Annotated in this window: 52 protein-coding genes and 1 pseudogene (2 of these 53 cut by a window edge); 28 read left to right on the top strand and 25 right to left on the bottom strand. The window is 60.2% G+C overall.

Going from position 1 to position 56,767, the window contains the following annotated elements:
• A protein-coding gene (locus tag NKL06_RS23765) for an aminotransferase class V-fold PLP-dependent enzyme (protein WP_023683340.1) crosses the window boundary here: on the top strand, positions 1 to 132 show its final stretch. 1,005 nt of this gene lie to the left of the window's left edge; 132 of the gene's 1,137 nt are visible here — the last part of the coding sequence; its start codon lies off the left edge, out of view; its stop codon occupies positions 130 to 132.
• Positions 133 to 171: 39 nt separating this feature from the next.
• On the opposite strand, the gene NKL06_RS23760 is transcribed toward NKL06_RS23765, so the two are convergent.
• Positions 172 to 627: a RidA family protein gene (locus NKL06_RS23760; RefSeq protein WP_245261772.1), complete on the bottom strand. Its 456-nt coding sequence runs from the start codon at positions 625 to 627 to the stop codon at positions 172 to 174.
• A gap of 40 nt (positions 628 to 667) precedes the next feature.
• Positions 668 to 1,636: a LysR family transcriptional regulator gene (locus NKL06_RS23755; protein WP_023683342.1), complete on the bottom strand. Its 969-nt coding sequence runs from the start codon at positions 1,634 to 1,636 to the stop codon at positions 668 to 670.
• 684 nt (positions 1,637 to 2,320) lie between these two features.
• Between NKL06_RS23755 and NKL06_RS23750 the strand changes: the two genes are divergently transcribed.
• Genes NKL06_RS23750 through NKL06_RS23730 form a run of 5 tightly spaced genes read left to right on the top strand, consistent with a single transcriptional unit; the run spans position 2,321 to position 7,729 of the window.
• A complete protein-coding gene (locus NKL06_RS23750) occupies positions 2,321 to 3,892 on the top strand; it encodes an ABC transporter substrate-binding protein (RefSeq protein ID WP_023686273.1) in 1,572 nt (523 codons plus the stop codon).
• Between the two features lie 21 nt (positions 3,893 to 3,913).
• Positions 3,914 to 4,849: an ABC transporter permease gene (locus tag NKL06_RS23745; RefSeq protein WP_023683344.1), complete on the top strand. Its 936-nt coding sequence runs from the start codon at positions 3,914 to 3,916 to the stop codon at positions 4,847 to 4,849.
• Positions 4,846 to 5,766, top strand: coding sequence for an ABC transporter permease (locus tag NKL06_RS23740; RefSeq protein ID WP_023683345.1), 921 nt, complete (start codon positions 4,846 to 4,848; stop codon positions 5,764 to 5,766). Before NKL06_RS23745 ends, NKL06_RS23740 begins: the two co-directional genes overlap by 4 nt.
• Complete coding sequence (locus tag NKL06_RS23735; RefSeq protein ID WP_023683346.1) at positions 5,763 to 6,752, top strand: ABC transporter ATP-binding protein; 990 nt, start codon at positions 5,763 to 5,765, stop codon at positions 6,750 to 6,752. Before NKL06_RS23740 ends, NKL06_RS23735 begins: the two co-directional genes overlap by 4 nt.
• A gap of 5 nt (positions 6,753 to 6,757) precedes the next feature.
• Complete coding sequence (locus NKL06_RS23730; RefSeq protein WP_031198302.1) at positions 6,758 to 7,729, top strand: ABC transporter ATP-binding protein; 972 nt, start codon at positions 6,758 to 6,760, stop codon at positions 7,727 to 7,729.
• A gap of 156 nt (positions 7,730 to 7,885) precedes the next feature.
• Here NKL06_RS23730 and NKL06_RS23725 read toward each other — a convergent pair whose 3' ends face one another.
• Positions 7,886 to 9,085 (bottom strand): trans-sulfuration enzyme family protein, encoded by a 1,200-nt coding sequence (locus NKL06_RS23725; protein WP_023683349.1) that lies wholly within the window; start codon positions 9,083 to 9,085, stop codon positions 7,886 to 7,888.
• Between the two features lie 741 nt (positions 9,086 to 9,826).
• Positions 9,827 to 10,702, bottom strand: a complete 876-nt coding sequence (locus tag NKL06_RS23720; protein ID WP_023686274.1) for a LysR substrate-binding domain-containing protein — start codon at positions 10,700 to 10,702, stop codon at positions 9,827 to 9,829.
• 416 nt (positions 10,703 to 11,118) lie between these two features.
• Here NKL06_RS23720 and NKL06_RS23715 point away from each other — a divergent pair, with 416 nt between their 5' ends.
• The gene (locus tag NKL06_RS23715) at positions 11,119 to 12,519 is read left to right on the top strand and encodes a M20/M25/M40 family metallo-hydrolase (RefSeq protein ID WP_023686275.1); all 1,401 of its coding nucleotides are present in this window, start codon (positions 11,119 to 11,121) and stop codon (positions 12,517 to 12,519) included.
• A gap of 1,339 nt (positions 12,520 to 13,858) precedes the next feature.
• Here NKL06_RS23715 and NKL06_RS23710 read toward each other — a convergent pair.
• From NKL06_RS23710 to NKL06_RS23690, 5 genes are read right to left on the bottom strand one after another with little or no spacing between them, the layout of a single operon-like run.
• Complete coding sequence (locus NKL06_RS23710; protein ID WP_081731284.1) at positions 13,859 to 14,242, bottom strand: acyl-CoA thioesterase; 384 nt, start codon at positions 14,240 to 14,242, stop codon at positions 13,859 to 13,861.
• Positions 14,243 to 14,283: 41 nt separating this feature from the next.
• The gene (gene kce / locus NKL06_RS23705; RefSeq protein WP_023683354.1) at positions 14,284 to 15,219 is read right to left on the bottom strand and encodes a 3,5-dioxohexanoate:acetyl-CoA acetone transferase; all 936 of its coding nucleotides are present in this window, start codon (positions 15,217 to 15,219) and stop codon (positions 14,284 to 14,286) included.
• Positions 15,220 to 15,250: 31 nt separating this feature from the next.
• Positions 15,251 to 16,357, bottom strand: coding sequence for an ABC transporter ATP-binding protein (locus NKL06_RS23700; protein ID WP_023683355.1), 1,107 nt, complete (start codon positions 16,355 to 16,357; stop codon positions 15,251 to 15,253).
• Entirely contained in the window at positions 16,357 to 17,094 is a 738-nt protein-coding gene (locus NKL06_RS23695) for a GntR family transcriptional regulator (protein ID WP_023683356.1), read from the bottom strand. Before NKL06_RS23695 ends, NKL06_RS23700 begins: the two co-directional genes overlap by 1 nt.
• Entirely contained in the window at positions 17,094 to 18,428 is a 1,335-nt protein-coding gene (locus NKL06_RS23690; protein ID WP_023691680.1) for an aspartate aminotransferase family protein, read from the bottom strand. The genes NKL06_RS23695 and NKL06_RS23690 overlap by 1 nt, the downstream gene beginning before the upstream one ends.
• A gap of 121 nt (positions 18,429 to 18,549) precedes the next feature.
• On the opposite strand from NKL06_RS23690, the gene NKL06_RS23685 reads away from it, so the two are divergent.
• The 7 genes from NKL06_RS23685 (at position 18,550) to NKL06_RS23655 (ending at position 25,929) form a co-directional block, all read left to right on the top strand.
• Positions 18,550 to 19,605 (top strand): ABC transporter substrate-binding protein, encoded by a 1,056-nt coding sequence (locus tag NKL06_RS23685; RefSeq protein ID WP_023683358.1) that lies wholly within the window; start codon positions 18,550 to 18,552, stop codon positions 19,603 to 19,605.
• Positions 19,606 to 19,636: 31 nt separating this feature from the next.
• Complete coding sequence (locus NKL06_RS23680; protein ID WP_023686279.1) at positions 19,637 to 20,836, top strand: ABC transporter permease; 1,200 nt, start codon at positions 19,637 to 19,639, stop codon at positions 20,834 to 20,836.
• Positions 20,833 to 21,642 carry an ABC transporter permease gene (locus NKL06_RS23675; RefSeq protein ID WP_050587016.1) on the top strand — a complete coding sequence of 270 codons (810 nt, stop codon included), beginning with the start codon at positions 20,833 to 20,835 and terminating at the stop codon, positions 21,640 to 21,642. Before NKL06_RS23680 ends, NKL06_RS23675 begins: the two co-directional genes overlap by 4 nt.
• Positions 21,639 to 22,817: a M20 aminoacylase family protein gene (locus NKL06_RS23670; protein WP_023686281.1), complete on the top strand. Its 1,179-nt coding sequence runs from the start codon at positions 21,639 to 21,641 to the stop codon at positions 22,815 to 22,817. Before NKL06_RS23675 ends, NKL06_RS23670 begins: the two co-directional genes overlap by 4 nt.
• The gene (locus tag NKL06_RS23665; protein ID WP_023683362.1) at positions 22,817 to 24,250 is read left to right on the top strand and encodes an NAD(P)/FAD-dependent oxidoreductase; all 1,434 of its coding nucleotides are present in this window, start codon (positions 22,817 to 22,819) and stop codon (positions 24,248 to 24,250) included. Before NKL06_RS23670 ends, NKL06_RS23665 begins: the two co-directional genes overlap by 1 nt.
• 3 nt (positions 24,251 to 24,253) lie before the next feature.
• The gene (locus NKL06_RS23660; RefSeq protein WP_023683363.1) at positions 24,254 to 24,616 is read left to right on the top strand and encodes a EutQ-related cupin domain-containing protein; all 363 of its coding nucleotides are present in this window, start codon (positions 24,254 to 24,256) and stop codon (positions 24,614 to 24,616) included.
• 407 nt (positions 24,617 to 25,023) lie between these two features.
• On the top strand, positions 25,024 to 25,929 hold the full coding sequence (locus tag NKL06_RS23655; RefSeq protein WP_023686282.1) for a LysR family transcriptional regulator: 906 nt from the start codon (positions 25,024 to 25,026) through the stop codon (positions 25,927 to 25,929).
• Here NKL06_RS23655 and NKL06_RS23650 read toward each other — a convergent pair.
• The 9 genes from NKL06_RS23650 to NKL06_RS23610 form a co-directional block, all read right to left on the bottom strand.
• Positions 25,913 to 26,617, bottom strand: a complete 705-nt coding sequence (locus NKL06_RS23650; RefSeq protein WP_023686283.1) for a peroxiredoxin-like family protein — start codon at positions 26,615 to 26,617, stop codon at positions 25,913 to 25,915. The genes NKL06_RS23655 and NKL06_RS23650 overlap by 17 nt on opposite strands.
• 291 nt (positions 26,618 to 26,908) lie before the next feature.
• Complete coding sequence (locus NKL06_RS23645) at positions 26,909 to 28,303, bottom strand: NAD(P)/FAD-dependent oxidoreductase (protein ID WP_023691682.1); 1,395 nt, start codon at positions 28,301 to 28,303, stop codon at positions 26,909 to 26,911.
• Between the two features lie 39 nt (positions 28,304 to 28,342).
• Entirely contained in the window at positions 28,343 to 29,500 is a 1,158-nt protein-coding gene (locus tag NKL06_RS23640; RefSeq protein WP_023683367.1) for a patatin-like phospholipase family protein, read from the bottom strand.
• A gap of 22 nt (positions 29,501 to 29,522) precedes the next feature.
• A complete protein-coding gene (locus NKL06_RS23635; RefSeq protein ID WP_023686285.1) occupies positions 29,523 to 30,305 on the bottom strand; it encodes a 3-hydroxybutyrate dehydrogenase in 783 nt (260 codons plus the stop codon).
• 370 nt (positions 30,306 to 30,675) lie between these two features.
• The gene (locus NKL06_RS23630) at positions 30,676 to 31,140 is read right to left on the bottom strand and encodes a DUF302 domain-containing protein (RefSeq protein ID WP_023683370.1); all 465 of its coding nucleotides are present in this window, start codon (positions 31,138 to 31,140) and stop codon (positions 30,676 to 30,678) included.
• Positions 31,141 to 31,239: 99 nt separating this feature from the next.
• Positions 31,240 to 32,442, bottom strand: coding sequence for an MFS transporter (locus NKL06_RS23625; protein WP_023686286.1), 1,203 nt, complete (start codon positions 32,440 to 32,442; stop codon positions 31,240 to 31,242).
• Positions 32,443 to 32,533: 91 nt separating this feature from the next.
• Complete coding sequence (locus tag NKL06_RS23620; RefSeq protein WP_023683372.1) at positions 32,534 to 33,016, bottom strand: cupin domain-containing protein; 483 nt, start codon at positions 33,014 to 33,016, stop codon at positions 32,534 to 32,536.
• Between the two features lie 191 nt (positions 33,017 to 33,207).
• Positions 33,208 to 34,122 carry a LysR family transcriptional regulator gene (locus NKL06_RS23615; RefSeq protein WP_023683373.1) on the bottom strand — a complete coding sequence of 305 codons (915 nt, stop codon included), beginning with the start codon at positions 34,120 to 34,122 and terminating at the stop codon, positions 33,208 to 33,210.
• 237 nt (positions 34,123 to 34,359) lie between these two features.
• Complete coding sequence (locus tag NKL06_RS23610) at positions 34,360 to 34,791, bottom strand: hypothetical protein (RefSeq protein WP_245261696.1); 432 nt, start codon at positions 34,789 to 34,791, stop codon at positions 34,360 to 34,362.
• A gap of 76 nt (positions 34,792 to 34,867) precedes the next feature.
• Between NKL06_RS23610 and NKL06_RS23605 the strand changes: the two genes are divergently transcribed.
• The 5 genes from NKL06_RS23605 to NKL06_RS23585 all read left to right on the top strand — a co-directional run bounded on the left by NKL06_RS23605 (position 34,868) and on the right by NKL06_RS23585 (position 38,539).
• Positions 34,868 to 35,707 carry a patatin-like phospholipase family protein gene (locus NKL06_RS23605; protein WP_023814571.1) on the top strand — a complete coding sequence of 280 codons (840 nt, stop codon included), beginning with the start codon at positions 34,868 to 34,870 and terminating at the stop codon, positions 35,705 to 35,707.
• A 229-nt stretch (positions 35,708 to 35,936) separates the two neighbouring features.
• Positions 35,937 to 36,206 (top strand): BufA1 family periplasmic bufferin-type metallophore, encoded by a 270-nt coding sequence (locus NKL06_RS23600; RefSeq protein WP_023683376.1) that lies wholly within the window; start codon positions 35,937 to 35,939, stop codon positions 36,204 to 36,206.
• Between the two features lie 56 nt (positions 36,207 to 36,262).
• Entirely contained in the window at positions 36,263 to 37,279 is a 1,017-nt protein-coding gene (gene bufB / locus NKL06_RS23595) for an MNIO family bufferin maturase (RefSeq protein WP_502903790.1), read from the top strand.
• Complete coding sequence (locus NKL06_RS23590) at positions 37,266 to 38,051, top strand: HvfC/BufC N-terminal domain-containing protein (protein WP_023683378.1); 786 nt, start codon at positions 37,266 to 37,268, stop codon at positions 38,049 to 38,051. Before bufB ends, NKL06_RS23590 begins: the two co-directional genes overlap by 14 nt.
• Positions 38,052 to 38,062: 11 nt before the next feature.
• Positions 38,063 to 38,539: a DoxX family protein gene (locus NKL06_RS23585; RefSeq protein ID WP_023686290.1), complete on the top strand. Its 477-nt coding sequence runs from the start codon at positions 38,063 to 38,065 to the stop codon at positions 38,537 to 38,539.
• Positions 38,540 to 38,882: 343 nt separating this feature from the next.
• Here NKL06_RS23585 and NKL06_RS23580 read toward each other — a convergent pair whose 3' ends face one another.
• From NKL06_RS23580 to NKL06_RS23570, 3 genes are all read right to left on the bottom strand, one after another.
• A complete protein-coding gene (locus NKL06_RS23580) occupies positions 38,883 to 40,253 on the bottom strand; it encodes a chloride channel protein (protein WP_023691684.1) in 1,371 nt (456 codons plus the stop codon).
• 188 nt (positions 40,254 to 40,441) lie between these two features.
• Complete coding sequence (locus NKL06_RS23575; RefSeq protein ID WP_023683381.1) at positions 40,442 to 40,741, bottom strand: hypothetical protein; 300 nt, start codon at positions 40,739 to 40,741, stop codon at positions 40,442 to 40,444.
• A 132-nt stretch (positions 40,742 to 40,873) separates the two neighbouring features.
• On the bottom strand, positions 40,874 to 41,779 hold the full coding sequence (locus tag NKL06_RS23570; protein ID WP_023683382.1) for a LysR family transcriptional regulator: 906 nt from the start codon (positions 41,777 to 41,779) through the stop codon (positions 40,874 to 40,876).
• A gap of 172 nt (positions 41,780 to 41,951) precedes the next feature.
• On the opposite strand from NKL06_RS23570, the pseudogene NKL06_RS23565 reads away from it, so the two are divergent.
• The 5 genes and pseudogenes from NKL06_RS23565 to NKL06_RS23545 all read left to right on the top strand — a co-directional run bounded on the left by NKL06_RS23565 (position 41,952) and on the right by NKL06_RS23545 (position 46,589).
• Positions 41,952 to 43,027 (top strand): annotated as a pseudogene (locus tag NKL06_RS23565) (class I SAM-dependent methyltransferase).
• A 42-nt stretch (positions 43,028 to 43,069) separates the two neighbouring features.
• Positions 43,070 to 43,369, top strand: a complete 300-nt coding sequence (locus NKL06_RS23560) for a putative quinol monooxygenase (RefSeq protein WP_023686292.1) — start codon at positions 43,070 to 43,072, stop codon at positions 43,367 to 43,369.
• A gap of 142 nt (positions 43,370 to 43,511) precedes the next feature.
• Positions 43,512 to 44,150: a DUF1326 domain-containing protein gene (locus tag NKL06_RS23555; protein ID WP_023683386.1), complete on the top strand. Its 639-nt coding sequence runs from the start codon at positions 43,512 to 43,514 to the stop codon at positions 44,148 to 44,150.
• A 9-nt stretch (positions 44,151 to 44,159) separates the two neighbouring features.
• Positions 44,160 to 45,023, top strand: a complete 864-nt coding sequence (locus NKL06_RS23550) for a DUF2182 domain-containing protein (RefSeq protein WP_245261700.1) — start codon at positions 44,160 to 44,162, stop codon at positions 45,021 to 45,023.
• A gap of 120 nt (positions 45,024 to 45,143) precedes the next feature.
• Positions 45,144 to 46,589, top strand: coding sequence for an adenylate/guanylate cyclase domain-containing protein (locus NKL06_RS23545; protein WP_023686294.1), 1,446 nt, complete (start codon positions 45,144 to 45,146; stop codon positions 46,587 to 46,589).
• Between the two features lie 699 nt (positions 46,590 to 47,288).
• Here NKL06_RS23545 and NKL06_RS23540 read toward each other — a convergent pair.
• The 3 genes from NKL06_RS23540 to NKL06_RS23530 form a co-directional block, all read right to left on the bottom strand.
• A complete protein-coding gene (locus NKL06_RS23540; protein WP_023671807.1) occupies positions 47,289 to 48,443 on the bottom strand; it encodes a GNAT family N-acetyltransferase in 1,155 nt (384 codons plus the stop codon).
• Positions 48,440 to 49,432 carry a sterol desaturase family protein gene (locus tag NKL06_RS23535; RefSeq protein WP_023691685.1) on the bottom strand — a complete coding sequence of 331 codons (993 nt, stop codon included), beginning with the start codon at positions 49,430 to 49,432 and terminating at the stop codon, positions 48,440 to 48,442. Before NKL06_RS23535 ends, NKL06_RS23540 begins: the two co-directional genes overlap by 4 nt.
• Positions 49,433 to 49,635: 203 nt before the next feature.
• The gene (locus NKL06_RS23530; RefSeq protein WP_245267081.1) at positions 49,636 to 51,225 is read right to left on the bottom strand and encodes a heparinase II/III family protein; all 1,590 of its coding nucleotides are present in this window, start codon (positions 51,223 to 51,225) and stop codon (positions 49,636 to 49,638) included.
• Between the two features lie 96 nt (positions 51,226 to 51,321).
• Here NKL06_RS23530 and NKL06_RS23525 point away from each other — a divergent pair, with 96 nt between their 5' ends.
• From NKL06_RS23525 to asnB, 3 genes are all read left to right on the top strand, one after another.
• Entirely contained in the window at positions 51,322 to 51,735 is a 414-nt protein-coding gene (locus tag NKL06_RS23525) for a hypothetical protein (RefSeq protein WP_245276468.1), read from the top strand.
• Positions 51,659 to 52,900 carry a glycoside hydrolase family 5 protein gene (locus tag NKL06_RS23520; protein ID WP_031207862.1) on the top strand — a complete coding sequence of 414 codons (1,242 nt, stop codon included), beginning with the start codon at positions 51,659 to 51,661 and terminating at the stop codon, positions 52,898 to 52,900. Before NKL06_RS23525 ends, NKL06_RS23520 begins: the two co-directional genes overlap by 77 nt.
• 222 nt (positions 52,901 to 53,122) lie before the next feature.
• Positions 53,123 to 55,012 carry an asparagine synthase (glutamine-hydrolyzing) gene (gene asnB, locus NKL06_RS23515; protein ID WP_023691688.1) on the top strand — a complete coding sequence of 630 codons (1,890 nt, stop codon included), beginning with the start codon at positions 53,123 to 53,125 and terminating at the stop codon, positions 55,010 to 55,012.
• An 18-nt stretch (positions 55,013 to 55,030) separates the two neighbouring features.
• Here asnB and NKL06_RS23510 read toward each other — a convergent pair whose 3' ends face one another.
• Complete coding sequence (locus NKL06_RS23510; RefSeq protein ID WP_031207861.1) at positions 55,031 to 56,149, bottom strand: glycosyltransferase family 4 protein; 1,119 nt, start codon at positions 56,147 to 56,149, stop codon at positions 55,031 to 55,033.
• Positions 56,150 to 56,316: 167 nt separating this feature from the next.
• Between NKL06_RS23510 and NKL06_RS23505 the strand changes: the two genes are divergently transcribed.
• On the top strand, positions 56,317 to 56,767 hold the 5' portion of the coding sequence (locus tag NKL06_RS23505; RefSeq protein ID WP_023691690.1) for a lipopolysaccharide biosynthesis protein. 989 nt of this gene lie beyond the right edge of the window; 451 of the gene's 1,440 nt are visible here — the first part of the coding sequence; the start codon lies at positions 56,317 to 56,319; its stop codon lies beyond the right edge, outside the window.

Raw genomic sequence — 56,767 nt, 5'->3', positions numbered from 1 at the left:
ATAGAGGGACTTTCCGAACACCTCAAGAGCCAGGGAATTTTTGCGACCGTGCGTGGAAAGAAACTACGGATCTCTCCTCACGTCTATAACGACGAAGAGGATGTGAAGCGCCTCTTCGCAGCTATTGCATGAATTGCGGGGCCGCAAGACCCCTCCCCTTCGCTGACACGGTCAGACGGCGGCAGTGAATTGGATTTCCACATGGATGTCCGGGAGCGCGAAGGTCGCGCCCACGGTAGCGCGTGCGGGAGGAACCGTGCCTTCGAGCCATGTGATCCATGCCCTGTTCATCTCATCAAACTCGTTGATGTCGCGCATCCAAATTTGCGCTGACAGAATTTTCGATTTGTCCGACTGAGCCTTGCCAAGAAGCGCGTCAGCCTTCCGCAGCACCTGTAGAGTCTGCCCGAAAGCATCGGCACTTCTGTCATCGGCTGTCAGGCCCGAGAGATATGCCACCCCCTGATGGATAACCACACGGCTCAATTTTTCGTTTGTTTCTAGCCTTTGGATGTCTGACATCAATTTGGTTTCCATTGCTGTTGCATCGGCGGCCAGAGCTTGCTGAACTAGCTTTTTGCTGCCGCCAGATGCGGCGACAGTCGCTTCGGGATCAAAATCGGTCAATTGAGTTGGGGCCGCACGCATCGGGCGAAAAGTTATGAACTCAGCGCACGAGGTTCAGGATGCCTTCCTCTACCCCGTTCATATAGCTGCGCGTGCCCTGGATGAGATGTTCGGTGAACGCATCGGCTGCCGTGGATGCGATCACGCCCCATGGTCGATAGACACTGAGATTGAGATCGAGATGAGGCCGGAAATCCCTGATCTCGATCGGTAGGTCGCGCGCCGTCCAGGCGGACAAGCGATCAACGACGGTTACGCCCATGCCGCACGCCACAAGACTGATGCAGGTACTTGAAAGGCTCGACTCCACTTTGAGTGAACGGTTCACCCCACGCTCCACGCACAAGGCGTCGAGTTGCCGCCGCATTGGATCTGATGATCCCATCGAAATGAAGTTGATGCCGTCGAGATCGTCCGCCTGAATGACCTGCAATTGTGAGAGCTTGTGGCCGGCAGGCATCACGCAAACCGGCGGAGTTGCCGTCAAGGCGCGGCGAACGATTGATGGGTTTTCTTCCGATGAGGTAACGCCGATTCCGATGTCCAACTGGTTACGGCTCGCCCGCTGGATAACGGTTATCGAGCTCCGGATCTCCAGCGAGATCGAGACTGATGGATGAAGTTGGGAAAAGCTGGTGATCAGCGACGGAAGTAACGTGAGTCCAAAAGCTGGTAATGCACATACGTTCAGCCGGCCGCTGCGTAGTTCACGGATATCTCTAGCCGCACGCGAAATACCTCGTGCCGACTCAAAAACCCGTTGCACTTCAGCGTGCAGCATATGCGCCTCCGGCGTCGGAATGAGACGTTGCCGGGTCTTCCTGAAAAGCTGGAAGCCGGCCTTCTCCGCAAGGTGCTGCAGCATCTTGCTAACGGCCGGTTGCGTGATGTCCAGAGCGTCCGCTGCCTTCGTCGTTGTTCCGTGCAGCATAACCGAGGCGAACACCTCGATTTCGCGGGGAGTGAATTCCTCGTGTTTCCCTGGATCAGTGGCACTTCGATTGCCCATCCAGAACCACCCTTGTTATCAAAAACCAGATACTTGACGCTATGGCCAGGCGAGTGTCTCTACTAATAACTTTGGGGAATAATCTCATGCAAGCAGTTCATAGATAATGAGATCATTGCCAGCCGTTCGTATCTTTGGCCCTTTTTGCAGGCGAACATGAGGGTGCGTTGTGGCCGCGCTGCCTCAAGGATGCGCCCGCAAGCCTTGCGATCCTGATCGGCGATCACACAAAATCGGAGAAAACCTCACGGGCGCTTGGGGCGATGCCTCGCCATTTCGCCTGCCCGTTACCTCGGAGAGCGGGCGGAGGGAGGCCAATCATCCCTGCGGTATGGGAGATTCTGCCAGGGTCAACGCAATCTCATTGCCCCGACTTTATGAACGTCGATGATCCCATCCTATAACCCTCGAGAATAGCTCGTGCTGATAAAAATATTAGACGGCATGATCTGCGCCATGTCACCTTCCTTAAAATTACATGTGACAGCTGGAGTGGATACCGGCCGTGCCGAATTGGAAAGAGGTTCTGCCCTTGGTTCGGACGGCGTTTGCGGAAACGATCGCGGCAACACCACTTCGGCGACTCACCAAAATAATCCGGCAAGAGGAAAGATCGGAACCGCGCGGAGGCAGCCCGTCCGGCTCGCGAGGTAAAATGGGGAAAAGGGCGATGGAGAAAGCTCAATGACACTTACGCGTCGCAACATTCTAACGTCTTTCGCCACTGCACCACTCCTGTTGGGGTTGGACGGCCTGATCAGGTCTGCCATGGCCGACAACCACACGGGAACCTTGCGTGTCGCGGTGGCCAAAGCGTCCACCAATCTGGACGCGCGTGACTATGTCGCCCAGTTCCAACTGCAAGATCTCATTTACGAGCCATTGATCAGATATGGGGAAAGGGGTGCTCCGGTACCCTGCCTCGCAGAATCCTGGAGCCTTTCCGACAACGACACTCGATTGACGCTGAATTTGCGGAAGAATGTAAGCTTTACCGACGGGCATCCCTTCGACGCGGATTCGGCTATCTGGAACCTGAAACTCTGGATGGGTGTTGCGGACAATTCCTGGATCAACGCCTCCAAGTTTTTCTCGGGTGTCCAGAAGATCGACGAGCACACGATCGAGATCAAGTTTACGCAGCCCGTACCGGGGCTCATGTATGAACTCAGCTATGTTCGGCCCGTACGTTTCCTGTCTCCCATTTCCGTCAACGAGGACGGAACCCTCAAGGCACCGGTTGGAACTGGGCCGTGGATTGTTCAAGCAAATTCGACCTCCGGCAGTTCTTTCATCCGCAATGATAAATATTGGGGAGATAAGCCATCTTTTTCCGGGATCGAGATTACCGTTATGCCGGATTCTCGTTCCCGTGTTGATGCCATGCGTTCTGATGAACTGGACATTGTCGGCGGCGGAGCCGCTGCGCTGACATCGCAGGAGGCGGACACCTTGCGGCGGGCGGGAATCAACGTCATCACCGCGCAGGGCTCGATGACGATGGTGCTTTCCTTCAATACTCAAAGGAACCCCGCCCTTGCGGAGAAGGCCGTACGACAGGCGATTGATGTTGGCTACGACCGGACTGCCGTATCGGCTGTGCTCTTCAATGGCGACGCCGCTCCGGCTGGTGATCTTCTCGGGCCCACCGTGCCCTTGTCTGGCACGAGGCATGACGCACCCGTTCGCGACGTCGAGCAAGCGAAGCAACTGCTCGAGAACGCCGGTTGGACGGGCGCGCCGTACCGCTCGAAGAGTGGCAAGAACTTGTCCCTGGAGCTTCTAGTTTCAGACGATTTTATCGCCGGCTCCAAGGTGTTTGGCGAAATTCTTCAGCAGCAGCTTGGTGAAATAGGCATAAACGTCACGGTGCATTCCGTCGACCATGCCTCCCGCCATTCCGAGATTCCTAAGCGCGAATATGACATCGCAATCTTTCAGACCTATGGCGCTCCCTATGATCCATTCGGCTCGGTGACACTTCTGTTCCTATCCACGATAGAAAGCGGGTCCGACGGCAAGGTCGCGCTCGATCCAAGTCTGGATCCACTCATCGCAGCTGCCACTGAAGCGGTGGGAGTTGAAGCTCAGTTGGCCGCATTGCAGGTCTTCTACGACAAGCTTCGTGAAGATGTCCTATATTCACCAGTCCTCTACCCGCCGACATATTGGGCAGCTTCGAGTCGGGTCGAAGGCTTCAACGTCCCTCCCACCGATACAGAATTCCCCTATCGAGGTATGGTGTTGAAGTCTTAGTTTCGGGGAGGTGGCTTGTTCATGTTTATTTATCTGAGGCGCCGATTGCGAAACTCAGCACTGCTGCTGCTGATGGCGTCAGTATTGTGTTTCGGGCTCGTCGTGGCTGCCCCGGGAAATGTCGCGCAGCTCATCGCCGAGCTGCGCTTTCCGGGCGCATCCAAGGCTATGGTAGACCAGGTCGCGCAGGAGCTCGGGCTGAACGATCCTGTTCCTGTTCGCTATTGGCACTGGTTGCAAGGCGTCGCTCAAGGTGACTTCGGCATTGCCTATATAACAGGCGAAGATGTCGGCAACGCCATCAGAGACAGGGTTCCGACCACGATGAAACTCATTCTCGGGGGGAGCATCGTGACGATAGTCTTGTCGGCAGCGATGGGACTGATCGGTGCGGCTTGGCCAGGACGTTTCCCCGACCACATAGTGCGGCTCATGGCTCTGCTAGGCGCGTCGACACCAGTGTTTTTCGGAGGCGCAGTTCTGATCCTGATTTTCGCCGTCAATTTGCGATGGTTGCCTTCGTTTGGCGACAGCTCCATTTTGAGTTGGGTACTCCCATCAATCGCGATGGCGGCGCCTTCCGCTGCTGTGCTTTCTCGTGTGCTCCGGATCGGCATTTCCGAAGCGATGACACGGCCTTATGCCCTGACGGCGCGCGCGAAGGGGTTCTCGGTCCTGCATATCATGCTCCGCGATGCCTTACCCAATGCAGTTCCCGCATATGTCAGCGCGCTGGGCAACATGATCGGCTCGATGACTATCGGAGCGATCATCGTCGAACCGCTTTTCGCCCTTCACGGCATAGGCGAGCTCTTTGTATCAGGCGTTCGCACCAGAGATTTCATGGTCATGCAGGCCTGTCTCCTGGCGTTTGTACTGTATGTCTCGCTGGTGAACCTGATAGCCGACTTGCTGATGATTGCGGCGGACCCTAAGCTGCGGAGGCAGGTGGCATGAAGCGCTTTTGGCATTCCGTTGGAGAGGCGTTCAGCAACTTTCCAAAGTCCGCGCTGATTGGGGTAGGTCTGTTTCTCTTTCTAGGAGCATTCGGTCCGTGGCTGGTCCCCCACGACCCCAACCTACAGGATCTTACTGCTCGCTTCGCCGGTCCCTCAGCCGATCATTGGCTCGGGACGGACCATATCGGCCGCGATGTCTTCTCGCGCTTGATTGTATCGGCTCGAACAACAGTCGTCGCAATGACCATTGTCGTGACTTTCAAGCTCCTTATCGGAGTCACGCTGGGTACTTTCGCCGGCTTCGTCAAAGGGCGGACCGAAGAGATCCTGATGCGCTTCGTGGAACTCTTCATGGCGCTTCCGTCGCTCATCATAGCTCTCGCAATCATCGGCATGCTCGGAACGGGCTACTGGAACATGGTGCTGGCGCTGATCCTGGCGTTCTGGGCAGGTTCCACTCGCGTCGCCCGCGGCGTGGCGATCGGGATATTGAACCGGCCGCATATCGAAGCACTCCGGGTTCTTGGGGCCAGCCCGCTGCGAATCTATTTCCGTCATCTGCTTCCATCAACGCTAGGAATGGTGCTGGTCTATGTTTCAGCGGATGCAGGAGGGATTGCACTATCAATTGCGACTCTTTCGTTTCTCGGACTGGGCATACAACCGCCCACTCCGGAGTGGGGGCAGATGCTCGTTGATGCGTTGCCGTACCTCGATCTCAATCCGTGGATGGTATTGCTTCCCGGCTTTGCGATCACAGGAGTCGTCGTCAGCTTCAACTTGCTTGGCGAAGCGATTGCACTGAACCGTGTGCCGCGCGACTTGCGACGTTCGGTTTTGCGGCGCGGCCGGCTTGTCGCTGCCTCATGGGAACGAGCACCAATCGAAGATCCGAAAAAGCGGATTGCGACATGAGCACAGATAAAGTTCTGGAGGTAAGAGACCTCAGTGTCGATCTCTTCACCAAGAATGGTGCACTTAGGCCTGTTGACCGGGTCAGCTACAGCGTGCGCAGGGGAGAGACGCTAGCCATTGTCGGCGAGAGCGGCTCCGGCAAGACTGTGATGAACTTCGCGCCACTCGACCTTATGCCAGTTGGGCTGGCGGTCCAGATCAGCGGTTCATTCAACATCGCCGGTACTAATATTGCAGCCTTGCCGCCTTCCAGCCTGCGCCATGTTCGTGGGAAATCGGTTGGAGTGATTTTCCAAGATCCGATGAGCGCCCTGAATCCGGTCAGGCGGGTGGGCCGACAGATCGCGGAGGTGGCGCAAAAGCAGCTAGGCTTGACCACCCGGCAAGCTGAGAAGCGCGCTGAGGAATTGCTCTCCCTGGTAGGAATGTCGGACCCAGTCCAGCGCATGAGACAATATCCTCATGAACTGTCGGGGGGTCTACGACAGCGCGTCATGATTGCGATTGCGGTTGCGAGCGAGCCGCCTCTGCTAATCGCGGACGAGCCGACAACGGCGCTGGACGTGACGATCCAGGCGCAAATACTCAAGCTCCTGCAAAGCCTTCAGAAAAGATTGAACATGGGTATCGTGCTGATCACGCACGATATGGGCGTCGTTGCCGCCATCGCGCATCAGGTCGCCGTGATGTATGCGGGACGTATTGTGGAGTACGGCCCCGTAGCGGACGTACTAGTGTCACCCTCCCATCCTTATACCTGTGGTTTGGTCGACGCGATTCCAAGAGAGGAAGATCCTTCCGGGTCACCCTTCAGGGGAATTGCCGGGCTTCCGCCGAGCATGGGAGCGCCTCTGGAGGCATGCGCATTCGCCGAGCGGTGCGCATTTACCCAGCCGGTTTGTCTCAACGGCCGGCCCCAACTGCACTCCATTCCGCAATCATCTGTTTCGATGGCGTGCACTGTAAAATACGAGCAACTGAGGTAGGGACAGTGAAAAGCATCCTCGAGGTAAAGGACCTGACCACCCGCTATAAAAGCGGGGAACGGGACAAATGGATCACCGCTGTCGATAACGTTTCAGTTCACCTAAATGCCGGCGAGATCGTTGGACTTGTCGGCGAATCCGGGTGCGGCAAATCCTCTCTCGGACGAACCATAGTTGGTCTCGAGAATCATCAGCATGGCAGCGTAGTGCTGGACGGCACCGATCTTTCAACCCTCCGGGGGCGCGCGCTACGAGATCGGCGACGTACAATCCAGTACATCTTTCAAGATCCCTATGCCAGCCTCTCCGAACGTCAGACCGTCGGTGAGACCCTGGCCGAGGCACTTGTCATTGCCGGCAAGGTTTCGGCCAAGCAAATCGACACCAAGGTCGGCAAGTTGCTCGATCAGGTTGGGTTACCCTCCCAAATGAATAGCCGGTTTCCTCGCGAACTGTCGGGTGGACAAAGGCAGCGGGTCGCAATCGCCAGGGCCTTGGCGGTCGAACCGAAGGTGTTGATATGCGATGAGCCTGTGTCCGCTCTTGACCTGTCAATCCGGGCTCAAGTCATGAATCTTTTCTTGGAGCTGCAGCGTGATCTGGGGGTGGCGATGCTTTTCATTGCTCACGACCTAGCGCTGGTTCGACAGGCCGTGACGCGGCTCTATGTGATGTATCTCGGGAAAATCGTCGAGGAGGGTACGAGCGAGGAGGTCTATCGGACACCTCAGCACCCTTACACCCGGGCTCTGTTAGCTTCGGTTCTGCAATCGGATCCTCGTGTTGCCGCTGAACGGGGACTTGTCACGCTGGCGGGCGAAATCCCCAGCCCGATCAATCCTCCCTCCGGTTGCCGGTTCCACTCGCGATGTCCGATTGCGCAGAGCATTTGTTCGCAGACCCCTCCTGAGATGAAGAGTGGTGGCCGCGGACGTCAGTTCGCGTGTCATTTCGGCACCGATTTGAAGGCGGCGTGACCGACAGGAACTGTGCGCTTCCAGAATGGATCGCAAATGGGGAGCGGCCTGCTGGCTCCGGTCTCGCCTCGATCGCGTTGTCATGCCTGCGGAGAAAGTCCGGGCGCACCAGCTTTCTCCCCTCTCTCCATGAGTCACGTCGACGACCGGAAACAACTAGCCGTGGACGGCGCTGCGCGGTTCATTTCTCTCGCCGTCGATCAACACCGCGAAGAAGCGCTGCAAATCTTCCTCAAGATCGTCAGGGTGTTCAAGCCCGACATTCAAGCGAAAGAGATAGTCCGGACCCGTCCAAGGCCGAACCGTTCGCAGTGCCTTCACGGTTGATGGCGCGATCAGGCTCTTGGTTCCTCCCCAAGAAGCGCCAATGGAAATTATCTGTAAGGCGTCCAATGCAGCGAATGCTTGGCCCGCATACTGTTCCTTCAGTATGAACGTGAAGACACCGCAGGAGCCGCTGAAATCTCGCTTCCAGATTTCGTGGCCAGGGCTGCCAGGCAGCGCAGGGTGGATCACCGTTTCCACGCATGGATGTTCGGCTAGCCAAGCCGCGATGCGAAGGCCGGATGTGTCGGATCTTGCGAGGCGTATTGCCAAGGTCTCCAGTCCGCGAGCCAGAAGCACACAGTCGTCAGGCGACGTGCCGATGCCCAGTCTTCCAAGAGAGGCTTTGATTTTCAGGCCCAAGGCGTCGTCCCTTGTGGTGATCGAGCCCAAGACCAGGTCGGAGTGACCGGAGAAATGTTTGCTGAGAGCTTCCGCAACAATATCCACGCCATGGCGGATCGGCCTGAAATTGAGGGGAGAAGCCCATGTGTTATCGCACCCGACGAGTGCGCCTTTGGCGTGAGCTATCAGGACAATCGCCGGAATGTCTTGCATCTCCAGCGTTATTGACCCTGGAGACTCTGTCCAGACGAGGCGCGTGCGCGCATCAATCAGGGAATCCAGTGCGCGCAAGTCGACGGGATCGTAGAAGACGGCCTCAATGCCAAGCGACGCCAACTCATGGGTGGCAAAATCGCGCACGGGGCCATACACGGTGTCGGGTATGAGTACTTTCTCGTGTGCGGCAACAAGGGCCAGCATGGAACAAGCGACAGCAGCTTGACCGGAAGGCACCAGCAGTGTGCGGGCGCCCTCTTCCAGTTCGGTGATCTTCTTCTCCAAGTACCGATGAGTGGGCGTTCCATAGAGCCCGTAAACATATCCATCAGCACTGCGCTCGAACCGGGCGGCGAAGGACGCGGCATCCGGATACCGGATTGTCGAGGCGCGATGTATCGGAACGGTCAGGCTGTCATAGCCTTCCAGGCTCACCGCGAACCTCGCCACCGATCTTGTGTCATCATGCATTCGATCCCGTCTCCGTTAATGACGCCATTGTTGACATGCGGGGATGTATCCCGTCCAATAGCAACAAATGGCGCTGCTATTCTCTTAGGTTATGGGCCTACGGAGTTCTCTGGAGCGCGGGTCGGCTTCAAGTCCGCCATTCGGCGCTTTGCCGTCGCAACAAGAGCATGCGATGCATGCGAGTGCTGCACTTAGCAGAAGGCATCATTTCGAGACCTGTTCGCAACAGCTTGAGAGACGCAATTCGAGGTCATCCAGAAGACCTTGCGTGCGGCCCGAGCCAATTGTGAGCTACGATGGGGCACCGTTGGTGTGCCTTCCATTGTCGAGCGCCGAGCCCGTGTAGGAGGTCGTGATCGCGCATCCCGGTGAGGCGACGCTTTCTCAGCCGCCGGCCACCCAATAACCTGACGGAATAGGAGGCCTAAATCTTACCATTGGACGAACCTGTGCGTCCTTCCCATGATGCAGTCGATGGACGAGTGGTGGGAATACTTTCAAGCTTGAGCAGCCGATACTCGCAACGGCACGCCGCTTCTCTTCATCAACTAGTTGGATGCATCTCAGCCGGGAAGCGTGTTGGTGAAAGGTGGGTTGCAGGGTTTCGTGGAGCGGGATGTGAGCCGTGGAAGTGTGATGGAGGGAACTCTTCACGTAAAGGACTGGTCATCGGAGCAGGCAAGAGCCGATGCAGATCCACTCATCCGGAAGCAACCTGACGCACGAGTGTGTTCGACCATTTCAGATCGCGGCTCGCAAATCCTCGAGGAACTCCGCAATAATACGAGAGGGGAGACGATTGGGCGGCCTGATCAAGAGGGTTCGAAAGTAAAGTGCGGGCTCGAACGGCCGCAAGGTCAGCCCGCGGCCCTCATACGGCTGTGCGGTCAAAGGATCGACAAGGCCGACGCCGACACCAGCAGCCACCATCGCACAGATCGTTGTCGAATAGGGCGTTTCCATCACAGTTCGCACCGCGACGCCGGCTTCCTTGAGAACGTGCTCGGCGTCGCGTCGGGTCGTGTCTTCCGGGGCGAGAGCGATAAATGGACAGCCGGCAAGATCGATTGGGCGGATGATGTCCAAGGACTCGAGTGGATGTCCCTTGGGCACCGCCACGGCTACTGGAAACTGCGCAAACTCGCTCACCTCAACACCCGTGCGATCGATCTCGTCAGCGACAATCCCGAGGTCGAACTGGCCGGAAGCGACGAGGTCGCGCACATTAGAGGACATGCGCGTCTGGAAGGTGACGGCGATGTTCGGATTTCGATCCATAAAGGCGCGAAGGGCGCGCGGAAGAACATTGGTCGAGAGCGCCGAAAGACAAGCGATCCTGAGTTCGCCGGAGCCGTAGTCTCGAATGCGGGCGGCCGCCCCCCTGAGATGGCTGAGGCCAACAAAAGCCTGTTCGACCTCGCGGAAGAAAAGCTGTCCCTCGGGAGTAGGGTGGAGTCTACCCTTGATCCGCTGGAAGAGATCGAAACCAAGCGAGCGTTCCAGCTCTTGGATCATCTTGCTGACCGCTGGCTGGGACACATGCAAAACGTCAGCCGCGCGGGCCGTGGTACCGTTGGTCATCACTACCCGGAAGACCTCAACCTGCCGAAAATTCATCGATGCCGCCACTTCAATTCAATAACTCACGCGAATAGATGTGCGGAAAATTCGCGTCCTTTTCGATCGAAATCCGTACAGCGTTCACAGTGGTTTGGAAAGGCGCTCTCATCCAATTCGTTGTTACACCCCAAGGGCCAACCGAGGACTTTGCATCTCTTGGTGTTGGAGTGCATCCAGCGCCTGTCCATCGACGGCTTCCGAAGCGCGACGTCATGGCCAGGGGCCCGACGCAACATTGCGCCTGAGTATCGGCCTGGAGGACGAAGGCGAGCTCTGGGGCGATATCGAGCGCCTCCTGACAACAAGCATGGGATCAACGGGAACGAAAAGCGCGAGCGAAGGATCTCTCAAGGTCGTCCGCTGCGTCTGACGGCGTCCGCGATAAAAATTTTTGCGCACTTAAGGTGATCAACATGCCGGATGTGGAAAATGTGCTCCGTGACATTGACGACAATTTTGAGGTTTCAGTCCGCAAACTTCTGGAGTTAATCTCTATCCCGTCGGTTTCGAACGAGATTTCGGGCGAACCAGAAATTCGTCGCGCGGCTCACTGGCTCAAGTCGGAGTTGTCAGCGATCGGGCTTTCCGCGGAGATCATCCAGACCAACGGTCACCCGGTTGTCCTCGCCAGTTCTCCCGCAGGCTCCATGATCGAGCGCCCACGTTTGCTGTTTTACGGACACTACGATGTGCAGCCGGTCGGCGACTTGAAACAATGGACGCATTCGCCGTTTGAGCCGCGCGTGATCGAGGAAGAAGATGGCGCTCATCGCTTTTACGGCCGAGGTGCATCGGACAGCAAAAGCCAGCTCTGGACGTTCATCGAGGCTCTCCGTGCATGGAAAAGTATCGAGTGCAGTTTTCCAGCCGACATCATCGTGATGCTGGAAGGGGAAGAGGAGTCGGGTTCGGCAAGTTTGCCTGCCTTCATCGAAGCGCATCGGCATGATCTTCAATGCGACGTCGCGTTCATCTGCGATGCAGAGATGTGGTCGCCCACCCAGCCAGCCATCACGACACGACTCAAGGGGCTGGTCCACGAGCGAGTGACCATCTTGGCGCCCAATCCCGATCTTCATTCAGGCCACTACGGTGCCGTGGCCGCGAACCCCATCCGCATACTGAGCAACATTCTGACAGACATTCATGACAAAGCTGGGCGAGTGCGCATTGAGGGGTTTTACGACGGAGTTCGCGAGATTCCGGATAATCTGCGTCGGCGATGGCGGGGGCTCGAACAAGACGCAGGCCGGTTTGAAGAGGTCAACCTGAGCGGCGGCATAACGGAAGAAGGATATACCACGCTGGAAGCAATGTGGGCACGCCCCACCGTCGACATGAACGGCATCACGGGAGGCAATCAAGGACCGGGCGGACGGTCAGTCTTGCCTGGAAGTGCAACAGCACGTCTCAGCTTCCGGCTCGTCGATGCACAGGAACCGGGGAAGATCCGTGCCGGGTTCAGGGCCTACGTTGAATCGAAGCTTCCGAAGGGTTGCACTGTGGAATTTGAGGGTGATGACGGCAGTCCGGCGGTAGTCCTTTCGCACGACAGCCCTTTCGTAGCTGCCGCTGCGCACGGACTGGAACGCGAGTGGGAAACACCTGCCATTCTGAGAGGGACAGGTGGTGCGATACCCTTAGTCCACCAACTAAGCGAGGTTCTTGGCGTTGAGTGCGTCGTCATCGGCTTCATCTTGCCCGGTGACTTCATCCATGCGCCAGACGAACACTACGATACGCGACGTCTACGAAAGGGCGTTCGCAGCTGGGTTAGGATCTTTGAAGAAATCCAACTGCGGATCGCAGGATAGACGCCGTGAGAGGTTCATAAGTAAAAAACCGCAGCTTTCGAAAGGCGGCGCTGACCCGATCGTTGCCGTCGGTCGGCAGCGGGAGGCATCCACACCAATCGCTGCCGGCCGGTCGGCACAATTAGCAACCTTCGGCAGTCGTTTTCATCTGCCCAGGGGCGGCGGACTTGGCGCTTGTGTCATCCTGCTGACCAGGAGCCGCCTGCTTCGCACTGCCACTCTGCTGGCCAGGCGCACAGTCCTTCGCAGAGTTCGAGTTTGTCGACTTCGTTGTGGTCGAATCCGTGTTGCTATCTGTCGTCGGCATCGTTGTGGTTGTAGTGGAGGAACCACTCGACGTCGTCCCTGTTGTCCCTGTCGTCCCGGCTAAAGCAAGCCCGGTGGAAAGAGCCATCATGGTAGTAGCAAAAAGAAGCCGTTTCATCGTTCATCTCCAAATGACAAAGCAATGTCCCTTCCGTTCGATAACAAGGGTGCCAAGGATCGGTTCCGTGCGCTAATGGATTCTAGCGCAAAGTGGTGGGCTTTTCGGTCGGGTTTGCCCCTGCCCCCTGGCCTCGCGATGTGCTGTTTCGGCAGGGCTTGGGGTCAGGCTTCGGAATAACCATCGGCAGCCGCTTGCGCACCGGTGCGATGCGGATAATGCTGGGTATGGCTGGGCTGGAGCGGAACTCTTTCCAGCCTGGCCCGGCTGCTTTCCCCCTCAGGCGGCAGCGTCTCTGCGGCGGGAGGGCATGCCCATTTGACCGTTTCCGCCCCCTACAGACGCACGGCGGCCTGCGGTGTTTCGGCCAGACAAGGGCTGCGTGTTGACCTGGATCGTGCCCGGCGTATCAATATTGTTTCGAGGCCGACTGCTTGGCGACGCGATATGATTGGGTTGTGGGAACCCTGCGATTTCTCGAAAGTACCGGCATAGGGTATCCTGGGGACGATAGGGAGCGGCCAAATCGTCGGCAGAAGAACGTCCGAAAGGGCTATCGGCAGCTCCGTCGTGGGAACGAAAAAAGTAGAGAAGCAGAACTTTCGTGTGCGATTTTTGCACACGCCTTCCGACAACCATCTGATAGACGTATCTGCCCCGTCCATCATTGCGACGAGTCTTGTTTTTCAACGTCGTGACACTCGATACCGAATTGCCGTCACGCTGGCTGACGATAGCAAAAGAGCGCCCTTGCGAATGTCCCGCTACCAATTCAACCCCGCTATCGTACGCAACGGCCCGATTGTGTCGGCCGCCCAATGCGGTGTCTGTGCAATTGCGGCTATATTTTGCCCTTCCTATGGCGAGTAGAAGCCTTCCGCGACCTACCGCATCTCGCTCAAGACATTCTCGCCGTCACCCATGCGCATCGGCTTCACCCCTCGGGAGATTTGCGCTCGCTTGTCGGGCCTTGCCTTCGATCTCGATCTTGCTCCGCGCTTGAAGATCGAAGCGCACCGTTACGGTGCGCATGCGTGCATGCAGCACATCGTCCAGCGTGCCGCGCATTTCATGCAGATAGGTCAGCGACGACTTCCCAAGCTTTTCTATAACGGTGCGAACGGTGACCAGAGTTCCCACCTCGGTTTCGTGCACGTAGTCGATCTCCATCCTCACATCCGCCCAGCCGAGCGTCGGCGTCAAACGGGGATCGGCGATCCTGCCGAGCAGCTGGAAACTGGCGTCGTCGAACATAGCGACGTAGTGACGGACGTTGAGATGGCCCATCGCGTCACACATCCAAGGATGGACGACGCCGACATAAGTTTCAATCGGGGGCGTCAAAACCCGACCTCGTTTCCGCCCTTGAGATCCAGCAACTGGCGGGCTTCGTCGGGGGTTGCGATTTCAAGCGACAGTTCGCCAAGGATGCGCTTGATCTTGGCGACCTGCTCGGCATTGCTCTTGGCAAGCGCGCCCTTGCCGATATAGAGACTGTCTTCCAGCCCGACACGCACATTGCCACCCATGATCGCACCCATCGTGCAGAGGTTCATCTGGTGCTTGCCGGCGGCAAGGATCGACCAGAGATAGTCGTCTCCGAACAGCCTGTCCGCCGTCCTGCGCATGTGCATCATGTCTTCGGCGTCGGCGCCGATTCCGCCCAGAAGCCCGAAGATCGTCTGGACGAAAAGCGGCGGCTTCAGCAGCTTGCGGTCGAGAAAGTGCGCCAGCGTGTAGAGGTGACTGACGTCATAGCACTCGAACTCGAACTTGGTGCCGTAGGCCTGGCCAACCTCGAGGATGATGCGCTCGATCTGCTCGAACGTGTTGGAGACGATGCCCTTCTTCGTGTCTTCCAGGTAGCCCTTCTCCCAGTCGTACTTCCAGTCGGTGTATTTCGGCGCGATGTGGTGCAGGGCGAAATTCATCGATCCCATGTTGAGCGAGCAGAGTTCGGGCTTGGCGGCATGGGCGGCTTCGAGACGTTCGTCGAGCGTCATCTTGAGGCCGCCGCCGGTGGAGATGTTCATCACTGCGTTGGTTTGCTGCTTGATGCGGGGCAGGAAGTCCATGAAAAGCCTGGGATCGGGGGTGGGTTTGCCCGTCTCGGGGTCGCGGGCATGTAGATGGATTACCGAGGCGCCAGCTTCGGCTGCGCCAACAGCGGCATCGACGATCTCGCTCGGCGTTATCGGCAAATAGGGACTCATGGTCGGCGTGTGGATCGATCCGGTGACCGCACAGGTGATGACGACTTTCGGCGATTTCTTCATAGCTGGAGCCTCCCTTGTCTGCCTTTTGTTGTTATCGATCGAGCGCGAGGCAATCCTCGCGGCCACAACCCAGCCGGATCGCCGTACCCGGATCGAGCTTCGGTTGAGACGATGAAGTGGCTAGCTTGACGATGAGTTTCTGGCCGCTCGCGGTCGCGGCGATGAGCCGGACATGATCGCCGACATAGATTGACTGAACGACCGTCGACGGGATCTCGTTGAGTGCCGTGACGCCGTCCTGCAGAACGGACAGGCGCTCGGGCCTTATCGACAGCGTTATCTTGGTGCCCGCGGCAAGCGCAGCGCCGCAGGACATGGCGTTCAACACAACGTCGCCGTCGTCGAGACGGACGGATACGCCGCCATCCTCGCTCCCGGCCAGCACGGCGCCGAACATGCGGTTGTTCTCACCGATGAAGCTTGCGACAAAGCTCGCCGCGGGACGCTCGTACAGTTCGCGCGGCGTCGACAGTTGCTCGATGCGGCCGGCGCTGAACACCGCGATCCGGTCCGACATGGTTAGCGCTTCGGTCTGGTCGTGCGTGACGTAGACGAAGGTCACGCCCAGCCGGGCGTGAATATCCTTGATCTCGAACTGCATCTGCTCGCGCAGCTGCTTGTCGAGGGCGCCAAGCGGTTCGTCCATCAAGACAAGATTTGGTTCGAAAATCAGGGCGCGGGCAACCGCCACACGTTGTTGCTGCCCGCCCGAAAGCTGCGCTGGCCGCCGATTGCCGAATTCGGGCAACTGGACCATGTCGAGAACGTTCCCGACACGTCGCCTGACCTCCTCGCGGCCAAGTTTGCGGACCTCGAGCGGGAAAGCCAGATTTTCGGCGACCGTCATGTGCGGGAAAAGCGCGTAGTTCTGGAACACCATGCCGATGCCGCGACAATTGGCGGGAACGTTGTCGATGCGCTGACCGTCAATGAGAATTTCGCCCTCGGTCGTATCTTCGAATCCTGCCAGCATCATCAACGCCGTCGTCTTGCCGGACCCGGAAGGGCCTAGCAGCGTCAGGAATTCGCCGCGCATGATTTCCAGGTCGAGCTGGCGCACCGCCTGGACCGCATGCCCGTAGCGCTTGCTGACGCCGCGAAACTCGACGTGAACCGGCCCACGCGGAGATCCGCCCATCACCGCGCCTGCGCCTTCGGATCACGGCGCACCGAAGTCGGGCGCTTTCGAGCAGGCTGCACCTCAGCCGCCGCCGCGGCGCGAAGAATGATGTCGGCGGCCTCGCGCAGATCGGCCACCAGGGCCTTGCGCGCAGCCGCGCCATCGGCGCGACGCAGCGCCGCGAGCATTTCGTCGTGATGGTCCAGGCCCAGGCCGTAGGTCACGTCCGAGCGGACGATGTTCAAGAACGGTCCTGCCTGCAGCCACAATTTCTCGATGATCTGCTGGATGAGAGGTGACCGCGCGGCATGGTACATCGTGAAATGGAACCGCCTGTTCAGGCCGAGATAGTTAGCCATGACGTTGCTCTCGACGCACTCGCGCATCAGGCTGTTCAGCTTCGCCAATTCATCGAGTTCTTCGGGCGTGATGGTCGTCGCAGCCCATTCGGCCGCCGTCCCTTCGACGCTGCAGCGCACACGCACGAGATCCGAAATACGCGCCACCGTGGCCTCGGGGACGATGACGCCCCGGTTTGGGTGGTCGAACATCGCCTCGTCGCTGACGAGTTGCCGCAAGGCCTCGCGCACCGGCATGGCGCTGGTCCGGTACTGTTCGGCAAGCTGTCGCACGACCAGTCTTTGGCCGGGCAGGAAGTCACCGTTCATCAGTGCTTCCTTCAAGCCCGTATGGACACGAACATGAGCTGTCTTTTGCGCGGCCGAGCCGGCGGTGGCATCCTTGCGATCAAGCATCAGTTTGTCCGGCGGGGCAGTATTTTGAGGTTGCTCGACAGGAAATCGTCGAATGCGGCGGCGAAGCCGTCGAGTTCGGCGTCGCCAAATGGCAGTGACAACGCCAGCATGCCGCGCGGCGTCACGTAGTACCCTCGCAACAGCATCTCGATATGCCAAAGCGCAATCACCGATGGATCGGCATCGTCGAGCCGCGCCGGCGTGTCCACCGGCCCCCTGACGAAATGCAGGTTCATCAACGACCCGCGCCCTATGACGATGCCCTCGACGGCATGTCGTTCAAGTGAGACGTTCATCGCTTCACGCAAGCGATCGCCGCGCGCATTGATGGCGCGGCTCGCCTCTCGCGTCAGCACCTGCGTCAGACCGGTGAAACCAGCAGCCATGCTGAGAATATTGTTGTTGAACGTCCCGCCATGCGAGAACGCATCAGGCAAAGCCGGATCGAAGCGGTCGACGAGGTCGGCGCGTCCACCGAATGCGCCAAAACTCGCACCGCCGCCGATGTACTTTCCGAGCGTCACGAAATCGGGAAAAATTTCATGCGCGCCATGGAGCGCTCGATAGTCGAGGCGCGAGGTCATGACCTCGTCGAAGATCAGCAGCGCGCCGGTCTCCTTCGTCGCTGTGCGCAGCGCTTGCAGGAACTCGCAGGTCGCCGGGATGCAGCCGCCACCGCCCATCATCGGTTCGACGATGACGGCGGCAAGGTCGTCGCCCTGTTCCTTGATGAGCGCCACGGCGCCTGCACTATCGTTGTAGTCGGCGAAGACAAAGGGGAAAGGCAAATTGAGCGGTGAGCCGCCATGCGCAAAAGTCAGTACGCCGCCGTGATAGCCTTCCCGGAAGGCGAGTATCTTCGAACGCTTCGTGATGGCGCGAGCGGCGGAAATCGCCATGATGTTCGCCTCGGTGCCCGAGTTGCAGAAGCGCACGCGCTCGATGGCTGGAAAACGCTCGACCACCGCCGCTGCCAGGCGCGCCTCGTAGCGGTTGGGTGCACCCAGCATGATGCCGCCCTGTATGACGTCCACAAGGGCCGCCGAAATCGCCTTGTCGGAGTGGCCGTAGAAGCCGGCGCTGTATTCCGAGACCAAGTCGACATAGGTATGGCCGTCGAGATCGGTGACCCTGCAGCCCTCGCCGGAGACGAACGAAACAGGGAATGGCGGGTACCAAAGTACAGCCCTCGTATTGCCGCCCGGCAAGGATGCCGCGGCCTCGTTCTGACGCGCCAGGCTGTTCGGGTTGGCGTCAGCGAAACACTGTCGCGCCTCGTCCAGAACAGCAGCGAGACTGACATTGGCGCGCACGTCTCTAGTGCCTTGCAGCATTCGATCAAATCCCCTTATCTTTTTAACTTTTTTGCACCCTATCGCAAATTCCTATTGCTAATCAATCCATTTTGCGTTTGAAATTTGATCAAATCTACAACGATAAGAAAGGGGAACTGCAATGAGGACTTATCTGCAAGCCGTATCTGCCGCCGCGATCTGCCTCGCGACCTCGACTTTTGCCGCGTCCGCGGCCGATCCCGTCACGGTGGTCGGCTGGGGTGGTACATGGGACAAGGCCTACAAGGATGGAGTCTGGGACAAGTACACCGAAAAGACGGGCGTCCCGATCGTCATGGAAGAGTGGGGCGGCGAGGTCGCCAAGGTGCGTGCCCAGGTGCAAGCGGGCAACATTACTTACGACGTCGTCTCGGTGGAAGCGCCCGCCATGGAAGTCGGCTGCGCCGAAGGCCTGTTCGTCCCGCTGACACCCGAGATCACAGGCGACGCAGCGAACTATCTCCCAGGAACCCTGCACGAATGCGGTGTCGCGTCCGACACATGGGCAACGGTTCTTGCCTACAACACGGATGTCTATAAGGGCGACGCCGCGCCAAAGAGCTGGGCGGACTTCTGGAACGTCGAGAAATTTCCAGGAAAGCGCGGCCTCTACCAGCAAGCGCAGTTCACGCTGGAAAATGCGCTCATGGCCGACGGCGTGAAACGCGAGGACATGTACAAGGTGCTGGCCACGCCGGAAGGTGTCGACCGGGCTTTCGCCATGCTCGACAAGATCAAGCCGAACGTCGTCTGGTGGTCCACCACGACGCAGGGCATCCAGAACCTCGACAGCGGCGAAGTGACGCTCAGCGACGCGTTCAATGCACGCATCACCAACGAAGCCATCAACGAGAAGAAGCCCTACGCCATCGCGTGGGACGCCGGCTTCTTCTACGGCACCGACTACTGGGCCGTGGTGAAGGGCGCACCACACCAGCAGGGCGGGCTGGATCTCCTCAAGTGGTTTTCCATCCCTGAAAACCAGGCCGGCTTCTCCAAGCTCTATGCCTATGGCACCGGCCGCAAGGAAGCCGCCGACCTCATTCCCGCGGACTGGAAGGCCAACCTGCCGACGTCGCCGGAGCACCTCCAGTACGGCGCCGCCTATGACAACGACTTCTGGACCGAGCACAAGGAAGCGTTGGAAGAACGCTTCAAGGCCTGGCTCGCGAAGTAACTTGGGCATGTTGGTCGGGACAAAACCGGCTATGAAGCGACGCCAACGGGGCGGCATGCTCGCCCTGTTGACGGCTCCGCTTATATTATTCGTCGTCATTCTGTTTCTGTGGCCGGTGGCGCGCTTCCTCGCTCTGGCCGTCGACAACTCGGATTTCTCGAACAACCTGCCGCGCACCATTGCCGCTCTGGCCGGCTGGAAAGCAGAGAGCGGCCTGCCTGGCGAACCCGTCTTTGCAGCACTCGTCGAGGACCTGGCCGACGCGCGGCGCGCCGGGAAGGAAGGCGTCCTGGCGCAACTCGTGAACCAGCGCGTTGTCGGTAGCCGTTTCCTCGTCATCAAGACGGCAAAGGATGCGGCCGACGGCAAGCTCGGCATGCGCCCCGTGCGCGACGAGGTGCTCGCCAAACAGGCCGGCTGGAAAAACATCGATCTCTGGCAGGTCATAGCGCGTCAGCAAAGCGCGCGAACGGACTATTATCTGCTTGCGAGCCTCGACCTGAAGCGCGGCGCGGACAATTCGATCGAAGCCGTTTCGGCCGACCGCGCCATCTTCGTCGACGCGCTGCTGCGTACGATCTGGATCAGCATCGTGGTGACGGTCATCTGCGCGGTGCTCGCCGTGCCGCTGGCGCAGGCGATCGTCAGCGCGCCGCCTGCCTGGTCGAAGCTGATGTTCGCGCTGATCCTGTTTCCGCTCTGGACATCGCTGCTGGTGCGCACCGTCATCTGGATCATCGTGCTGCAGAAGAACGGTCCCGTGAATTCCACACTGCTCGGATTGGGTATCGTCAGCGAACCCCTCGACCTCATCTACACCCGCTTTTCGCTGTACCTGGCGATGGTTCAGGTTCTGCTGCCCATGATGGTCCTCTCCGTCGTCGCCGTCATGCGGCGGGTTCCGACCACCTACATGCGCGCGGCGCTGTCGTTGGGTGCCCCGTGGCTCACGGCGTGGCGCCGCGTGCAGTTGCCGTTGATCCTGCCCGGGATCCTGTCCGGCGGGGCGATCGTTTTTGTCTTCGCGCTCGGCTATTACATCACCCCGACGCTTGTCGGCGGGCCGACGGACCAGATGATCTCCAGCTACATAGCCTTCTACACCAACAGCACGCTGAACTGGGGCATGGGCGCAGCGCTTTCCCTGCAACTGCTCATGATCCTCGTGTTGTTTGCGTTCCTGTTCTGGACGGCATCCGTCCTCTTCCGCAGCAAGGCGCATGTCGCATGAGCGCCGACCGCTTCCGGAAATGGCTGATGTATGCCTATGCGGCGACGTTGCTGGCTTTCATCATCCTGCCCCTGCTGATCGTGGTCCCCATGTCACTGACCTCGAGCAATTCGCTGGCATTTCCAACGCCGGGCTGGTCGTTGCGCTGGTATGCCGAGCTGTGGGTCGACGAGCGCTGGCCGAACGCGCTGTGGAACTCGGTCGTCATCGGGCTATCCACCACGGTTCTGGCTTTGCTGCTCGGCATACCTGCGGCGATCGGGCTCGCCTGGGGTGATTTTGCCGGGAAACGTATCCTCTACGCGATCATCGCCGCGCCTTTGGTGACGCCGGTCGTCATCGTCGGCGTCGCGGCCTTTTCATTCTTCGCCACGCTGGGACTCGTTGGCAGCAAGCTATCGATCATTCTGGTGCACACGGCGATGGCCGTGCCTGTGATGCTGACCACCGTCGTCGCCAGCCTTTCGACCTTCGACCGGACGCTGGTTCGTGCGGCGGCATCGCTGGGCGCCGGCGCCATGCGCACCTTCTTCAAGGTGGTGCTGCCGCTGATAGCGCCGGGCGTCGTTACAGGGGCCATCATCGCCTTCATCATTTCTTTCGACGAAGTCGTCGTCGCAAGCTTCCTCTCGACGGGCGCGGAGCGAACCTTGCCCCGCATGATATTCTCCGGGTTGCGCGAGTCCATCAGCCCTGCCATCGCGGCCGTCGCCGTGCTGCTGATCGCTTTCTCGGCGATCCTGCTTGGGGTCATCGCCATCCTGCAGAGCCGCTCGCAAGCTCTCCGCGCAAAGGCATTGGCATGAAACTGGTTCCGTCGGTGCAGCAACTCGAGACCGAGATGACGGCATGGCGGCGGCATCTCCATGCCAATCCCGAACTCGGTTTCGAAGAGTTCGAGACGGCCCATTTCGTGGCGGACAAACTGCGCGCGTGGGGCATCGAGACGACCGAAGGCGTCGGACGCACAGGTGTAGTCGGGACGCTCAGGGGCAGGCTCGGCGCTGGTCGGAGCCTTGGCATCCGCGCCGACATGGATGCCCTGCCGATGACAGAGGCACGGCCGCTGGCGCATGCGTCCCGCACCCCCGGGCGGATGCATGGCTGCGGCCATGACGGCCATACCACTATGCTGCTCGGCGCAGCCTCGGCGCTTGTTCGCTCGCCCGACTTCGCCGGCACGGTGCATTTCATCTTCCAGCCGGCCGAGGAGGGTCGAGGTGGGGCGCTTGCCATGCTGAACGAGGGCCTTTTCGAGCGTTTCCCCTGCGATGAAGTCTACGCGCTGCACAATTGCGAACGGCCGCTCGGCGAGATCGCCGTCCACCGCGGAACGGTGGCCGCGGCGGCCGATCGCTTCGAGATCGTCGTCCACGGAAGGGGCGGCCATGCGGCGATGCCGCATCTGGCGATCAATCCACTCCCCATCGCCGCGCGCATCCTGCTGGCAATCGAAGCCCTGCCCGGCCGCGTCACCGATGTGCATTCTTCCGCAATCGTCACCGTTGGCAGCCTGCGCGCCGGCGAAGCCTTCAACACCATCCCCGATACGGCGTTTCTGACCGGCACCGTGCGCACCTTTGACCATCAGGTTCAAAAGACGCTGGAGACGGCAATCCGCCGCATCGCGAAAAACGAAGCTGAAGCTTTTGGCGCCGACGTCGACATCCGCTACGAAACGCCCTTCGCACCGACGATAAACACTGCGGCGCAAGCCGACGCGATGATCGCAATTGTGAACGAGGTGATGGGACCGGCAAGTCTCGTCATCGATCCGCCTCCCGAGATGGGTTCTGAAGATTTCTGCTACATGCTGGAACAGCGGCCCGGCTGCTATTTCCTGCTCGGCCAGGCCGACGATGCGCACCAGGCTGCGGCTCACGACACCAACTACGATTTCAACGACGCAATCCTGCCGATTGGCGCGAGCCTTTGGGTCAGGCTCGTGGAGCGCCGCCTATCAGCCAGAGGCGCATCGTGATGCAACTGACGGAAAAGGACATCGTCTGGCGAAGCCATTGGCTGCGGCAGGCCCTGCCCGAGGACCCAGACCTTGCGCCTCCGCTCGAAGAGGCGACCCAGGCTGACATCTGCATCGTCGGCGGCGGCTATCTGGGCCTGTGGACCGCCATACGCCTCAAGGAGCACAATCCCGCCTTCGATGTTGTCATCGTCGAGCGCGACATTTGCGGCGGTGGCCCGAGCGGCCGCAACTCCGGCATGGTGCTCTCGGCATGGACGAAATACAGCGCGCTCGCCGCGCTGCGCGACGGAAACGATGCACTTTCGATCATCAAGGCATCCGAAGCCGCAATCGGCGGCATCGAGGCTTTCTGCAAGGCCGAGGGAATAGACAGCTGGTTTGATCGCATCGGCTGGATCTGGGGTGCGACGTGCGAAGCCCAGCTTGGCGCCTGGGACGACGCGTTGAACAAGCTGGCGGCGCATGGCTACGTGCCGGCGCGACGAGTTTCGCGCGAGGAGATCGCAGCGATGGCCGGCACGACGAGCCACTTCGGCGGCGCGTTCGATGCGTCGTCGGCAACCGTGCACCCCGGCTACCTGGTGCGCGGCCTGCGCCGGGCAGCACTGAAGCGCGGCGTGCGCATCTACGAGAAATCGCCGATGACGCGTTTTTCACGCGGCGGCAAGCTCAAGGTGGAAACGGCGAGAGGAACTGTGTCCTGTGGCAAGATCGTGCTTGCCATGAATGCATGGTCCGGCGCCATTCCCGAACTTGCGCCGGCAATCTTCAACATCTCCAGCGACGACGCCATGTCGAAGCGCATTCCAGACCTTCTCGACAAGGTCGGCTACCGCCGCGCGCCGCTGATGATCGATTCCCGCGTCTTCGTTGGCGGTTGGTCGCCGACCCGCGATGGCCGGCTGTCTGTTGGCGTCAGTGGCGGCGTCATCGGCCTCGGCGGCATCGTCGACCAGCGATTTCATGGCCAATCGCCACGGGTTGCCGACATGCGCCGCGTGTTGCGGGACGGTCACCCGGCGCTCGCCGGCTTTCCGCTCGATACATCGTGGAACGGACCCATCGACCGGACCGTCAGCGGCGTGCCGCTGTTCGGCGCCCTGCCCTCTAACCGCGACATCATTTACGGCTACGGCTTTTCAGGCAACGGTACGACGATGGCCTATCTCGGCGGCAAGATCCTGACCACCCTGTTGACCGCAGGCGAATCCGAACTAACCCATTCGGCGCTCGTGCGTCCGGTGACGCGAGGCTTCCCACCCGAACCATTCCGTTTCGTCGGCGCGCATTTCGTTCGTGGCGCGGTGCGGCGGCGCGACGATCTCGAACATGCCGGCCGAAAACCCGACCTCTTGACCAGATGGCTCGCGGGACTGGCCCCGTCCGGCGTCACCCCTTCGAAAGCCAACCTCCGCGCAAGGAAAGGATAAACGGTGTCCAAGGCCAAGATCTTCAAGCACAGCGAATTGACCCTGAAGCCGTCCATCACACCGACCGGCACATCCTCGATTGCCCGCGTCATCAATGCCGATATCAGTCGGACCATGGGCGGCGGCATCGAGTATCTCGAGAACGCCTCGATCGACTGGACCGTGACCTACGACGAGGTGCTGTTCATCCACGAGGGCACCTTGACGATCGAACTGGACGACGGTCGCCATGAGTGCAATCCCGGCGATATCGTCTGGCTGCCAAACGGCACCCACCTGAAATACATCGCCACCGAGCGTACCGGCTATTTCTATTGCCTTTACCCGTTCGACTGGGCAGCGCGGCAGGGAACGGTAGAACCCTGAACTGACAGGCACTCCTTTTCCATGCGTTGGCCATCCGCAGCGCAGTTCCGAACCCGGGGCGTCCAGAAATCGACTCCGGCTCCCACTCCTTGGGTTGTCACCACACGGCTTAGACGTGCAATCTCAAGTGACTCTTTGCGACCTCAGCTTGCCTGGAAGGGAGGTCTCGTTGTTACGAGACCTCTGCACAGCTGAGCACGACCTTCGGAACTTCAAAGCTGGAATCCAGGCGAGGATGTGCCAAGTGCCCGACAACCCGCCGGCCAAAGCCGGCGGCACTTCAGAGCCCGATTGCACCGTTTCGCCTCCGCAAGCCCTCCGCCTTTGCCTTAGCGTCCTGTTGCGCTAGCATAGATAGAAGCTAGCTACGCCTGACGAATCGGATTTCGCTGAGGGGGCGGAAATTCATGGAGATGCAGCAGGTTCGCTATTTTCTGGCCCTGTCCAACACGCTTAATTTCACCAGAGCAGCGGAAGAGTGCAATGTCACGCAGCCGGCTCTGACGCGCGCAATCAAGACCCTCGAAGACGAATTGGGCGGTGAGCTGCTTCGGCGCGAGCGCCAACATTCCCATCTGACCGAGCTTGGCCGACGCATGCTGCCCTTGCTGCAGCAGTGTTACGATGCTGCCACTTCCGCTAAATCGCTCGCCAAGGCGGTGCAAAGCAGCGACGTGGCCCCGCTTAATGTCACCATTTCCAACAGCGTCAACATCGCACTTCTGGTCTCGCCGTTTACGGAGCTTTTCCGGGCCTATCCCGGCGTGCATCTCAAGATCAACCGCGGCTCGCCGAACGCTGTGATTGATGCGCTGAAGAACGGCGATGTCGAACTCGCCGTTGCCGGTCCGCTGGGGGCGGCATGGGACCGGCTCGACACCTGGCCGCTGTTCCAAGAAGGCATAGAGCTCGTGGTGAATTCCGATCATCCGCTTGCACGCCGCAACGAGGCCGATGTCGCGTTGATCCAGCTTGTCGCGGAGCCAGTGTTGAGCAGGATCGACTGGGAAACGAGCGAGGAGCTGTCACGCTGCCTGTCGGCAAATGGACTGACGCCACGGTCCGCGCATGAGGTCGAGACCGATCATGATCTCTTGGCGCTACTGGAAGCAAACGCCGGCGTTGGTTTTGTCTCGGTGACTGCGCCACGCTCGCCAAACGTCCGTAGGCTAAAGCTCCGCGACTTGGACATCTCGCGGGTCGTTGCCGTCTATGCAGTCGCCGGCCGCCACCGTTCCCCAGTGGCAACGACGCTGCTAAACCTGTTGCGATCGACCGACTGGTCGACCTTTGGCGTCAGTGAGCCCGCCTAAGCGCCCCGATCAAGTCTTCAATGTCCATCCGCCGGCGGTAGTCCGGATCAACGAAGCGGTCGGTGATGATGCCGTCCGTGCCGACGACGAAGGTCGCGGGGATCGGCAGGAACCAGCTGGAGTTGCCTTGAAAGTTTGGGATGTCATAGGCAACGCCCATCAACCGCTCCATCTCGGCCCCGATCCAAATCGCAAGGTTGAGCGAGAGGGCATAGCCATTATCCATGTCGGTGAGGAATGGAAACTTGGCGCCCACAGCTGCCTTCATCGCCTTCGCGAACCTGCGCCGCTCCGGCATAATCGCCACAATCTGGCCGCCCAAAGTGGTAATCTCCTCCTGAGCTTCAACGATGCCAATCGCATTCAACCGGCAATATGGACACCAGTGCCCGCGCTGAAAGGTGATCACGGCCGGACCTTGGGAGAGGATGTCGCCCAGGCCAATCAGTCTCCCCTCGTCATCGGGCAGCAGGAATCCCGGCATGATATCGCCGGGAGTCGGCGCCATGGATCCAGCCCCTTGCTGCCCTAGGCGCGTCACCAGGCGGTCCACCGCATCCGCAAAATCCGAGTTTAGTCGGCGCACGGCACCGGCAATCACCGCCAGCCGGTCGTTGAGAGGTGCGTCGAGTTCGATGGCAGCCTGCACGGACTGTTCAAACGTCATTGCCTGGTCGTCGGCGTCCATTTCTGCACTTTCGCAATTGCATACAGCCTATCATTGAAGCCCCACGGGCACGGCCATGCTTTTCTTGCATGGAGTCGATGCCTTGCGTGCATCGAAACTGCACGGATTCACCTTCTGTTCGTTATTTCCGCTCGAGTTGTTACGTCCGGTCTGGTTGGGACAGCTGCTGCCGAGATCGCGCGCCTCGACTTTTGCCTCCGACAGGCCGGCAGCAGGTCTAGCGACCTTCACAGCCATACCGCCACCAAGGATCGCGACATCAAATTCTCCACCGTCCCGGCCTATCGAGATTCAATGCAATTTGACCCGCGGTTTGGTGCGGTGCGACAGGATTCCGGTGACCGTGTCCAGCACGGTCTTGAAGGTCCCGTGCACTGCCTTGAGATGCATCTTGTAGAGCGAGCGATACATCAACCGGGCAAGCAGACCCTCAACCTTCAATCCGCCGATCAGGTTGCCGAAGGTGCCGTAATCGGCCAGTGAAACCAGGGAACCGTAGTCGCGGTAACGGAACGCCGGCGCCACCTGCCCTTCGAGGCGCGCCGCGATCACCTTGACCATATGATCGGCCTGCTGATGGGCCGTCTGGGCGCGCGGCGGCAAGGGAGCTTCGCTGCCGGGGAGGACACAACTCGCGCAGTCGCCGATCGCAAACACGTTTTCATCCCCTAGCGCTTGCAGGGTCTCATCCACGACCAGGCGGTTGATGCGGTCTGTCTCGAGGCCATCGAGTTTCTTAAGGAAATCCGGCGCCTTGATCCCCGCAGACCAGACGACGAGTTCGGCCGGCACGAATAGCTTCTCGCCGAGACTGACACCGCCCTCCGTCACTTCGGTGACCTTGATCCCGCACCGTATCTGAACGCCGAGATCACGAAGCAGATGCGCCGAGGCGCGCGCCAGGTGCTCGGGCAAGGCCGGAAGGATTCGTGGCCCGGCCTCGACGAGGGTGATGCGGATAAGTCTTTTGAAATCAATGTTGTCGAGGTTGTACGACGCTATCTCCCGCATCGACCTGTGCAACTCGGCCGCCAGTTCGACGCCGGTGGCTCCAGCGCCAACGATGACGCAATGGAGTTGGCTCGGCGACAGCTGCTCGTATTGAGCGTTGGCCCTCAGGCAGGCGTCTATCATGCGCTTGTTGAATCGAACGGCCTGGGTAGCCGTATCGAGTGCGATTGCGTGGCGGGCCGCCCCTGGCGTGTCGAAATCGTTGCTGACGCTGCCGACGGCCAGCACCAGCGTGTCGTAGCCCAGCACGCGCGGCGGTATGATCTGCCTGCCTTCGTCGTCGAAGCTTGGCGCAACAAAGATCTGCCGCTTGGCGCGGTCGATGCCGACGACGTCGCCAATCCGGTATCGATAGTGATGGCGACTGGCATGGCCAATGTATTCCACCGCATCATTCGACGCGCTCAGTGCGCCCGAGGCGACCTCGTGCAGAAGCGGCTTCCAGATGTGCGTGCGATTGCGGTCGACAAGCGTAACGGAAAGACGCCGCTTGCCGAATTTACGGCCGAGGCGCGTTGCCAGTTCCAACCCGCCGGCACCGCCGCCGACGATGACCACGCGATGCCGAGACCTGTCCGCATGAGATGGTGTCTCCGGTATCGCGCGAAAAAGCGCGGCGTTGTTGGCGAGCACGGCTTCTGGAACCAGCCGCATCCCGGGAGTGATGATCTGCATCGGTATTCTCCGTCTTTCTTCCCGCCGCGCTCGAAGATGTCACTCTTGCGATTCGTGGATGACGATGCCCTGCAGCATGTCGACTTCGCACTCCCATGGCTTCTCCGCGAGAACGCGCTGGCCATGCTCGTAGCCGGCCTGCCAGCGGGTACGGATGCCGGCGCGGGTGAAGTCGATATCCTTGGTGTGGTCCTCGCCGTCGAGGCGCGGTGAAAGCAACCGCACAAGGTGCATGACCGACGGGCAGCCATAGGAGGCCAATTCCTTGAACATCGGATCCTCGCGCCGCTCGTCCGGGACGAGCTTTCCCATTTCACGCACGACGTGGCGCAGACGATGCAATTGCTCCTGCCGGGCCACGTGGCTCTTGCCGCGACTTGCGAATTGAAGGTCCTTTTGCCGGCCCATGACTTGCCAGATCGATTTCGGCTCGGTGGCGCGGGGCTGCCACATGTTGACGGCAAAGATCAGCGCGTCGCGGCGCGGACGCGCGTCGAGCACGACCTCGATCGGCGTGTTCGAATAGATGCCGCCATCCCAGTAAGGCTCGCCGTCGATACAGACCGCCGGAAACGCCGGCGGCAAGGCACCCGACGCCATGATGTGCGCCGCCGACAGGGTCATCTCGCGGGTGTCGAAGTATTTGAGTTCACTGGTGTTGACGTTGACCGCCCCGACCGTCAGCCGGGTATGGCGCCGGTTGAGATAGTCGAAGTCGATCAGGTCATTCAGCGTCCGCTTGAGTGGATCGGTCGTGTAGTAGGAGGCGTTCTCGACACCCACTTCGCGGTTCACTCCGAACATGGCACTTGGATTCGGTTCGAAGAACCCCGGTATGCCGCGCATCACGGTGCCCATATTGGCAAAGACGTTGCTCGGAACCATCATTGCGAAAAACTCATCGAGCGGGCTGATCCGGCTGACGCCTTCCCAGAACTCTTGAAGCCTCGCGAGCCGAACCGTTGGTTCGTTTCCGGCGATCAACGCGGCGTTGATAGCCCCGATCGACGTGCCGATAACCCAATCCGGTTCGATGCCACCCTCGACCAGCGCCTGGTAGACGCCGGCCTGATAGGCGCCGAGCGCGCCGCCGCCCTGAAGAACCAACACCGTCTGCCGCTTGGCGGCGCTGTCTGCCAGACGGTCGATCTTTGGCTCGGCCTCGGACACGGGCGGATTGCGGGTGATCTTGTTCATGGTCTTTATTCCTCGTTCGGGTTCAGTGAGCCGTCCAACCGCCTTCGATCGGGATGATGGCGCCGGTGATCGAAGCTGCATCGTCCGAGGCCATGAACAGGCAGAGCGCCGCAACCTGAGCAACTGTCACGAATTTTTTGGTCGGTTGGGCAGCGAGAAGGACGTCCTTGATCACCTGCTCCTCGGTGATCCCGCGTGCCTTGGCCGTGTCCGGTATCTGCTTCTCGACCAGCGGGGTCAGCACATAGCCCGGGCAGACAGCGTTAACGGTGATGCCCTGCTCGGCGACTTCCAGCGCGACCGTCTTGGTCAACCCGGCAACGCCGTGCTTGGCGGCGACATAGGCTGACTTGTATGGCGAAGCGACGAGAGCGTGTGCCGAGGCGACATTGATAATGCGGCCCCATTTGCGTTCTTTCATGGCCTGCAACGCGCGCCGGATCGTATAGAACGACGACATCAGGTCGATCGCCACGACTGCTTCAAATTTTTCGATCGGAAAGTCATCGATCGGCGCGACATGCTGGATGCCGGCATTGTTGACCAGGATGTCGATCGCGCCGAACTCGGCGATCGCCTTGTCCATCATCGCGGTGATGGCGTCGCCCTTGCTCATGTCCGCGCCGTCATAGCGGACGGTCACACCGTGCTCCGCGGCAATACCCGCCCGCAGCTTCTCGATCTCCTTGGCATCGCCAAAACCGTTGAGGACGATATTGCAGCCTTTGGCGGCAAATGCTTCGGCGATCCCCTGGCCAATGCCACTGGTAGAGCCTGTTATCAGCGCGGTTTTTCCTGTGAGCATGGTGATCTCCTTCGATCTGAGCGCGAGCTGGTCATGACCGCCTGCCGCCGGGTGGTTTCCGAGTTCTGTCTGTTGATGAAAAGTATGACCCCTGGCCCCGGACATCGGAAATGCCGTTGAGACATGGATTCGATAGCCGACGGTCAGATCCGGTCTCATTCCTCCGGCGGGCTGAGACCCCAGCCGGCTGGCTTTTTCACCGGCCGGCGAACCACCTTTCGTTCGCGTGAAGGACATGAGGTCAATCTCGTCACGGCGCGGCCGCAGACACCGCCGGCGGTCGGCGCGCTCCTGCAAGAGAAATGGTTCGGGGAACCGGCGAGCACTCTGCCCGCCGCTGTCGCCGAATAATCTCGCTGGATCCCGGGCGCTAGTTCTTCTTGATCGTCGAGGTAACCGACTGGATGACTTCCGTGGCCATTTTGAACTGCGGCGCCCGGTCGGTGATGCCATGACGCTTGGCGATCCAGTCGAAATCGGTATAGGCGGCGTAGACCCCGCCATCGGCCGTCTGATAGACCAGCACGCGCACCGGCCAGTCGAGGCCGGCTTCGGGGTTGGCCGTGATGAAGGTCGTGCCCAGGGCCGGATTGCCGAACATCACAAGACGCGACGGTTTGACATCGTTGCCTGCTTTGTTGCCAAGCTTCGCTTGGTCGATGACGCCGAAGAACATAATGCCTTTCTTGAGGACGTCCTTCTTGATGCGGGCAACGGTTTCAGCGACGGAGTAGTCGCTCTTCACCGTCACGACGCCATCCGAGGCGGCGGCAGGGACGACGATCGCCACCAGTATGGCAGCGCCGGCAATCAGGGTTTTCATATAAGTGGTCATGTCAGTCTCCTTGGGTTTGTCGTGACGTTAAGTTGAGCGATGGAATTCACAGCGCCTTGCTCGTCGGCGCGACTTTCTTCGGCTCACCGTTCGTGCCGGTCAGACTGTTGGCGTCTTCAGCACCCCCGCGACAGCAACCGCACAGGCAAGCACAGCGACAAGCACGGTCACACATGCGGTCCAGCCAATCCGGTCATAGATCTGGCCGAGGACGAAACTGCCCGCGAGCCCGCCCGCATAATAGGATGCGAGGTAAATGCCGCTTGCCGCGGTGCGATCACGCGATACGGTCCGGCTGACGTGGCCGGTGGCTATCGCCTGCGCCAGGAAGGTGCCTACGGCGACAAGCGCCATCCCGGCAAGAACGATCGGCAGACTGGTCGCAAGCAGCAGAAGCAAACCGAGGATCGCCAGCGCAAGTGTTGCACCGATCCCCACCCTGGGGCCTAGGCCGGCAGCAACGCGCCCTGCCAGCGGCGTGGTCAGCATGGAGGGCAGGAAGACGAAATAGACAAGACCCAGTGCCATCGGCGACAGCGATAGCGGAGTGGCGACAAGCTGGAAGTTCACATAGGTGAAAGTGCCGATGAACACGAAGAGGATCATGAAGCCGATCGCGAAACAGGCGCGTAGCTCGGCGTCCTTCAGTGCGCCTTTCCAGGCCGCGCGCGCGGGTTGGCCCATGGCGTCGGCGCCCATAGTTGCGGATGTCTTTTGCAGCGTAAACCATACAAGAGCCGCGCCAATCAGATTGAGGGCGGCGAACGTCAGGAAGTTGGTGGAGATGCCGAACGTATCGGCGACGGCGGCCGACATAAGCCTGCCGAAGAAATTGCTGGCGACGTTGCCGGTCACGTAGGCCGCAAGCGCGCCGGTCGTTTGGCGCGATGAAAAATGTTCGGCCAGATAGGCCATCGTCAGCGTGAAAGCGGTTGACATGCATAGGCCCTGTGCGACCCGCAGCAAGGCGAACACGATTATGTTGTCGGTCTGCGAAAGCAGCGTCGTCGGTATCGACAGGACGGCCAGGCTGATCCAGATGCCGTTGCGGCGATCGATGCCGCGCCCGAAAAGCGCGACCGCGATGCCGGCCACAGCCATGCCGAACGTGCTGGCATTGACCGCGAGACCCATCGTGGCGCGGCTGACGCCGAACTTGATGACCAGCGACGGCAGTATGGCCTGAGTGGCGAAGAGATCGACAAGCGTCAGGAACGCAATCAGGGCGATCAGGCCGAAGCGCCGGCCATCCGCAGCAACCATTCGGAGCCGCGTTGGTTCACTCAATCCACTGGTCGTCATGACAGGGCTCCGTGGCCACACGTCCCCAGGCGGCTGCCCGAGGACGCGCTTCAATGGGGGGTTACGGGAAGACGTCGTCGAAAGACGCGGATCACATCATGTGGTCGTCGGGCATCGCGGGCGGCAGGACGTCGGCGGAATAGAGCACGGCGGGCACCTTGCCGTTGTTCTTCCACCAATGGGCGAGCTGGCCGAACTCGGCAGTCACATCGCCAGCCGGGTGCTCGATGCCCACTTTACAGGTGCTGCGGTATTCGGTGATCGAGCCTTCGATGATGAGGATGTTGGCCGGGCGGACGTTGTGTTCATGCCATGGCACGACGCCGCCGGGCTGAACGACGAGCTTGCGAAGGCGCAGCATATTGCCCTTCCAGGCCTCGCCCTTGCTGCTCAGATCGATCGCAGAGAGAACCGTGTCGACAACGCCAACCGGTTTGCTGGGATGTTCCTGGATATCAGTCGTTGCGGCCTGGCCGGCTGGGCAGTCGCCGGCGAAGGCCGGGGCAGAGGAAAATGCAGCGGTTGCCGAAAGCAGACCTGCCGCAAACGCCAGAGTGAGTTTCTTGGTAGCCATCTTGTATCTCCTTTGTCGGTGCCCAAACGCGGGAGGCGGGGCATGACGAGGAGAGTGACGGGAGCGATCAGAAAAGAGAAATGCTGACTGGCTTTCAATTCGATACCTGAAAACTATCGTCGAACGACGCGAGCGCATAAAAAGCGCACGACAAGACTTGTCGCACGCTCCCAGAATTTGGTCGTTTTGCTTCAGGCTGCGTTTTTGTGGATCGCCTGGGCTATTGGGCTCTCAGGCCAGCCATGCGCCTTGACGCTGTTCACGAAAGCCGACGCCGCAGGCGAGAACCTGCGTCCCGCAACGACGACCAGGGATACTTCCCGCCAGACCTCAGGATCGATGACGGGACGGACCTGCAGGCCCGGAATCACCGCACTGAATTCAGGGATGAAGCAGATACCTAGCCCTCCGGACACCATGTTCTGGATCCAGTCCTCGCGCTCGCTGGCGTAGGAGATCCTGAGCTTGACGCCACGATCATTGCAGAGACCAGCAAGATGATCGCGATACTCACAATTCAGGCGCCTGAGATAATTTTCGCCATCGAGTTCGGAGATGGCAACGTTGTCATTGCGGGCCAGCCGATGGCCATTTGGAAAGGCGAGGACAAAGCGCTCGCGATAAAGCGGTGTGACGTCAAAGCGGTCCGGGAAGCTGTCGCTCGAGGCCATGATGGCGACGTCGATCTCGCCGGACTCCAGAAGCTGGGAGAGCGATGCCGGGACACCCTCAACCAATTGCAGCTGGATGCCCTGCTGACGCCGGTTGAATTCGGTCAGAAGACCGGTGAAGCGACGGGGGCCGATTGTGCACATGACTCCGACCTTCAGGTTGGCGTTTTCCAGGCACAGGAATCTCGATGCCTCCTGCCGCACTCCAGTCAGTTCGTCGAGAATCTGCTGAAAACGGGGGCGAAGCAGCACACCCAGGTCGGTCAGGTGGGTCAAGCTTCGTTCACGGCGAAACAGCAGCCCTCCGACCTCTTCCTCGAGTTGTTGAATCGCGCGGGACAGAGCCGGCTGAGTGACGTTGCACTTTTCGCCCGCGCGCGTGAAGTTTCGTGTCTCGCACACTGCCAGGAAGTAGCGGATGTGGTGAACGTCCATGCCGATTTATCCCCAATTGCACGAGGTTGTTCGCGCTTCGGAGACTGCCGCAAGGCTCGCTTTGGCGCCAATGCACTGCGGCTATAAAGTCGATAGCGGTCCGTCATGGCGCCGCGACAGCGCGCGCTGCGGACTACTTGCGTTGCGCAGCAGCTGGCCATCACCAAAAGACGGTGGCGAGCAGACCGCTCGCCATTGTGACATCATTCCTGTGTTGCCCGGCACAGTCGGTGCAGCTCAGTTGGCGCCGCCAAGCGCCAATACATTGGCGCAGAACGCTGCGTGCGGCTTGCTCATGGCTGCGTCATTGCACATCTTCATCATCTTGTCCCGATCACCCCGGGGCGCAGTCAGCCAAGCCTTTTTGAAACCGGCCATCGGCTTCATCGTTTTCATGCCGGCATCGCTATAGAATGACGGCAGCGACGCCAGATCGCTGAAGGCATCGGCGGATGCAGGCCCGGCTAAAAGAGCGAGGGCGAACGCCCCCAAACAGACATTTCGTATTCTCATGACACGCTCCTTTTGGTGCTGAAGGCCTGCCGGCGAAGGTCGTGGCGCCAGCTCCAAAGCGAGATCGTCGGATACTCGCCAGCCTCGCAAATCTTGCGGCGCGGAAGAGATTGCCGCCAATGCAATCTGACTATGGAGTTCATGCCAGCTTGGCATTTCGCCAATGAAGGATCATGCGGCAGTGTCTCCATCAAACGCCTTCCCTGGCGTTCTTCGGGAGGAGATCCAAAAGATGCAAATCCAGGCCGCAACCGACCATGGCTTTGTTGCCGGTGCAAGACCGGCGACGGAAGACAGCCAGCTGATCGACATTACGCTGACAAACGACGCACACGGCGCATTTGTCTGGGGCGTGCTCGATCGCTTGCTGGATGAGCCTCGCCTTTCCTTCCGCAGCATCACTGCATCCGGTTTCGGAGGCATGGAGGCAGCGGTTCTTGCCTACGGACTGGCTCTGGGCGGCAGGCGTGGGGCAAGGACGGCGCTTACCAATTTCTGGCGGCGTGTCAGCCATGCAACGATGTTCGCGGCCGATACAGCCAAGCCGCTGAGATCGATCCTGGAACAGTCCATCGACATTGCCGAGATCCGCAAGGAAAGCTGCCCGTTGAAGCTCAACATCCTGGCTTCGAACGCCCTCACCGACACCGTCACGATTTTCTCCGGCGACCAGTTGTCGATCGACGCGATCCTGGCGGGAGCGACAGTCCCATTCCTCTTTCCCGCCGTGGAAATCGATGGCGATCCATATTGGGGTGAAGGCGATTTTTCGGCCTTGCCAGCAGTGCAGCAAATCGAGGCTGGGCATTGGCTGATTGTCAGCGGCAAACCCTCCGAGGGCATGACGCCTTGTGCTCACCGCCTCGCCGCAAATGCCTTGAACTCTGCATCTGTCCTCTTCGACAGTCATCACAGAACAAGTGCTGCGCTGTTTACCAGGCCCTGGACCGACTGGGGCGAATTGACCGACATGCGTGACCGTGGACGGCAGCGGGCCGAGGAATGGCTTCTCGCTGACCATCCAAGCTTGAGCGAAAGCTCAGTCGTCGACAGCAAAAATCGATACGTCTAGGCGCCTCCCTCCGCTTGGCCGCGCCTGCCTCTCCGCGCTCACGAAGTGTAGGCGCCAAAGCCCTCCGGTTCCCCGCCGGAGGGCTTTGGTCGTTACCCTCCTCAACATAGTGACCGCGTATCAAATCCATGCCGAGACAGCATTTCAGCTTCATCGCGCATTGGACAACACTGCTTGCAGACAGGCCGCCAGGTCAGTCTTCCCTCTAAACGCAACCAGGAGAACGACCGTGATCAACACCAAGACCCTCATCGGATCGGCCCTCGCAGCCGCCACCTCGCTTGCTGCATCTGCAGCCTATAGCGGCCCGGCTGCTCAGCCCAGCTTCTCGTTCGAGAAGTGCTATGGCGTCGTCAAGGCCGGCCAGAACGACTGCCAGACCGCGACGCATTCATGTGCCGGCACCTCGACCGCCGACAACCAGCCGGACTCGTGGCTCTACGTGCCGGCCGGCAGCTGCGCCAAGATCACCGGCGGCAGCGACAAGCCGAAAGCCTGACCGACCCAGACTTCAAGCCAACCCCCTTTGGAAGGGAGCAGACCGATGCCCCGTGCATTTCAAGGTGTCGCCATCCCGCAACCGCGGGCATCGGTCTTCGCTCTCCTCATATCAGCGAAATGTTGAGCCGCAGGCCCTCCGCCGGCTGGCTCGAGGTGCATGCCGAGAATTATATGGGCGACGGCACCGCCGTCGAGGCGCTTGAACGGCTGCGCCAGATATATCCGCTGTCAGTTCACGGTGTTGGCCTGTCTCTGGGCAGCGCGCAAGGCGTGGACCGCGATCATCTGGAAAGGCTGCGAAAGGTCTGCGAGCGGTTCCAGCCCGATCTCGTTTCGGAGCATCTTGCCTGGAGCGTTGCCGACGGAGCCTATCTCAACGACCTGCTGCCGCTTCGCTATGACGAAGAGGCGCTGGCGATCGTGGCGCGAAACATAGCGACCGTCCAGGATACGTTGAAGCGACGTGTGCTGATCGAGAACCTGTCCGCCTATGTCGCGTTTGCCGACTCCTCCATGAATGAAGCTGAATTTCTGGCCGAGCTGGTGGCGCAAACTGGCTGCGGCCTGCTTCTGGACGTCAACAATGTCCAGGTTTCGGCGCACAATCTCCAATACGACGCAAAGACCTTCATCGACGCTTTGCCTGCCGATGCCATCGGTGAGATCCACCTTGCCGGCCATGCGACCAATCAGGTCGGCGGCGACACCGTGCTTATCGACGACCACGGCTCTCGCGTGCCGCCGGTTGTCTGGGGGCTCTATCACCATGCCATCAGCCATCTCGGGCCGCGCCCTACGCTGATCGAATGGGATACCGATGTTCCGGTTCTCGACGTGCTGCTCGGCGAGGCTATGTGGGCCGACATGCTCTCCGCTTCGATCATGTTCGGCCGCAAGCAGGCCGCGAGGCAGACCGCCCCAACCACGGTCCTGCCGGTGTCCAGCCTGCCAGCTTTCGAAAGCACGCGAACCAGCATGCCTGTGCTTGCGGCATTTGCCGCTGCCAGAGCCAGACCGGCCATGCACATGGCCTTGCCGACAATCGAGGGAGGATATCATGCTGCCGCTTGAACATCTGCAGACCATGGTGGCGCGCTCGGTGCTGGCCATGGAGCCACTGATCGACGCGAAAATGCTGACCGCTGGCAAGGCCGACCCAATGGCTCGCCTGCGCATCTACCAGAACAACACGCGCAGTTCCTTGACCGCCGTGCTGATGGCCGTCTTCCCCGTTACGGCCCGCCTCGTGGACGAACGTTTCTTCCGCTTCATGGCGAGCGAGTTCATTCGACGGCATCCGCCGGCGGAGTCACGCCTGGCGCGTTATGGCGCGGGCTTCCCTCGCTTCCTGAAGACCATCGACACCCTGTCCGACATGCCGATCGTCGCCGAGACGGCTCGGCTCGAATGGGCCATTGCCGAAGCGCTCGATACAGCTTCGCTGCCGGCCCGCAGTCTCGCAGAATACGACAGCACCGACCTTGGGCTGTCGCCGGATATCCTGCTCCAGCCCTCACTGCGACTGATGGTCTCCCACTGGTCGATCCTATCGGTATGGATGGAGCATCAAAAGGAGACTGCGGTCGATGAAAAAATCACCTGGACAAGACGCCCTGAACGGGTGGCGCTGTGGCGATCGGGGAACTACGTGCGGCTTTTTCTGCTCGACCGCGCGAGCTTCGGCTTCTGGCATTCGCTGAAGCACGGCTTCGGCCTTGAGCATGCCACTGGCCGCGCCTTGGCGCTCGACCCGGCCTTCGACCTGGTTTCAGCGCTTGTGCGTCTGTTCCGCGACAGGCTCGTCACCGACGTGCGCGTCCCGGTGCCCCCTCTCTCAAACTGAAGGAGACGATCATGACTGCGATACCAGAATATTCCACGCCTCGCCCTGCCGGCCTTGTTGGTGTTTACCGACGAGTGATCAGCTTGCCGGAGCGTATACCATTTTCGCTGGTCCAGCTCGCGGCTCGAGTGGCGATTGCGCATGTCTTCTGGCAGTCTGCACAATCGAAGCTGGCGTCTTGGCCGGTGACGCTGCAGCTGTTCGCCAGCGAATACAATCTACCCCTCATCGATCCGTCGATCGCGGCGCCGCTGGCGACAACGGCAGAGATCACCGGGGCGGTGCTGCTTTTCCTGGGGCTGTTCTCGCGTCTCGGCGCGCTGATGCTGCTCGGCGTCGTTTCGGTTATCCAGATCTTCGTGTTCCCTGAGAACTGGGCCGAGCATCTGCTGTGGGCATCGCTGTTGCTGCTGGTGCTTACGCGTGGTGCTGGGGTTTTCTCACTCGACTATATAGCCGATCGAATCTCTTCGGCCTCCAAAACCTGAATATTTCAGTCGAGGAGGCTGACCTGATGTGCATCTTCACCCGTGCACTGAAAGCTGGATGAAGGAGCCTTGTCCAACCCACTGGACACCGCGTCGCAGTCCGCCGTTCCTAAGCTAACACCTCTCACCTGAGCTAGGTGCACCTCAAAGGTTGACGTATCGATCTTCGGTCTTGCCGTCGCCACTAACTCCGGCAACGGTCGCGTTGCTGTGAGGCCGTAACGGGCACTCGCCGCGGGGCGAATACGGATTTATGCAAGTCGTCTCGCCTCTTCAGACGATGTTGATTCTCGCACACCGGATCCACAAGAAAGTTCGCCAGCATGTCTTTCAATCGACAAACTCAAGCTGGGCTCCAAGCGGCAGAGCCGGATGTTTCGAGATTTCTGGATCTTCTCCGCCGGATCGCCTCGGCGATGAAAAGGCGAGATAGGGCGTGGTAGAGCGGCTCGTTCGAAATCAATCGCGCTGTCCCATAGCCCAGCATCGATGCGCACATCAGCGCAATGACATTGTCGTGGTTGCCGGTCATTTCGAGGATGATGACGAAGGCTGTCATCGGAGCCTGCACAACGCCGGCGAAATAGCCGGCCATGCCAAGCAGCGCAGCGGTGCCGGTGGCGCCGCCGAGGAGTAGGCCAAGCGTGCTGCCAAGGCCGGCTCCTACGGCCAGCGATGGCGCGAAGATGCCGCCCGGAATGCCCGAAACCATCGAGAGCAGGCCAGCTGCGAATTTCCCAGCAAAGAAGAACGCCGGCAGCGGCGTGCCTTCGATGGCTCCCCGCGCCTGCGCATAGCCGGTGCCGAAGGTGAGGCCATTCGAGGCGATCCCGATCGCGGCCACCGCCAGCCCGCAAATGCCTGCCACAACCATTGTGCGCCAGAGCGGCTGGAACGCGTTCCAGCGCCGGATGCGGCGCATCGCGTTCAGCGCCAGCAGAGAAAATAGCGCGCCGACACCGCCGCCGATGATGCCACAGGCAAGCACCAGCGGCCAGTCGCTGGCAAAGGCCACTGTTTCTTTGGCGACTCCGAAGTAAGTGTAGTTTCCGACCAGGCCCAACGAGGCAAGTCCAGCGAGGATCACCGCCGTTAACACCAGCCCATTGGTCCGAGATTCATAGGCGCGACCCATCTCTTCGATAGCGAAGACAATGCCGGCAAGCGGTGTGTTGAAGGCTGCCGCTATGCCTGCCGCCGACCCGGCCAGGATCAGCCCGCGCGCCTGCGCCATGCCACCCCAGCGCGCGACCTGCAGCATCAGAGAGGCGCCGACCTGCACTGTCGGTCCCTCGCGGCCAATCGAGGCCCCGCAACCTAGACCGACGACGGTGAGCGCGATCTTGCCCACTACCAGCCGCAACGACAGGATATGGCCGCGGTCGTCGTCATCACGCAGATGGCGCGCGGCGATCGCCTGCGGAATGCCGCTGCCCTGCGAGCCTGGAAAGAAGGAATGCGCAAGCCAGGCGCAGAGAACGAAGCCGAGCGGCGTCAGCACGAGTGGCAGGTAAAAGCGCCAGCCGCTATCGGTGTCGATGACGGAATGGAATAGCGCCTGCGCTTGATCGGCAAGCACCGCGAACAGCACGCTGATCAGTCCGATCGAAATGGCGCCTGCCCAGAAGACAATGCGCGGCTGCCAGACGCGACGCGAAACCCACATCGCCTGCGAGCGTCGCAGCATCGGATGTCGTCGCGATATGCGTGCCATGTTGGGTCCCTTCGTAATAGACCCGGCCTAACACACCCACCGAGCCGATCAACCTTGCGAAGCAACAGCTTTGGCTGGCGAGGACAGCAACCACGGCAGTGACATGGTCTCGATGGCGGAGGATCGATGGGACATCCCGCCGGCGCGCGTGCCGGCGGGATGGAAGCATTGACGGGCGCGATGGCTCCTCACATCGCCATTTTTTCACACTCGGCCTGGGCCTTCTTGGTCGATGTATCGACCATGTAGGTTTTGCCCTTGGCGTCGGTCATCATCATCATGCAATGCTTGATCGGCTTGGCCATTTTCATCATTTCGGCGCTCATCTTGGCGTCCGGCATCATGGTGCCCATATGCCCGTCGGGCATGACGGCTGTCACTTGCCCGCCCTTCATCATGGACATCGTGCCCATCGTGTCCTCGGCGAATGCTTGCGAGGCGCAAAGAGCGGCAATGCTGGCGGCGACGAAGATTTTCAACGAATGCATTCGGAATACTCCCATTTTTGCGGGGCACAGTTGCCCCATTCGTGGGTTCGCCCGACATTGCGGTCAGTTACATCGACACGAAGATGTGATCGTATGGCGCATGTTTGCTGACGCGGAAGGCGGACTGTGGACTTAGAGACCAGTCGATCCCGCCGTCATCGGTATGTGCCAGTCATACTCCATCACCGCCTTGGCAAATGCAGAGATGGCGGGCGAAGGCAGTCGATCCGCGACGGAGACCAGTGACACCTCGCGCACGATCTCTGGGTCGACGACCAGCCTGTGGCAGACGCCCGGCTGGCTGGCGGAGAATTCCGCGATGAAGCAGACGCCCATTCCCGCGGCTACCATAGCCAGGATCCAGTCCTCGCGCTCGCTGCGATAGGCGCTCTTGATCTCGAAGCCGAGGTTTTGGCAGAGCTCGTCGATGCGATTCCCATATTCGCAGTTGATACGCTCGAGATAGGGCTCGTTGCGCACATCCGTCAGTTGCAGCGTATTCCGCGTCTCGAACGGATGCCCGGTTGAGAAAGCGAGCCCGAAGCGTTCCGTATAGACCTGCTCCGCCCTCAGCCGATGATCGAATGGCTCCGGGCGCGCCAAGAGCGCGATGTCCAGCTTGCCTTGCAGCAAAAGGTCGGTGAGGTGGTCAGCGGCGCCTTCGATTACGGTCACCTCGATTCCGGGAAACCGTTCGCGAAATGCATTGAGGAAGCCGATAAAGCGCAGCGGCCCGATAGTGCACATCACGCCGAGCGTCACCGGCGCCGTCTCGAGCGACAGAAAGCTTCTGGCGGTGCGCTTGGCATGCTCCGAGCGCTGCGCGATTTCGTCGAGATGACTCCGCATCAGGCGACCGAAATCGTTGAGCTGGACATGGCCCTTGTCGCGATGGAAGAGCAGTCCGCCGAGTTCCGCTTCCAGCTTCTGTATGGCGCGGGTGAGCGCAGGCTGAGTGATATTCACAAGGTCCGCCGCCTGGCGAAAGTTGAGCGTCTGGCAGGCGGCCAGAAAATAACGAATTTCGTGCATTTCCATGACACATCCCCGCTGATGCCCGGCATGCATCGCCGCAATCAGAACTCGGCATTATCGGCAGGTGCTATCCTTAGGTAAACTTTCTCCGCTGTCCATGGCCAGCCCATCCCGGCGGCGGGATCAGGCGTCCAGCCTTGGGCCGATGTTTGGGATCGAGCCGGAGGAAAAGCCGATGCTGGAGCGCAACAAGGACAAACAGCCCGACCAGGAAAAGCTGGAGGCCCTGCTGGGAAAGATGGTCGGCGATCTCGGCGCCATCACCACCGGGGCGGCCGTGCTGCTGGGAGACAGGCTCGGCCTGTTCTCGGCGATGAGCGAGGGCGGCAAGATGACCGCCGGGCAGCTTGCCGCAAACACCGGCACGCAGGAGCGGCTTGTGCGTGAATGGCTTTCGGCGCAGGCGGCCGCCGGCTATGTCGAATACGACGAGGCCAGCGACAGCTTCTACCTCAGCCCCGAGCAGGAACAGGTCTTCGTCAACGAGGACAGCCCCACCTTCATGGCCGGCGCCTTCGAGGTCGTCTCGACGCTATGGCTTGACGAAGAAAAGGTGCGGCAGGCGTTTCGTTCGGGCAAGGGCCTGGGCTGGCACGATCACAGCGCCTGCCTATTTCGCGGCACGGAACGGTTCTTCCGCCCGGGCTAAAACGCCAATCTGATCGGCTCCTGGCTGCCGGCGCTCGATGGCGCGGTCGAGAAGCTGGAGCGTGGCATAGACGTCGCCGACGTCGGCTGCGGCCACGGCGCATCGACCGTGCTCATGGCCAAGGCATTCCCGAATTCGCGCTTCACCGGCTTCGACTATCATGCCCCGTCGTCGAACGGGCGCGCGCCGCAGCCAGAGAGGCCGGCGTCGCCGGCAACACCCGCTTCGAAGTGGCGGCGGCCAAGGATTTTCCTGGCACCTACGGTCTTGTCGCCTTCTTCGACTGCCTGCACGACATGGGCGATCCGGAGGGTGCGGCCAGGCATGTGCACAAGGCACTGAAGCCGGACGGCACATGGATGATCGTCGAACCCTTCGCTCATGACAAGCTTTCAGCGAACCTCAATCCGGTCGGGCGCATCTATTACGCCGCCTCGACCTTCATCTGCACGCCTGCCTCGCTATCGCAGGAGGTTGGGCTCGGCCTCGGCGCCCAGGCGGGCGAGGCAAGGCTGCGCAAGGTGGTTACCGGCGGCGGCTTCCGCCGTTTCCGTCGCGCCACCGAGACGCCGTTCAACATGGTTCTGGAGGCTCGCCCGTAAGCCTGGTCGATTTATTAATTTGGCTATGGATTGGAGGAAGGCATGACCGCTTACAATGTCGTTCGGTTTCGCACCAAGCCCGGCAAGGAACAGGCCTTCATCGACGCGCACAAGAAGGCAACGCTCGACGTCAAGGGCTTCCGCAAAGCCGCGCTCGTCAGGACCGGCGACCGGACCTTCTGCGTCGTCGGTGAATGGGACGACATGAACAGCCTCGCCGCGGCCCGGCCGCATATGATCGGCCTTCTCGATACGATGCGCGATATGCTGGAGGATCTCGGCGCCGAGCTCGGCGTGACGGATGCCGTCTCCGGCACGTCCGTCGTCGAGATCCGGACCTGAAGCGCCCCAACTGCAGGTTTTGGCATGCACAGCTCGACCACCGGGGTGGGGCCAATCCATCAAAGTCAGTGGCGACGCACGAACTGCTGGAGCGCGACCAATCTTCGGCGTATAACTAGGCCCAATCTCCGGAGGATGAGCCATGAATGCAGTGCCTCAATGGCGGCTCGCAGGCGACTGGTTCGACATCTGCAGCTGCGACATCCCTTGCCCTTGCGAGTTCGCCCAGCGGCCAACCGGCAATCACTGCCAGGGCGTGCTCGCCTGGCATGTGCGCGAGGGTCAGTATGGCGGCGTGAAGCTCGACGGCCTGACGCTGGTGGCGCTCGGCGAGTTTGAAGGCAATCTGTGGGCCGGCGAGGCAAAGGCCGTGATGGGCATGTATCTGGACGAGAAGGCTGATGAGCAGCAGCGCGAAGCCCTGCAGGTGATCTTCGGCGGCCACGCCGGCGGCTGGCCAGCGGGTTTTGCCGCCAATATCGGGGAGATGCGTGGCATGGAGTTCGTGCCGATCACTTTCGAGGTGGCGGGCGACCTGGCCACCTGGCGGGTCGAAATTCCTGGTCTCGTCGTTGGACGCGCAGAGGCGCTTTCCGGTCCCACCACCCCGCCCGGCAAGCGAGTGCAGACGATCAACCCGCCGGGTTCGGAGGTCGGCCCGGGCCAGGTTGCCACCTGGGGGCGTTCTGTCGAGGTGAGCACCAAGGGCTTCGGGCTCGACTGGACTGGCACGGCCCGCTCGAGCAAGCACATTCCGTTCGACTGGACCGGCCCGAACTAGGGCGTGACAATGGCTGACGCGTTCCCCAGGAAATCGCGGCGGTTCACCCGGAATCTGCGCGGCATCCCGCTCGGCCTTCTCGCATCGCTCGTCGTGCTGACGGCAGCGGCGTGGACGCTCACCCTCTACCAGACATTCAGCATGGATATGCCCATGGGCATTGCCGCGCGCGGCGGTATGGAGGGTATGGAAGGCATGGCTGGCATGGCGATGGCCGGAATTGCCGCCGACGACTGGTCATTTGCCGGCGCCGCCGCTTTTCTCGCTGTGTGGACCGTGATGATGGCGGCTATGATGCTGCCAGCCGCGGCGCCCATGATATTTATGTTCGCGGCGGCGCAGGCTAGGCGCGAACAACATGTGGCCATCCCGACGTGGACCTTCGTCGCGGGCTATCTGCTCGTCTGGGCGGGGGCGGGCCTTGTCGTATATGTCCTGGTCCAGTTCGGTAGCGACGTTGCAACGAGCCTCGATCCGCCCCAGCGTGCGAAATGGGCACCGCTCGCGCTCGGTGCCACGCTTGGCGTCGCCGGGCTCTATCAATTCACGACCCTCAAGCACATTTGCCTCAGCCATTGCCGTTCGCCGCTCGCTTTCGTTGCGCAGCACTGGCGCGACGGGCGTGTTGGCGCGCTCAAGATGGGGCTGCGCCACGGTCTCTATTGCTTTGGCTGCTGCTGGGCGCTGTTTGCCGTGCTGGTCGCGACCGGCGTCATGAGCGTCGCCTGGATGTTGCTTTTGACGCTGCTCGTCTTCGTCGAGAAGCTGCTGCCCCGTGGCCGCCGCTTCGAAGGTAGTTTGGGCATTGCTTTGGTGGTCCTCGGGATCGTTGTATCGCTCGGGGCGATCGATATGCCTTGGATGGTCGGTTAGACGAGTAGGAGCATAAGCATCTCAGCTGTGCCGGCAGACGCTTTCGATGGCAATCCATTCGCATCGCGCTGGTTTTTAGTAGGCTGTCGCACGGCAAGGCGGCAAGGTTGAGGGTCCGATGTGACGGTAGTCGACGATCGTCTTCTCGAAAGCAGGATGACCAAAGTAGAGCAGGCGCGAGTCTGGAGCCCACGCGTCATCTCGAAATTCGAGACGCTGATCAGGAGCGCCGACGATCAGGCGCTCTATCGTGTCAATCCGCTGGCCTTCGCCCGCGACCGCGCAATCGCCGAACCTGAAGCGATCGACCTCTTCCTTCATGCCGCCCGCTGTGGCTTATTCGACATGAGCTGGGATGTGCTGTGCCCCCAGTCTGGGATGGTGCTCGATAGTTTCGGCGCCTTGCGCACGCTGAAGACCCACTATGTCTGTGGCTTGTGCGATGTATCGGGCGACACCGACCTAGACGACTTCATCGAGGTCACCTTCTCGGTATCGTCGAAGTTACGGCGCCTGCCGCACCACGATCCCCAGACGCTTTCCGTCGAGGATTTTCACTGGAAGCTCCACTTCGGACATGACGGGCGGCTACCGGGGCAAGACGTTCGCTTTCTTGACGTTCTGCGTGGCTTGGTTCGGGGCATGACGTTTCTGCAGCCCGGCACCATCACAGTGCTCCGCACTGACTTGGGACTAGGCGCCCTTTCGGGAGTCAACGTCCGGACGCAGGCTGCATTCGCCGTGCCAATATCAGGCGATCCGGTGTCGGCACCCACAGTTCTGAAGATCGATTATGACGGCAAACGCTTCCTGCCGGCATTGCCCGCCGTGCCACCCGGTCCGATCGTTATAGAGGTAGCAAATAGGGGGCCAGCGCGTGGTTCGCTGCTTGTCATCAACTGGCCGCCCGAGCTTGTCGCGTTGACGACCAAGCCGGCCCTCGATTTCGATCCTTATGTTTCCGGTGGAGCGCTGCTTGCACGGCAAACCTTCCGCCAGCTCTTCCGGTCCGAACGCGTCGACGAGAATGAGGGGCTCGGTATCCGGCAGATCACCTTCCTGTTCACGGACCTCAAGGGTTCGACCGCCATGTATGAGCGCCTTGGTGACCTCAACGCCTATGCTTTGGTCCGCGAGCATTTCGCTCTGGTCAACGCGGCGGTTCAGCAACATTGCGGCGCGGTGGTCAAGACGATTGGCGATGCGGTGATGGCTGTATTCTCGCAGCCGTCGGATGCGATTTCGGCTGCACTCCACATCTTTGAAGAAATCGATCGCTTCAACGGCGACCATGACGGGCCGGGGATCATTCTGAAGATCGGAGCCCATTGTGGCCCATCGATCGCCGTGACGCTCAACGACAACCTCGACTACTTCGGTCAGACCGTGAATGTCGCCGCGCGCGTGCAGTCCCTAGCAGAAGCCGGACAGATCTGCATTTCCGAAGCGCTCTATTCCGCGCCCGGGGTTAGCGAAATGCTTGCCGGCCATCGCGTCGAGGCGTTTGAAGCGCCTCTTCGGGGTGTGGAGGGTGATGCAACTGTCTATCGTATTATGCGGGGATAGACTCGGTCGCATGCCAACTCCCGAGGAACTGCTCGACCATCTTAGATTCAAATCGCCTGCCCCAACCTTCGTATCAAGCACGCACCAGTTCGCCTCATTTCGCAATGCTCTGCGAACTGCCGCCTTGCATCGGTCCGACGATGATTGGCGCAAAGCTGGCTGTGCCCTGGATTTAGCGATGTCGGCTTTTGGGTGCAGGACGGGACGGCAGGAATGTCTGATATGGGGCGCAAAGCTGCCGTTCGCATCGTGGATAGCTTCCGGGTCAGACTCTCCCTTTGCCTACCGGTCTTTGCAGCACCGAGAAGGGCCCACTACGCCCGACACTGTAGAAAATATCGCATGGTCTCCGAGTGGGGGGAAAGGCGGTAGCGCTCTCCCGCTACCAGCCTACCTAAGCTGTTGAATTCACAGTAAAAAACGCCGACCTATGGTAGGCGCCCTGTCCGAAAAAATCTTCAATGATTTTCACGACCTAGCCTGCTACCATTGTGACGCCAACGAACGTGTTGCGACGCTTCGCAGACAACAAACTGCGCATCGAGAGACGTGATTTGCGAGAATTGGCTGAAGTCTCCACCTGCGGACCCATTCGGTCCCGATTCCGAGGCGCAATCGACGCGGATTTTCGAATGGCGCGCCCATGTCGCACGCCAGCCCTCAACGCTCGGCGGCTTATGCCCAAGTTATCCAGCTAAATTAAGCAGTCTCATCGGGCGGGCGCTCTGGATTCGCCGACGCCAATCCGCGTGAGCGTACGCGGATCGTCTGACAGATACGATCAGCGAGAGAAGCGAGCGCGCCCTGCACAGTGCGTGCCCCAAGAACGGATTGGAGGGTAACGGCCTGTGTTGCAAACCTATGTTTGAAGGCCTCTCCGCCACAGAGGAAATCGACCAATCCCAAGCCGTGATCAAACGACCACTGTATATACTCCGTAATCAGGACCGCACCCGGCGACGCTCGGCTAAAGTCAGGGTCGTAGGTGGTAACGAATGCCATCATGACGTTGTGCTGGACGATGTTGATGGAAACCGCGACCATCGCACCATTGCATTCAAGTACGAAAATGCGCAGCACACCGGCGCGTGACAGCGCGTCCACCAGGGCGGCAAGAACCGGCTCGCCCTCTTCGAAAAGGTCGGATTCACGCGTGTGCTTTTCCAGCCATCTGCGCTTCAGTGCCGACAGTCGCTCCAGCAATGGCTGCAGCGGCTCGTCGGCCGACAGGAGGCGGAATTTCACTTCGCCTGTTTCCTCCAGTATCTTGATGCCGCGCCGATAGTTCTGGCGCATCTTTTTCGGCTGGTCCGCCAGCCATGCTGCTCCGCTGGCCCACTGTCCAGCGACGCGATAACTGACTTCCTCCCGGTGATTGGCGCGAAGCTTGACGCCGCTGGAAGAGCCCGGTGTAAAAATCCTGCGGGCTGCCGCATCCGGCGACAGACGATTGATAAAAGCAAGATCGAAGCCACCCGCCGAACAGATCCGGTTCCAGAGGTTCTGGAGGGCCGATAGGGAGCATTCCGGCGCGACAAGAATATCACCATAGTCCGTATAGCTATTGGCGGCCCATTCGAGGAGCCGAAGTCCTTTTCGTCTGCCGATCGCCAGGGGAATGACAGCGACCAGCCTGTCATCGCTCCATACCAGGCCGATCCGCAGCGAGCGCCGGTCGCGGTCGCGCACGGTGCTCCACCATGCCGAAACCCAGGCATGGCTCTGAAAGATCAGTGCATCGGTACGATGCCATAGGTCTACCCATTCGGTTTCGATGGCGGCCAGGCGATCCGTCGAACTGACGATTTCCAGTCGCTCCGCACCAACAGCGTCAATGGAAGCCATTTTGTTCATGGTTGGAGACGGTCCTGCGGCCGCGCGACATCGATGCGCTTTTGAAAAAGTCGCACGATATGGTTTGCCATTTTCTTGAGCGGCAGCACGTAAAGTCCAAAAAGCGACTGATAGTCGCGTACGTCGCGATCTATCAGTCCAAACTTGAGGTCTTCGTCCGGATCCGGGATGAACTGCGTTCCGAATATGCGATCCCAGAATGAAAAAAGCAGCCCGAAATTCTTGTCGTAGTGGCGAGGGTCGACACTGTGATGCACCTGGTGCCAGTGCGGACACAAGATGACGCCGTTCAACCGGCCGAAGGAAATCTTCAGATGCGTGTGGCGAACAAAGTCCATCATGAGAATGTTGCGAATGACATAGACGTTGATGCCAAATATGGCGATCTCGACCGGATTAAGCGCAATCAGGCTCCACAAGCCGAAACTGATCCCCGGTATGACGCCGTCCCAGATCCGGTTCATCAGATCGTCCAGGGGGTGAACCCGGTCCTTGGTGATCCCAACCATCACTTCGGCCGAATGATGCACCTTGTGCAATTCCCACAGGAACGGAAAACGGTGCTGGGCAACGTGATATAGGTAGTAGGAGATATCGTAAGCAACGAGCATGGTTGCGGTGAAGAGGATGATCGTCACTGGGCCGGCGGGGCCGGGTATCAGCGGTTGCGAGATGCTGAAGAGCCAGCCGACTGCCTGGTTTGTTGCATATCCCGTGGCGGCAACGAAAGTGACACCGGCGGGAATCAGCAGGAAGGGCATCACCAGCCTTTTCGTGATCCAGAACAATGCGTCCGCTCGCGCCGATGGGTGCATGATGACTTCCGCGGGAAAGGCGAAGTCGAAAAAGTCCCGGAAGGATTTCTGTTCGACCGTTCGCCAGTAGGCGACCACAGCGCTCCCCAGCGCCGTGAGCAACAGGAGACCGAGTGTCAGCAGATTGATGTGTGAGAGTTTTTCCACGATCACTCTGGCGAATTCCGAAAACATCGATGCAGTGGCTCCTAGGTGGTGAAATGGCGATCCGGCTCGTCGCGAAGCACATATTGCCAGGCCCATCATATGCTGCCCGCAACTGTGTATCGGGATGCGACTGGCAGAACAATCATGGCCAAATTAGCAGATCAACGGTGTCAAAACCGCTAAATATCTGAACGTAATTAATGTCGAACGCTGCGCCTGCAACCTGCCGGTTATCGGGTCTGCGGCGGACTTGGCGCGAGCCGGATGACTACTCCCTTTTCGCCTACTTGGCCACGCCATGCGAGGCGTTCGGCTGGCTGCCTTGCACCAAAACGCGGCGAAACCCAGCCGCCTTGGCCCGGTGTGTCGCCGCCGGAACGGATGTGGATCGCTGCGTCTGGAAAGTGGATAGTCATCAAAGGTTCAGCGCCGCGCAATATCGTGACAATGTTTCCATCCCTGTTGGCGTGGAGGTCGGCGGCGAGTTGGAAGACGATCTCAGCGACGCGGCTGCCGCCGAGCAGTTGGTCGGTCACGAGGATGCCGTCGCCATCGCGTGTCACGGCGCGTTGATGCACAACGCCGAAGCGGCCTTTGTACCCGTCATGTCGGGCACACAGCCTCCAGTGCGGCCCCGGCTCGCTCTCCACCAATGTCGCAACCGCCTTGTGCGACCAGTTGAACGCCCCGGAGATGATGCTTTGGCTTTTACCCTCTAGGTTCAGCGTGTTGTGCGCCGGCGTCGAGCGGAACCAGTCGCGCCAGCCTCCCCCCGAACCATAGAGCCATGTGCCGGGGTCGACCAGCACCGGATCGCCGTCAATGCACAGGGTGAGCGACAGCGCGTCGGCATGACCGTGCGCCGCTATCGAAAGGTAGCCCAGCGGGCCGTGGTCGTATGTCAGATGGACGTTGCGACCATTCATCTCGCCGCGCCAGACGGAGAGCCCGCCTTGCGTGAACGTATGCAATCCATCCGGCACCGGCGCCGGCCGCGGTGGCGCGCCGAAGAAAAGCGCGCGAAAATCGCCGGGCTCCGGTGCCCTGCCCGGCATCCGTAGAAAACCATGGATGGCGGCCGCGACCGATCCGACATAATCGGTTTCGCCCCCCAGCGTGATCACGCGGCCTTCATCATTGTCGCCGAAGCCGCTGGCTTTCGGCGGGAGCCAGCCTGCGAAATTGGCGAAAGCGGCCAAACGCGCTTCGACGGGCTGGGGAAAAGGCAGTCCGGCCTGGCGCGCCGCCGCAGCGCACAGCAGGAAAAGCTCGGCACTGAAGGCGGCGTAGGTCGGGGTCTGCTCGGCCCCGGCGCCATCGGCCAGGATCTGTTTGAGCACCTCAGCCAGGAGCGACTCGCGAGCCACCTCGGCCCCGAAAGCCAGACCGATCAGATATTCGCCAGCCAGTTCCGCGACGAGATGGTTGTTGGCGGACGAAAAACGGGAGGGAAACCGCGGCAGCCAATAGGCGCTTGCCGCCAGTATTTCACCGACTTTTTCTCGCGTCGCCGCGCCAAGCCGCTCGCCGACGAGGTCGAGCGTGACAATCAGGCTGATGGCTCGTAGCGCGACCTCGATGCCCGAGGCCCAGCCAACGCCCCGAAATGGTGGGTTGGCGAAATGCCAGCTCTCGATCGCCGCCTCGATGGCCGCACGGGATTGATCATCGCCGGTGAGAAGCAGATGGGCAGCCAGTGGCGGCAGTTGCTGCAGCCGGTTGATTTCCCAAACATATTTTACATCGCCACGGCCGGTGGCATGGCGAAAATCGATATCGAAAGTATGGGTCTTGGGGCCTGGCCAAAGCCGGCCGGTCACCGGATCAAGGCGCCAGAGCTCGGGTGGAAAGAGAGTATAGGGGTCTCGCTGTGGCCAGGTCTGCCCAAGTGCTGAAAACTGGCCTCGAAGAGTGTTTTGCGCAGCCGCCTCGATAGCTTGCCGCTGGGCTGGTGTCGCAGCGGCCGGCACAGCATTCCGCAATCCGTGCAGCACCGGGTGCAACTGCGGCGACGCATAGCGCTGCCAGCCGTTGTCGCGGCGGCGCGAAACGGTCCTCCGGCGCTGCTCGTCCAACCGATGCAATATCTCGGCCAACTCCATGCTGCGCAATCGGTTGAAATACCACCCGACCCTCATCCGCGCTCCGCCAAGATTTTGATCCTCATACACCATCCCGTCGAAAAAGCGTGTGGCGGCATCCTCTTTTCCGTTCCCGCGGTTAATATCTTCGGCCATGACGCGGAGTTTTGCGATGAGAAAAGTTGTCTACGTCATAGCGTGCGCGCTTGGCATGGCTATGTCAGCCGAGGCGGCGCCGATCCCGCTTGAGCGCGGCGTCGGCGTCCATGAATGGCTCAACTGGTCGCCGGTGGAGAAAGATGGTTCCTACAAATGGCCGCCCTATCGCAGCGAGAAGGAATGGCTTGCGGGCGGCAGGCCGCTCACCGATTGGCCGGACGGCGACCAGTTTGATCGCATTCGATCCATGGGCTTCGACTTTGTCCGGCTGAGTGTCGACCCTGGCCCTCTGCTTGCCAGCGAGGGCGCCAAACGACAACAGGCGCTGGACATGCTTGCCGCTGCGGTGCAGCGGGTAGTTTCAAGCGGGCTCAAGGTGGTTTTCGATCTGCATGGCGTCAGCCAGGTTCCGGCTTACAGCATGGAAATGATCTATGGCGGGGCCGACAGCGAGGGTGTTGCCCGCTATCGCAAAATGGTAGTGGCGGTGGCTGCCATGCTGATCAAAATTGGCGCCGACAAGGTCGCCCTCGAGCCCTATAACGAGCCCGCCTACTACCCTTGCGATTCAAGCGGCAGCGATGACTGGCAGCGGATCATGGCAGGCACGGTTCGCGATATTCGCGCCGTCAGCAGCGAACTCACCATCGTCGCGACCGGCGCCTGCGGCGGGAGCATCGCGGGACTGGTCAACCTGGACCCCAACTTCGACGACCCCAACGTCTATTACAGCTTCCACATGTATGATCCGCACAGCTTCACGCACCAGCGGGCCGATGACAAGAACGCTTTCTCCTCCGGCCTTCCCTGGCCTGCCGGCGCCAGCACGCCCGAAGTGGTCGCCGAAACCCTCAAGGCGCAGATGGACGCCGCCGGCTTGAGCCAGATCGAAGAGGTGATGAACATGGCCTCGGCGCGTGAAACGATCGCCCGATACTTTGAGCAGAATTGGGGGCAGAGCCAGCTCGAAGCGGGTTTCCGTCACGCGGTCGACTGGGCTGAAGCCCATGGCATAGCGAGCCGACGCCTGTTCGTGGGCGAATTCGGCGTTATCCTGATGTCTGCGGATGGCCGCATGGGAGCTTTCGATGCTGATCGCCTGCGCTATCTCATGGCAGTGCGCAGAGAGGCGGAACGCTTCGCGATGCCGTGGTCGGCCTGGGAATTCTCCAATCCTTACGGAATGAGTGTTATCCAACCCAAGGGGCCTGCGATCCCGGACCGGGAGATGTTGCGGGCACTGGGCCTGCCATAACTCGTCATCGGGTCAGGGTCGGCTCGAGCGGTCTGCGTGGTTGCTGGCGATCAATCGCGTGAAACCCAAGGACTGTCGTCTCCAGTTGCAGCCGAGAGAGCCTGATCGAACCAAATCAGGCTCAGTTTTAAAATCACTCCACCGAGCAGCTATTTAATATATTCGCTGTAGATTGGTGTCCTCGATCATACGCAAACAAGGGAAAGAGGGCCAAGGGAAAGAATGTGCGGAATTGCCGGCTGGATTGGGCGCAGGGTCGAGAAGCCACAAGATCGGGCCGCCGGGATGTCGAATGCCTTGCAGCATCGTGGTCCCGATGCCGAAGGCATCGAACTCCTGGACCTGAACACAGGCGAGGACCAGTTGGCATTGGTGCATCGCCGCCTCGCGATTATTGACTTAAACGCCGATTCAAATCAGCCGATGCAGACCGAGGACGGACGGCTCCGGATTATTTTCAACGGCGAAATATACAACTTCATCGAGCTGCGTGAGGAGTTGATCGGTCTCGGCCACCGTTTTCGCACACGCTCCGACACGGAAGTGCTGCTCAGGGCTTATGACCAGTGGCGCCTGACCATGTTCGACCGATTGAGCGGGATGTTCGCTTTTGCGCTGTGGGACGCTCAACGGCGCGAATTGATCCTCGCCCGCGACCCCTTTGGAAAAAAACCCCTTTACCTCATGCAAGGCAGAAATTTGCTGTCGTTTGCCTCGGAGATCAGCGCGTTGTTGTCTGCGCAGCCAGATGGCCAGCAGCTCGATCTGGATGGAGTGCGCGAGTATCTGACCTGGCGTTACGTGCCTGGACCGCGGACGCTTTTCAAACAGATCCGCAAGCTCAACCCGGGAAGCTACGCTGTGTGGTCGCAAGGGGAAGTAACGGAAACGCGCTATTATGCGCCCCCGGATCAGACCGATCTGACAGCGGATATCGATCCAGGAACCGCCAAGCGACGATTTCTGGAATTGCTCGACCGTTCTGTCGAGATCAGGATGCGCAGTGATGCGGCGTTTGGCGCCTTTCTGTCCGGGGGGCTCGACTCGTCGGCAATCGTTGCCCTGATGACCAGGCACAGCGACAACCCCATTCGTACGTTTTCGGTCGGTTTCAGCGAACAGGCTTACAGCGAGCTTCCATTCGCCCGGCGCGTCGCCGATCATTTCAAGACCGATCATTGCGAAATCGTCATCCAGGCGGATGACCTGATGACTCATCTGCCCAAGATGGTCCGCCATCGGGGGGCACCTGTTTCACAAAGTACGGACATTCCAATTTACCTGATGTCGGTTCGAGCCTCGCGGGACGTCAAGATGGTGCTTACGGGCGAAGGGGCGGACGAGATTCTCGGCGGCTACCCCAAACATCGCGCAGAGTCTCTGGCGGGTGTCTACCGGTCACTTGTTCCAGCGTCGCTTCACAACAATCTCCTCGCCCCTTTAATGCGCGCATTGCCCGGCGCATCGGCCAAGTTCGACATATTTGCCCGAAGCGCGGGTGAACGGGACTTTGCCACCCGGATGATCTCCTGGTTTGGAGCCATGACGGCGCGGGAACGCGATTCGCTCCTCGGTGGGTTGGCCACTTGCGGCCATGACTGCAACGATTTCCCGTTCTCTTCGAGTGTGACGGAATCCCATCTGCGCCGTGTGTTGTTTTTTGATCAGACATCGTGGTTGCCCGACAACCTCTTGGAACGGGGCGACCGGATGATGATGGCCGGTTCAATCGAGGGGCGAATGCCATTCCTTGATCGCGATCTGGTTTCCTTCGTCAGCCAACTGCCCGATCGTTACAGGCTCGGCCTCCTGCACAGCAAACAGATCCTGCGCGACTGCATGGCCGGCATGGTTCCCGACGAGGTCCTCAACCGGCCAAAGATCGGCTTCAAGGTGCCCGTCGCCGAATGGTTCCGCGGGCCGATGAGCGATTATGTACGGGACCATCTGTGTTCGTCCCATTCGGTCATCCGTAGCTATTTGAGCGCCAAGAAGCTGGACCAGATTGTCAGGGAGCACGCCGAGCGCGCCGCGGACCACGAAAAACTGATATGGGCGCTTTTGAACCTGGAGATATTCCACCGCGAATTCGCGCTTGGCCCGCCGCAGTGACGACAATGAAGGACAGCGTCAGCGCTTGACCGATCGCGCCTCGGACGCGACCGATCTCCAGACATCGCAGATCGCGTCGACAAACGGTGCAAGCTCAAGCCTTTCCCGGTGCACCGCCATGGCGGCGGCGCCAAGCCGCGCGCGCAGCGCCGTATCCTCGACCAGCCGAGTTAACGCCTCGGTCAACGCCGCCACATCGCCGGGCGGCACCAACAGACCGGATTGTTCATGGGTGATGATGTCCTCGACCGCGCCCACCGGGGTGGCCACGACAGCCAAGCCGGCCGCCATGCCTTCGATCACCGACATTGGCAGATTTTCGGCGAACGAGGGGAGCACCAGAATATCGGCCGAAGCGATCAGTGATGCGACCTCGTCAGGTCCCACCCAGCCCGGAAAAGCAATACGGTCGGCAATCCCTAGAGCGACCGACCTCGCTCGTGCCGGCTCGACCTCACCATCGCCGGCGATCGTGGCACGCCAACCCCTGAGATGTTTCATCCGCTCCAGCGCCTCGCCCAACTGCGGCACGCCCTTTCGCTCGCCGATGCGGCCGAGGAACAGGATGTGCACGTGATCGCCTCCGCCGACATGCGCCAGGGAAGGAACTGCCGTGGCGTTGGGAACGATGACAATATTGCCGCCGCTCGCCGGTGCCCGGCTGGCGACGAAATCGCGCCAAAGCCCCCCCAGGACAATCACCCGGCCGGCATGCTCGAACAGAGCCCTGATACGGCGGCTCATGAAACTATGATCATCTTTCCAGAATGTCTGATACTGCGCCCCATGCAGATGAAGGACATACGGTATCGACAACAGCCTGGCGCAGGCGGCGATAATCATCTTGCGATAGGTGCTGCCGGAGACCGATATATTGATGTGAATGACGTCGGCGCGTCTGTCGAGGCGGGCCGCAACCATCCGCGCGCAAAAACCAAGCATGTAGAAGATCGAAAGCCCGACATGTCCCGGGCCACGGCTGGAAAGAAAGCGCAGATCGATGTCGGCGATCTCTTGCCGTTCGAACTCCTGCTTCAGCGCCCCCATGATCCGGTCAATGCCGCCTTGTCCCGAAACGCCCGAGGGCGTTGCGACCAGGACATGTATTTTTCTATTGTGGGCGAGACGCTGCAACATGACACCATTTGGATTGCGGATGCCGGGTGACCGTAAAGCAAAGGTTCCAAAAAAGGTTTACGACAAATCTTTTGGTTCAAACTGTATCCGTTCACCCTTTGCCGTCATCATGCTGGAATTCCTGTCGGTCAACGGTTAATCGACGGCAAATTTTCCGGGACAACCCTTTGCTGCTCCGTTCCACGCTCATCTATGGCCCAGCTATTCTGCTGACGCGGGTTTCCGCTCTGCTCCTGCTGGTCGTCATGACGCGGTTGATCGACCAGACCGAGTATGGCCTGCTGACCCTGGTGGTCACCGTGGGCGAAATGACGGATGTTGCCGTTACCAACTGGCTGCGCATTGCCTTGCTCCGGCTTGGTGGAAAAGGCGACGTCAGCCGTGGCAGCCTGATGCTTGCCGGACAGGTATTGCTTGCCACCACGGTGCTGGCCCTGATCATATCCGTGATCGCCTCGGCGATGATCGTGCCGGAGCGCTGGATCGAATTTGCAATCGCCGTCTGCAGCTATCTGATTGCCGGCTCCATCAGCCGGTTCGCGTTGACGGTGCTGCAAATGCAGCAGCGTCATTCCCTCTATTCGATGCTTGAATATCTGCGCGGCCTGCTGCAACTCG

The organism is Mesorhizobium sp. C268A (assembly GCF_040324475.1).
GTDB lineage: Bacteria > Pseudomonadota > Alphaproteobacteria > Rhizobiales > Rhizobiaceae > Mesorhizobium.
The sequence above is the reverse complement of the archived record's forward strand: the minus strand, read 5'-3'. Positions and strand labels throughout refer to the sequence as shown.

What these genes read in the sequence shown, in the direction of transcription:
- NKL06_RS23755 (WP_023683342.1), bottom strand. Translation starts at nt 1,636, where the DNA reads ATGGGCAATCGAAGTGCCACTGATCCAGGGAAACACGAGGAATTCACT.
- NKL06_RS23750 (WP_023686273.1), top strand. Translation starts at nt 2,321, where the DNA reads ATGACACTTACGCGTCGCAACATTCTAACGTCTTTCGCCACTGCACCA.
- NKL06_RS23745 (WP_023683344.1), top strand. Translation starts at nt 3,914, where the DNA reads ATGTTTATTTATCTGAGGCGCCGATTGCGAAACTCAGCACTGCTGCTG.
- NKL06_RS23740 (WP_023683345.1), top strand. Translation starts at nt 4,846, where the DNA reads ATGAAGCGCTTTTGGCATTCCGTTGGAGAGGCGTTCAGCAACTTTCCA.
- NKL06_RS23735 (WP_023683346.1), top strand. Translation starts at nt 5,763, where the DNA reads ATGAGCACAGATAAAGTTCTGGAGGTAAGAGACCTCAGTGTCGATCTC.
- NKL06_RS23725 (WP_023683349.1), bottom strand. Translation starts at nt 9,085, where the DNA reads ATGCATGATGACACAAGATCGGTGGCGAGGTTCGCGGTGAGCCTGGAA.
- NKL06_RS23720 (WP_023686274.1), bottom strand. Translation starts at nt 10,702, where the DNA reads ATGAATTTTCGGCAGGTTGAGGTCTTCCGGGTAGTGATGACCAACGGT.
- NKL06_RS23715 (WP_023686275.1), top strand. Translation starts at nt 11,119, where the DNA reads ATGCCGGATGTGGAAAATGTGCTCCGTGACATTGACGACAATTTTGAG.
- NKL06_RS23710 (WP_081731284.1), bottom strand. Translation starts at nt 14,242, where the DNA reads ATGTGTGACGCGATGGGCCATCTCAACGTCCGTCACTACGTCGCTATG.
- kce (WP_023683354.1), bottom strand. Translation starts at nt 15,219, where the DNA reads ATGAAGAAATCGCCGAAAGTCGTCATCACCTGTGCGGTCACCGGATCG.
- NKL06_RS23700 (WP_023683355.1), bottom strand. Translation starts at nt 16,357, where the DNA reads ATGGGCGGATCTCCGCGTGGGCCGGTTCACGTCGAGTTTCGCGGCGTC.
- NKL06_RS23695 (WP_023683356.1), bottom strand. Translation starts at nt 17,094, where the DNA reads ATGCTTGATCGCAAGGATGCCACCGCCGGCTCGGCCGCGCAAAAGACA.
- NKL06_RS23690 (WP_023691680.1), bottom strand. Translation starts at nt 18,428, where the DNA reads ATGCTGCAAGGCACTAGAGACGTGCGCGCCAATGTCAGTCTCGCTGCT.
- NKL06_RS23685 (WP_023683358.1), top strand. Translation starts at nt 18,550, where the DNA reads ATGAGGACTTATCTGCAAGCCGTATCTGCCGCCGCGATCTGCCTCGCG.
- NKL06_RS23680 (WP_023686279.1), top strand. Translation starts at nt 19,637, where the DNA reads ATGAAGCGACGCCAACGGGGCGGCATGCTCGCCCTGTTGACGGCTCCG.
- NKL06_RS23675 (WP_050587016.1), top strand. Translation starts at nt 20,833, where the DNA reads ATGAGCGCCGACCGCTTCCGGAAATGGCTGATGTATGCCTATGCGGCG.
- NKL06_RS23670 (WP_023686281.1), top strand. Translation starts at nt 21,639, where the DNA reads ATGAAACTGGTTCCGTCGGTGCAGCAACTCGAGACCGAGATGACGGCA.
- NKL06_RS23665 (WP_023683362.1), top strand. Translation starts at nt 22,817, where the DNA reads ATGCAACTGACGGAAAAGGACATCGTCTGGCGAAGCCATTGGCTGCGG.
- NKL06_RS23655 (WP_023686282.1), top strand. Translation starts at nt 25,024, where the DNA reads ATGGAGATGCAGCAGGTTCGCTATTTTCTGGCCCTGTCCAACACGCTT.
- NKL06_RS23650 (WP_023686283.1), bottom strand. Translation starts at nt 26,617, where the DNA reads ATGGACGCCGACGACCAGGCAATGACGTTTGAACAGTCCGTGCAGGCT.
- NKL06_RS23645 (WP_023691682.1), bottom strand. Translation starts at nt 28,303, where the DNA reads ATGCAGATCATCACTCCCGGGATGCGGCTGGTTCCAGAAGCCGTGCTC.
- NKL06_RS23640 (WP_023683367.1), bottom strand. Translation starts at nt 29,500, where the DNA reads ATGAACAAGATCACCCGCAATCCGCCCGTGTCCGAGGCCGAGCCAAAG.
- NKL06_RS23635 (WP_023686285.1), bottom strand. Translation starts at nt 30,305, where the DNA reads ATGCTCACAGGAAAAACCGCGCTGATAACAGGCTCTACCAGTGGCATT.
- NKL06_RS23630 (WP_023683370.1), bottom strand. Translation starts at nt 31,140, where the DNA reads ATGACCACTTATATGAAAACCCTGATTGCCGGCGCTGCCATACTGGTG.
- NKL06_RS23625 (WP_023686286.1), bottom strand. Translation starts at nt 32,442, where the DNA reads ATGACGACCAGTGGATTGAGTGAACCAACGCGGCTCCGAATGGTTGCT.
- NKL06_RS23620 (WP_023683372.1), bottom strand. Translation starts at nt 33,016, where the DNA reads ATGGCTACCAAGAAACTCACTCTGGCGTTTGCGGCAGGTCTGCTTTCG.
- NKL06_RS23615 (WP_023683373.1), bottom strand. Translation starts at nt 34,122, where the DNA reads ATGGACGTTCACCACATCCGCTACTTCCTGGCAGTGTGCGAGACACGA.
- NKL06_RS23610 (WP_245261696.1), bottom strand. Translation starts at nt 34,791, where the DNA reads ATGCCAAGCTGGCATGAACTCCATAGTCAGATTGCATTGGCGGCAATC.
- NKL06_RS23605 (WP_023814571.1), top strand. Translation starts at nt 34,868, where the DNA reads ATGCAAATCCAGGCCGCAACCGACCATGGCTTTGTTGCCGGTGCAAGA.
- NKL06_RS23590 (WP_023683378.1), top strand. Translation starts at nt 37,266, where the DNA reads ATGCTGCCGCTTGAACATCTGCAGACCATGGTGGCGCGCTCGGTGCTG.
- NKL06_RS23585 (WP_023686290.1), top strand. Translation starts at nt 38,063, where the DNA reads ATGACTGCGATACCAGAATATTCCACGCCTCGCCCTGCCGGCCTTGTT.
- NKL06_RS23580 (WP_023691684.1), bottom strand. Translation starts at nt 40,253, where the DNA reads ATGGCACGCATATCGCGACGACATCCGATGCTGCGACGCTCGCAGGCG.
- NKL06_RS23575 (WP_023683381.1), bottom strand. Translation starts at nt 40,741, where the DNA reads ATGCATTCGTTGAAAATCTTCGTCGCCGCCAGCATTGCCGCTCTTTGC.
- NKL06_RS23570 (WP_023683382.1), bottom strand. Translation starts at nt 41,779, where the DNA reads ATGGAAATGCACGAAATTCGTTATTTTCTGGCCGCCTGCCAGACGCTC.
- NKL06_RS23560 (WP_023686292.1), top strand. Translation starts at nt 43,070, where the DNA reads ATGACCGCTTACAATGTCGTTCGGTTTCGCACCAAGCCCGGCAAGGAA.
- NKL06_RS23555 (WP_023683386.1), top strand. Translation starts at nt 43,512, where the DNA reads ATGAATGCAGTGCCTCAATGGCGGCTCGCAGGCGACTGGTTCGACATC.
- NKL06_RS23550 (WP_245261700.1), top strand. Translation starts at nt 44,160, where the DNA reads ATGGCTGACGCGTTCCCCAGGAAATCGCGGCGGTTCACCCGGAATCTG.
- NKL06_RS23540 (WP_023671807.1), bottom strand. Translation starts at nt 48,443, where the DNA reads ATGAACAAAATGGCTTCCATTGACGCTGTTGGTGCGGAGCGACTGGAA.
- NKL06_RS23535 (WP_023691685.1), bottom strand. Translation starts at nt 49,432, where the DNA reads ATGTTTTCGGAATTCGCCAGAGTGATCGTGGAAAAACTCTCACACATC.
- NKL06_RS23520 (WP_031207862.1), top strand. Translation starts at nt 51,659, where the DNA reads ATGAGAAAAGTTGTCTACGTCATAGCGTGCGCGCTTGGCATGGCTATG.
- asnB (WP_023691688.1), top strand. Translation starts at nt 53,123, where the DNA reads ATGTGCGGAATTGCCGGCTGGATTGGGCGCAGGGTCGAGAAGCCACAA.
- NKL06_RS23510 (WP_031207861.1), bottom strand. Translation starts at nt 56,149, where the DNA reads ATGTTGCAGCGTCTCGCCCACAATAGAAAAATACATGTCCTGGTCGCA.